Here is a 57671-nt window from a genome sequence, read left to right as displayed (position 1 = left end):
GGCCCCGTAACCGCCAGCCACAATCATGCAGGTGACGCAGAGTCCGGCGGACCAGTCAGTTGGGGAGGGCGGAGGGTTGTGCGGACCGCTCGCGCCGACCCCTACTCAGGTAGCCCGAAGGCTGGGAACACGGCGTGCACGCCACTGAGTCAAGGCGGTCAACCGCCGCCCGGGGCGCAAGTCCCCTCGTGAACCGTACGTCGTTCCGCCCGCGGTCGGAGGCTTTGAGCCACACCTTGGTCTATACCTTGACAGGTGCAGACCATTCGAGCTTGAGTGCTCCCAACCCCCCTCGGCAGCAAGGGCGGAGCTGCCTGTCCCTCTGGTGCGGCCGTGCCGCACGAAGGAGTAGTTACGTGCCCAGAAGAATGCGCACCGTCGCGCTGATTGCCGCCGCGGTCATGGCCGGAGCACTCGCGATGTTCGTACCGGCATCATCCGCTTCCGCCGTCACCTGCGCGGCGCCCTGGAACGCCGGCACGGCGTACAACGGCGGCTCCACCGTCTCGTACAACAACCACAACTGGCTGGCCAAGTGGTGGACCCAGAACGAGACCCCGAGCAGCAGCTCGCAGGTCTGGTCCGACCAGGGCTCCTGCGGCGGCAGCTCCGGCGGAGGCGGTGGTGGTGGTGGTGGTACGAACCCGACCGGATTTGTCGTCAGCGAGGCCCAGTTCAACCAGATGTTCCCGAGCCGGAATCCCTTCTACACCTACAGCGGTCTGAAGGCGGCCCTGAGTGCGTACCCCGCCTTCGCCAACACCGGCAGCGACACGGTGAAGAAGCAGGAGGCCGCGGCCTTCCTCGCGAACGTCTCCCACGAGACCGGCGGTCTGGTCCACGTCGTCGAGCAGAACACGGCGAACTACCCCCATTACTGCGACGCCGGGCAGCCCTACGGGTGCCCCGCCGGCCAGGCGGCGTACTACGGGCGCGGCCCGATCCAGCTCAGCTGGAACTTCAACTACAAGGCCGCGGGGGATGCCCTGGGCATCGACCTGCTCCATGACCCGTACCGGGTGGAGAGGGACGCGGCCGTCGCCTGGAAGACGGGCCTGTGGTACTGGAACACCCAGAGCGGTCCGGGCACGATGACCCCGCACAACGCGATGGTCAACAGCGCGGGCTTCGGCCAGACGATCCGCAGTATCAACGGCAGCCTGGAATGCGACGGCAGGAACCCGGCGCAGGTCCAGAGCCGGGTGAGCAAGTACCAGCAGTTCACGCAGATCCTCGGCGTCAGCCCGGGAGGCAACCTCTACTGCTGACGCGCAACGGCCCAGGTGGAGGGTGCACGGACGATTCCGTGCACCCTTTCGCCGGTTCACGCGGTTCTGAGAGCCAGATACACGGGCCAACCGGACGCGCTCCGGTGGAGGTCGAATGTCTCTCTTACGGATCACTCCGCGGTTCGGATGCTGGATCCAGCCGCAGTGCCATGCTGCCGCGGGCGCGCGCCCTACCCGCGCGCGGCTGACTCATCGAGCCAATAACGGCTGCCAGCAGGTCGGCTTCGTTGAGGAAGAAGTGCGACGGCAGGTCCAGTTGCGCCACGGCGTCCGGCTCAACGAATTGGTGATGTCGATCCTGTCCCACGAGTGGGACGCCCACCGGGGCCACCCACCGACGGGCATTTGTTCCCGTGATTCCTCGGGGCGGAGTGACTGACAGCCGACCCGGCACGTGTTCCACGATTACTTGACCGATCGCATGCCCTTCGTCAAGCACTCCGAACACAGGGCGCCATGCCACCCCGCCCCCACGACCCTCGTCGACGGACCCAGCAAGCACGCACATGTGTCCCGCGATTACTTGACCAACCGCATGCCCTTCGTCAAGCACTCCGAACACAGGGCGCCACGCCACCCCGCCCCCACGACCCTCGTCGACGGACCCAGCAAGCACGCACATGTGTCCCGCGATTACTTGACCAACCGCATGCCCTTCGTCAAGCACTCCGAACACAGGACGCCATGCCACCCCGCCCCACGACCCTCGTCGACGGACCCAGCAAGCACGCACATGTGTCCCACGATTACTTGACCAACCGCATGCCCTTCGTCAAGCACTCCGAACACAGGACGCCATGCCACCCCGCCCCACGACGCTCGTCGACGGACCCAGCAAGCACGCACGCCACCCCTGAGCCCCCTGGAGCGGCCCGCTCCCTGGCGCGCCGCTCCCGCCCGTCTCTCCCTCCGTCGTCCGCGCGCTGCGCACTGCCCGCGCGGCCCTCCCGGGCGGATGACGGAGGGAGAGACGGGCCCAACCCCAGCCACAGACAGGGCCGTCACGCCCCCCACTGGTCGTACGCCAACTTGCACACCAGCCCCACCACAACAACCACCAGCACCCCGCGCACGAACCCGCTTCCCCGCTTCAGAGCCATCCGCGCACCCGTCATGCCCCCCGCGAGGTTGAACACGGCCATGAGCGCCGCCAGGCGCCACAGCACCGTCCCGTGGAGGGAGAAGGTGACCAGCGCGCCCAGGTTGGTGCAGACGTTCACCACCTTGGTCGTCGCCGAGGCCGTCACCAGATCCATGTGCAGGATCGCCGCGAGGGCGATGACGAGGAACGTCCCCGTGCCAGGGCCGATCAGGCCGTCGTAGAAGCCGATGCCGATACCCGCGACGAGGACCGCGGCCAGCATGCGCCGAGGGCCCACCGGCCCCGGCGCCGGGGCTGTACCGAACGCCGGCCGAAGCAGGATGAACGCCAGCACGCCCAGCAAAACGACCATGATCAGGGGCCGCAGGACACCGCTGTCGATGCCCGCCGCGAAGGACGCCCCCGCCAGCGCGCCCCCGACCGCGGCGAGCCCGATGCGGACGGCGGTCCGTACGTCGACCGGCGCCCTACGGGTGTACGTGACCGCCGCCGCGGAAGTGCCGACGACCGATACCGCCTTGGCCGTGCCGAGGACGTACACGGGAGCCACGTGCGGCAGGCCGACCAGCAGCGCCGGGAGCTGGATCAGGCCGCCACCGCCCACCACCGCGTCGACCCAGCCCGCGGCGGCCGCGGCGAAGCAGAGCAGAAGAAGCGTCGTCAGGGGTATGTCGTACATCTCGGTCTTCAGGTATCAGCTGGTTGGCGCCTTGGCGTAGCAGCGGCGCAGCCAGCGGGCGTGGCCGGGGGCGGCGCGGTCGGCGCCTTGGCGTAGCAGCGGCGCAGCCAGCGGGCGTGGCCGGGGACGGCGGGTTCGAACGGGACGCGCCGGTGGAGGACACGGCGGTTGTCGAAGATGTGGAAGCCGCCGCCCTCGACCAGGACTTCCGTTCCTTCGAGGCCGGCCAGGCACTCCTCGAACCGTTCCAGCGCGGCGTCGGCCCAGTGAGTGAGGCCAGTGATCCGGCCCGGTCCGTAGCGGAGCCCGGTGTGCCCGTCGGGGAGCGTCCAGAGCATCGCGATGTCGGTCTTGGTGAGTGCCGTGCCGTCGGCACCGGCGCCATCGACGGTGGTGTCCGGGAGGGCGTCTCCGGGTGCCGTGAGCGAGGCGAGGGCGGCGGCAGCGGACGCTTTCGCCGCATCGGGTATTCGGATGGCTCGGGCGGGAGCGGCAGTCATGATCAGGAGCCTAAGAACATTGCGCCGATGGTGAAGCAAACCCGGAAAGAGTTGAGGAATTTCTGAGGCTGACGTTGTATCAGACAGCTACCGATCGGGGCCCGCGCGATGCGGGCGGAGACCATCTGCCGGGATCCCGGGACGGGAGGCCATACTGCCTCGCAAATCTTCTGCCCCCACCCGCCTCGAAGGGAACCCCCGACGTGCCCGACTCCTCCCCCGTCATCTCCCGCACCTCCATCGTCATCGTCGGCGCCGGTCCGGCCGGGCTCACGCTCGCGAATCTGCTGCTCGATGCCGGGGTTGACTGTGTGCTCCTGGAGGCGGAGAGCCGGGAGTTCATCGAGCAGCGGCCGCGCGCCGGATTCATGGAGGAGTGGGCGGTACGGGCGCTCGCGCGGCACGGGCTCGCCGACCGGCTGCTGGAACGCGCCCAGATCCAGGCCGAGTTCGAGTTCCGCATCGCCGGGGAACGGCATGTGGTGCGGCCGGGCAAGGCGACCGGAATGCGCCACTTCGTCTACCCGCAGCCGCAGTTGGTGACCGATCTCGTCGCCTCGTACGCGGACGAGTCCGGCGGTGACGTGCGCTTCGGCGTACGGGATGTCGAGCTGCACGACATCGAGGGTGGCAGCGAGCAGCCCGCCGTGTCGTACACCGACCCGGAGACCGGTGCCCGGCACCGGATCGCATGCGACTTCATCGCGGGCTGCGACGGCGCGCGCGGCGTGACACGCGCCGCCATCCCCGAGGAACACACCCTGGTGTCGCGCCACCATCACGGCGTCGGCTGGCTCGCCCTGCTCGCCGAGGCACCGCCGTCCGCCGACGGCGTGGTGTTCGGCATCCACTCACACGGTTTCGCCGCGCATATGGCCCGCACCCCGCAGGTCACTCGCTACTACCTGGAGTGCGCGCCGGGAGACGACCCGGAGAACTGGGGGCACGAGCGCGTATGGGAGGAGCTGCGCACCCGGCTGGCGGTCGCCGGAGCCCCGCCGCTGACCGAGGGCCCGCTGATCGAGAAGCGGGTCCTGGAGATGCACAACTACGTCGTCGAGCCGATGGCGTACGGGCGGCTGTACCTGGCCGGCGACTCGGCACACCTCATCGCGCCGATCGCGGCCAAGGGCATGAACCTCGCGCTGTACGACGCGCTGCTGCTCGCCGACGCGCTGAAACGGCACTACCAGGGCGACGGCAGCGGCCTCGCGGGGTACTCGGATGCGTGTCTGCGGCGCGCCTGGGAGTACCAGGAGTTCTCCCAGTGGCTGGCGGAGGTGTTCCACGGGGCGTCGTCCGGGAACCGGTTCCGGGCGGGGGCGGCGGAGGCCCGGCTGCGGCGCCTGCTGGAGTCGCGGGCCGCGGCCACGGCCTTCGGCGAGGTCTACCTCGGCGAGGAGCCCCGTATCTGAGCCAAGAACGCCGAGCCGAAGCCCGAGGCGGCCAAACGCGAGTGCGCACGTGACCCCGCCCACACCGCCACGGGCTCACAGCGGCGAGGTCGCCCCGCTGAGGGCAGCGTTGCGCGCGGGAAACAGAGGTGATGCGGGCGGGTAACGAGCGCATCGCACTCTTCCGGACATGGCTCCCATGCAGAACGCCCGCTCCGGTCGCACCGGCCACCGCATCGCGGTGGTCGGCGGCGGCATGGCCGGTGCTCGCCTCGTGCAGCAGCTGGCCGGTTACGCCGCGGAGGCCGACGGTCTGGACGTGACCGTCATCGGCGAGGAGCCACACGCCCCGTACAACCGGGTGCTGCTGGCGGAAGTCCTCGCCGGCCGGTACTCCCCCGAGGTCGTCACCCTGCCCGCGGCCGCGGGGGCCCGCTGGCTGCACGGCGTACGGGCCGTACGCGTCGACCGCGCGGCCGGGGAGGTGCTGTGCGACGACGGGCAGCGGGTGCCGTACGACTCGCTGGTGCTGGCCACCGGGTCGAACCCGGTGCTGCCCGCGCTGCGCGGCCTGTTCGAGCCGGACGGCCACGACCTGCCCGGGGGCGTACACGCCTTTCGCACCATGGACGACTGCCTCACCCTGGCCGATGCGGTACAGACGGGCGTACGGGCCGTGGTGATCGGCGGCGGTCTGCTGGGGGTCTCGGCCGCGCGGGCGCTGGCCCGCAGGGGCGCGCAGGTGGTGCTCGCGCACCAGGGCGAGCACCTCATGGAGCGCCAGCTGGACGCCGGCGCGTCCCGGCTGCTGAGCGACCACATGACGGCCCTGGGCGTCGAGGTGCACACCGAGTGCCGGGTACGCGGGCTGTGCACCGGGCCGGGCCGGATCGTTTCGGCGGTCGAGCTGGGGGACGGCTTCCGGCTGGACGCCGAGCTGGTCGTCATCGCCTGCGGCGTCCGGCCGCGCGTCGGACTCGCCCAGGCGGCCGGGCTGAAGGTCGCCCGCGGCATCGTCGTGGACGACGAGCTGCGTACCTCCGACCCGGCCGTCCACGCCATCGGCGACTGCGCCGAGCACGACGGCGTGCTGTACGGGCTGGCCGGCCCCGCGCTGGAGCAGGCCGACCTGCTGGCCCGGGTCCTCCTCGGCCGCGCCCGCACCCCGGAGGACGGCGCGCACCGCTACACCGGCTCCCGGGCGCTGACCCGGCTGACCCTGGCCGGCCCCCCGGCGCCGCAGGGGGCCCACAGCGCCCTCGACCTCGCCGCGTTCGGCGAGACCTCCCCCGCGCCGGGGGACGACGTCATTCATCTCTCCGATGCCACCCGCGGGGCATACCGCAAGGTCGTCGTCCGCGGCGACCGGCTCGTGGGCGGCATCCTTCTCGGCGATCTCGGCACCGTCGGCGCGCTCGCCAGGACCTGGGAGGGCGACGAGCCGCTGCCCTCCGCACCCCTGCTCCACCTGCTCACCAACGATGGAGGCTCCTGAGGATGTCTACGTCCACTCCGACGATCGTGCTGATCGGCCACGGGATGGTCGGCCAGCGATTCCTGGAGGCGCTCGCGGACCGAGGCGTCCTCACCGAGGAGAGGGGCGCCGAGCGCGCCCGGGTGGTCGTGCTGTGCGAGGAGCCCCGCCCCGCGTACGACCGCGTCCGGCTGACCTCGTACTTCTCCGGTACGACGCCGGAAGGGCTCTCCCTGGTGGACGAGGGCTTCATGGAGCGGTACGGCATCGAACTGCGCCTGGGCGACCCGGCGCAGAGCATCGACCGCGAGGCGCGTACGGTCACCTCGCGCGCCGGGGTGACCATCGCGTACGACACGCTGGTGCTGGCCACCGGCTCGTACCCCTTCGTGCCGCCGGTTCCCGGCAAGGACTCCACCGGCTGCTTCGTCTACCGCACCATCGAGGACCTCCTCGCGATCGAGGAGTACGCCAAGGGCGCGAAGGTCGGCGCGGTGGTCGGCGGCGGGCTGCTCGGGCTGGAGGCGGCCGGTGCGCTCAAGGGCCTCGGACTGGAGACGCACGTCGTCGAGTTCGCCCCGCGGCTGATGCCCGTCCAGGTCGACGAGGGCGGCGGCGCCGCGCTGTGCCGGACCATCGAGAACATGGGCCTGACCGTCCATACGGGCGTCGGCACCCAGGAGATCACCACAGACGGCGACGGGGCGGTCGCGGGCATGGCCCTGTCCGACGGCTCCTCGCTCGCGACCGACCTCGTCGTCTTCTCGGCGGGCGTACGCCCCCGGGACCAGCTCGCCCGCGACTGCGGCCTGACGGTCGGCGAGCGCGGCGGCATCGCCGTCGATGAACAGTGCCGCACCTCCGACCCGGCGGTGTACGCGATCGGGGAGTGCGCGCTGGCCGCCGACGGCCGGGTCTACGGTCTGGTCGCCCCCGGCTACGAGATGGCCGAGACGGCCGCGGCCCACATCGCGGGCGGAAGCGCGTCGTTCACCGGCGCCGACACCTCCACCAAGCTCAAGCTGCTCGGCGTGGACGTCGCCTCCTTCGGCGACGCGCACGGCACCGCCGAGGGCAGCCTCGACGTCGTCTACGCCGACTCGCGCTCCGGCGTTTACAAGAAGCTGGTCGTCGGCTCCGACGGCACGCTGCTCGGCGGTGTCCTGGTCGGCGACGCCGACGCGTACGGCACGCTGCGCCCGCTGACCGGCACCGTTCCGCCGGTCCAGCCGGAGCAGCTGGTGCTGCCCGCCGGGCTCGGCGCGCCCGCCGCCATCGGCCCCTCCGCGCTCCCCGACGAGGCGGTCATCTGCTCCTGCCACAACGTCGCCAAGGGCAGCATCCGCGCCGCGGTCACCGAGCACAGCTGCACCGACGTGCCCGCCGTGAAGAAGTGCACCAAGGCGGGCACGGGCTGCGGCTCCTGTGTGAGGGTGCTGGGTCAGCTCGTCAACGCCGAGTTGGAGGCCGGCGGCGTCGAGGTGGACAAGGGCCTGTGCGGCTGCTTCGCCCACACCCGCCAGGAGCTGTACGAGATCGTGCTCGCCATGCATATCACCTCGTACCAGGAGTTGCTGGACAGATACGGCCGGGAGGGGGCGCGCGGCGGCGACGGCTGTGAGGTCTGCAAGCCGGCCGTGGGTTCGATCATCGCCTCGCTCGCGCCGACCATCGGCGCCTCGGGCTACGTGCTGGACGGCGAGCAGGCCTCGCTGCAGGACACCAACGACCACTTCCTGGCCAACCTCCAGAAGAACGGCTCGTACTCCGTCGTACCGCGCATCCCGGGCGGCGAGATCACGCCCGAGAAGCTGATCGTGATCGGCGAGGTCGCCCGGGACTTCGGGCTCTACACCAAGATCACCGGTGGTCAGCGGATCGACCTGTTCGGCGCCCGCGTGGACCAGCTGCCGATGATCTGGGCGCGGCTGGTGGAGGCAGGCTTCGAATCCGGGCATGCGTACGGCAAGGCGCTGCGCACGGTGAAGTCGTGCGTGGGCGAGACCTGGTGCCGCTACGGCGTGCAGGACTCGGTCCGGATGGCCATCGACCTGGAGCTGCGCTACCGGGGTCTGCGCTCTCCGCACAAGCTGAAGTCGGCGGTCTCCGGCTGCCAGCGCGAGTGCGCGGAGGCGCAGAGCAAGGACTTCGGCGTCATCGCCACCGCCAACGGCTGGAATCTGTACGTCGGCGGCAACGGCGGCGCCACCCCGCGCCACGCCGACCTGCTGGCCCAGGACCTGTCCGACGAAGAGCTGATCCGGCTGATCGACCGGTTCCTGATGTTCTACATCCGCACCGCGGAGCGGCTGGAGCGCACCTCCACCTGGCTGGAGCGGATCGAGGGCGGCCTGGACCACGTACGTGAGGTCGTCGTCGAGGACTCGCTCGGCATCTGCGCCGAGCTGGAGCAGCTGATGGCCGACCACGTCGCCAACTACCGCGACGAGTGGTCCGAGACCGTCAACGACCCGGAGAAGCTCGCCCGCTTCGTCTCCTTCGTCAACGCGCCCGGCACTCCCGACCCGTCGGTGAGGTTCGTGCCCGAGCGCGACCAGGTCAAGCCGGACCTCACCTTGCTCTCCGGCCCCGCCCTGCCCGTCCGTACGCTCGAAGGGAGCCCCGCCTGATGACGCTCGCCCCCGAAACCCTCGCCCCCGCACAGACCACCGTCAGGGTCGAAGTTCTCGTCGGCCGGGACTGGTTCGCCGTATGCGATCTGGCCGACCTCACGCCCGGGCGCGGCGTCGCGGCGCTGCTGGCGGACGGCAGTCAGGTGGCGCTGTTCCTGGACCGCTCCGGCGGTATCTACGCCATCGGCAACCGGGACCCGTTCACCGGCGCGTATGTCCTCTCCCGGGGGCTGCTCGGCTCCCGGGACGGCCACCCGTTCGTCGCCTCGCCGCTGCTCAAGCAGCGCTTCGATCTGGCCACCGGGCGCTGTCTGGACGACGAGTCCGAGCGGGTGCCCGCCTACAGCGTCCGGACCAGCTGAAGCCTCGGTGTCCCCCCTCGCTTCCGCGGCCTGCCGCGCCTAGGCTGACTCACGGGTAACATCTCGGGGACTTCCCCGGGCACACCTCCTCCGACGAGGCCCGAAGAAGGCGAGGAGCGGCAGGCATGAAGGGCTGGACCGCGAGCGACATCCCCGACCAGAGCGGGCGGACAGCGGTGGTCACCGGTGCCAACAGCGGCATCGGCTACGCCACCGCCCGTGAGCTGGCCCGGCGCGGCGCACATGTGGTGCTGGCGTGCCGGAACGAGATGCGCGGCAAGGAAGCCGAGGCCAATCTCAGGCGCGAAGTACCCGACGCGGATGTCTGGTTCGCGCCCCTGGACCTGGCGGACCTGTCCTCCGTACGGAACTTCGCCCGTGCCTACAGCCGCGACCGGCTCGATCTGCTGATCAACAACGCGGGTGTCATGGCACTGCCGCAGCGGCGGACGATCGACGGCTTCGAGATGCAGTTCGGCGTCAACCACCTCGGCCACTTCGCGCTGACCGGGCTGCTGCTGCCGAAGCTGATCAGCACTCCGGGCGCGCGGGTGGTGAGCGTCTCCAGCGGCCTGCACGCCATGGCCAACATCGACCTGCGCGACCTCAACAGCGAGCGCCACTACGGCCGCTGGCTGGCGTACGCCCGGTCCAAGACCGCCAACCTGCTCTTCATCCACGAGCTGGCGCGGCGCCTGGCGCGCATCGGCTCCGATGTGGTGGCCGCGGCCGCGCAGCCCGGCTACGCCGCCACGAATCTGCAGACCGCGGGTGTGCGCATGGAGGGGCGTCGGGTCGCCGAGCAGATCGTGGACCTCGCGGGCCGGCTACTGGCCCAGTCCGCGGACGCCGGCGCGCTGCCAAGCCTGTACGCGGCCACGGCGCCCGGGGTCGGGCCCGACTCCTTCACGGGTCCGCGGCTGCAGAACTGGCGGGGTGCGCCGACGCGCTCGTGGCGGGCTCCGTGGACGCGCGACGACCGGGCGAGCGAGCGGCTGTGGGGCGCGTCCGAGCGGCTGACGGGCGTGACGTACGACGCGTTGGAGCCGCACCGCACGGGCTGATCCCCGGCGATGACCCGATTGCGGCGCAGCTCGGCCAGGCTTGGGCCAAAACCCACCGCCCAGTGCTTTGCCATTCGTTGACTTCCCTTTCTCATTCGTTGAAGTCGCGTCAATTCCCCACTCCTACCGTCCGAGGGCGCGACTCTGCTGCCAACGGGCAGCGGAGAGGCCACGGACCTTTCATGGAGTGACAGTGGAACGTCGCACCTTCCTGCGCGGAGCAGTCATCGGCACCTCGGCCGCAGCCTTCGGCGGCACCCTCATGCACGGCGCCGCCTACGCGGCCCCGGCCCAGAACGGCCCTGGCCCCTACGGCGCGCTGGGCGCCGCCGACGCCAACGGCATCCAGCTGCCGAGCGGTTTCAGCAGCAGAGTGATAGCCCGGTCCGGCCAGGTGGTCTCCGGCACCTCGTACACCTGGCACAACGCCCCTGACGGCGGTGCCTGCTTCGCCGACGGCACCGGCTGGATCTACGTCTCCAACTCCGAGGTCAACCCCGGCGGCAAAGTCAGTGCCGTCAAGTTCAACTCCTCCGGCACCGTCACCAGCGCCTACCAGATCCTGTCGAACACCCGCCAGAACTGCGCGGGCGGCGCCACCCCGTGGAACACCTGGCTCTCCTGCGAGGAGGTGTCCCTCGGCTTCGTCTACGAGACCGACCCGTGGGGCGTGAACGCCGCGATCCGCCGCGACGCCATGGGCAAGTTCAAGCACGAGGCGGCCGCCGCCGACCCGGTGCGCCAGGTCGTCTACATGACCGAGGACGAGACCAGCGGCTGCTTCTACCGCTTCATCCCGGGCACCTGGGGCAATCTGTCCTCCGGCACCCTCCAGGTCCTGGTCGCCGGGACCGGTACCTCGGGCTCCTTCACCTGGGCGACCGTGCCCGACCCCGACGGCTCCCCCACCGCGACCCGCAACCAGGTCTCCGGCTCGAAGAAGTTCAACGGCGGCGAGGGCTGTCACTACGCCAACGACACCGTCTGGTTCACCACCAAGGGTGACAACCGGGTCTGGCAGCTCAACCTCCTGAACAGCACCTACGAGCTGGCCTACGACGACAACCTCGTCAACCCCGGCCCCGCCCCGCTGACCGGCGTGGACAACGTCACCGGCTCCTCCTCCGGCGACCTGTTCGTCGCCGAGGACGGCGGCAACATGGAGATCTGCATCATCACCCCGGACGACATCGTCGCGCCGTTCCTGCGGATCACCGGCCAGTCCAGCTCCGAGATCACCGGACCGGCCTTCTCCCCCGACGGCACGCGGCTGTACTTCTCCAGCCAGCGCGGTACCAGCGGCAGCTCCTCGGGCGGTATCACCTACGAGGTCACCGGCCCGTTCCGCTCGTAACCTCCTCCAGCACCCCGGGCTGCTCGGACAGCCCCGGCAGAACCGGCGCCGCTGCGGTGCCGCCCCGCAGCAGGGCGGCGCCCAGCGGCGTGAGCGTGTGCAGCACCGCGCTGCCGTGCCGCAGCGTGACCACCAGGCCCGCATCGCGCAGCACGCTGGCGTGCTGGCTGGCGGAGGCCGGTGACACGCCCACCCTGCGCGCCAGTTCGCTGGTGGTGCAGCCGCCGCCGATGGTCTGCAGCACGGCCGAGCGGGTGTGGCCGACCAGCTTGCCGAGCGAGCAGACATCGGTGGCGCACGAGCGCGGCGGGGCGAGCGGTTCGAGCGGCGCGGACTCCGGCTGGTGCTGCAGCGGGTAGACCAGCACGGGCGTCAACTCGGGGCTGTGCAGGGTGACGGGCGTGCCCCGGCAGAAGAACGAGGGCAGCAGGAGCAGGCCGCGCCCGCCCAGATGCACATCCCGGTCCACCGGGTAGTCCACCTCCAGCACCGGCGACCGCCAGCGCATCATGGGCGGCAGCGAGGCCAGCAGCCGGTCGGCGCCGCCGTCCAGCAGGGCCCGTCCGCGTACGGCCCGGTCGGCCTCGATCCGCGCCCGGATGTGTGCCCAGTACGGGGCGATGGCGGCCCGGTGGTAGCTGCGCAGGGCGCCGATCAGCCGGCTGAGCGCGCCGGTGTCGCCGTCCTCCAGGCAGCGGACCCAGCCGGGCTGGGGCCGCGCCGCTGCCAGCAGCCCCAGATCGTGCCGGAGGCGGCGCAGCGGCGTCTCGCGCAGCGCCTCCAGGGCCGGTTCCAGGCCGGCCAGCCCGGCGGATGGGGTCAGAAAGTCGGGGAAATAGCCCCGCGAGGGCACGAGCGAGGCCAGCAGACGTGTTTCCCCTTGCAACCTGGATCGAGTTTGGGACCGCCAACCCCCGAAGACGGTGGCTGCCCGTTTGTCACGGAGCCGGTGAAAGCTGAGGATCGTTTCCCACAGTGCGTCCGGCCGGGCGGCTATCCGGACCCGGGCGAGGTCGAGACCGGTGAAATGGATGCGTAGCACCAAACCCCCACGAGTGTCCCCCCGTCCTTGTCCCGGCCATCGAGTATGCACGCCAGCACCCTCGGTCACCACGCCCTTTCAGCCACAGTTGAAACGGGTCGCGAGCGATCCACGGGCAACGGAATGCTGTACCTCGCCGGGCACGAGGAAGGCACCGCGGGAGCTGTCGTGGGGGCAGTGTGAAGGTGACTTCCGGGCGGATGGGTACCGCCCTGTGCCTGGCGGGGGTTGCGGTCCGCGGTCCGGTGAATCCCAAGGCGCCGGACCGCGGCCCGGTTGCTTCATTCGATTTTCAACAGCAAAGCGTGACGCATTTCACGAGAGCCCACGACGCCTCGAGGAAAAGACGTGGAGAACCCCAGGTGAATACAACTCCAGGGTTTTTCCTGATCGTCCGCCGGAATCGCCTCGCCACCCGAGACAGCGGCTCCTCCCCCGGATGGGTCGGCGAGTGACCGGCGGGCACGAGAACAGGGGGCGGCACCTGCGCACAGGTGCCGCCCCCTGCTGTGTGTCCATGACCCCAAGTACCAAGCGCAGCAAGGGGAAGGGGCGGCACCTCCGCACAAGGTGCCGCCCCTTGGTGATGCCGGACCGGCGCCGAGTTGAGGGTCGGGGGTCTCGGCACCGGTCCGGTGGCTCCGTTTTCTGTGCGCCCGCGGGCGGTTGGCGCCGGGGCCTGTCCTTCACAGATGCGCCCGGACAGGCCAGCCCGGACAGGCCCCACCCGCGCCGGAGGCGCTTGTCGACGTATCAGCGGGAGTCGCTGCCCGAGCTCTGCGCCGCGGCGCGGCCGGCCTCCAGGCGGGCGACCGGGATCCGGAACGGCGAGCAGGAGACGTAGTCCAGACCCACCTCGTGGAAGAAGTGAACGGACTCCGGGTCGCCGCCGTGCTCACCGCAGACGCCGAGCTTGAGGTCGGGGCGGGTGGCCCGGCCGGCCTGGACGGCGTTGCGTACCAGCGAGCCGACGCCGTCCTTGTCGATGGTCTCGAACGGGCTGACGCCGAAGATGCCCTTCTCCAGGTACGCGGTGAAGAAGCTCGCCTCGACGTCGTCGCGGGAGAAGCCCCATACGGTCTGGGTGAGGTCGTTGGTGCCGAAGGAGAAGAACTCCGCGGCCTCCGCGATCTGACCGGCCGTCAGCGCGGCCCGTGGCAGCTCGATCATCGTGCCGAGCGCGAGCTTCAGCTCCACGCCGGTGGCCTTCTGGACCCCGGCGATGGCCTTCTCCGCGTCGTCGCGGACGATCTCCAGCTCCTGAACCGTACCGACGAGCGGGATCATGATCTCCGCGCGCGGGTCGCCCTTGGCGTTGATCCGCTCCGCCGCGGCCTCGGCGATCGCCCGCACCTGCATGGTGAACAGGCCGGGGATGACCAGGCCCAGGCGCACGCCGCGCAGACCCAGCATCGGGTTCTGCTCGTGCAGCCGGTGCACGGCCTGCAGCAGCCGCAGGTCGTTCTCGTTGGCGTCCTTGCGTGACTCGGCGAGCGCGACGCGCACCGACAGCTCGGTGATGTCCGGCAGGAACTCGTGCAGCGGCGGGTCGAGCAGCCGGATGGTGACGGGCAGCCCGTCCATGGCCTCGAACAGCTCGACGAAGTCGCCCTTCTGGAGCGGCAGCAGCTCGGCGAGGGCGGAGTCGCGCTCGGCGTCGGTGTCGGCGAGGATCAGCCGCTCGACCAGCTCGCGCCGCTCACCGAGGAACATGTGCTCGGTACGGCACAGGCCGATGCCCTGCGCGCCGAACCGGCGGGCGCGGGCGGCGTCCTCGGCGTTGTCGGCGTTGGCCCGTACGCGCAGCCGGCGCACCCGGTCCGCGTACGCCATGATCCGGTGCACGGCCTTGACCAGTTCGTCGGCGTCCTCGGCGCCCGCGTGCATCCGGCCCTCGAAGTACTCGACGACCGGGGACGGGACGACCGGCACCTCGCCCAGGTAGACCTGGCCGCTGGAGCCGTCGATGGAGATGAGGTCGCCCTCCTCGATCACGACACCGCCCGGGGCGGTCATCCGCCGCCGCTTGGTGTCGACCTCGAGCTCCTCTGCGCCGCAGACACAGGTCTTACCCATGCCGCGGGCGACGACGGCGGCGTGCGAGGTCTTGCCGCCGCGCGAAGTGAGGATGCCCTCGGCGGCGATCATGCCGTTGAGGTCGTCGGGGTTGGTTTCGCGGCGAATGAGGATGACCTTCTCGCCGGAGCGGGACCACTTGACGGCGGTGTAGGAGTCGAAGACCGCCTTTCCGACGGCGGCGCCCGGCGACGCGGCGATGCCACGGCCGATCCTTCGCACCTTCCCGCCTTCGGCTACCTGGTCGTCGAAGCGCGGGAACATCAGCTGCGCCAGCTGCGCGCCGTTGACCCGCTGCAGCGCCTCTGCCTCGTCGATCAGGCCCTGATCCACGAGCTGGGTGGCGATACGGAAGGCCGCGCCCGCGGTGCGCTTGCCGACGCGGGTCTGCAGCATCCACAGCCGGCCGCGCTCGATGGTGAACTCGATGTCGCACAGGTCCTTGTAGTGCGTCTCGAGCGTCTCCATGATCTGCATCAGCTCGTCGTACGACTTCTTGTCGATCTGCTCGAGATCGGCGAGCGGCACGGTGTTGCGGATGCCGGCGACGACATCCTCGCCCTGCGCGTTCTGCAAGTAGTCGCCGTAGACGCCCTGCTGACCGCTGGCGGGGTCACGGGTGAAGGCGACACCGGTGCCGGACTCCGGGCCGAGGTTGCCGAAGACCATCGAGCAGACGTTGACCGCGGTGCCGAGGTCGTGCGGGATGCGCTCCTGGCGGCGGTAGAGCTTGGCGCGCTCGCCGTTCCAGGAGTCGAAGACCGCCCGGATCGCGAGGTCCATCTGCTCGCGCGGGTCCTGCGGGAAGTCGCGGCCGGTCTCCTTGGCCACGATGGCCTTGAACTGCTCGACGAGCTGCCGCAGATCGGCGGCGTCGAGGTCGACGTCGACGGCCACGCCCTTGGCGCGCTTGGCCTCCTCAAGAGCCTCCTCGAAGAAGTCGCCGTCAACTCCCAGCACGGTCTTGCCGAACATCTGGATGAGACGGCGGTAGGAGTCCCAGGCGAACCGGTCGTCGCCGGCCTGTGCGGAGAGCCCGGACACGGACTCGTCGGAGAGGCCGATGTTCAGTACGGTATCCATCATTCCGGGCATGGAGAACTTCGCACCGGAGCGCACGGACACCAGCAGCGGATTGTCGGGCTGCCCGAGCTTCTTGCCCATCCTCTTCTCGAGGGCCTCGAGGTGCGCGGTGACCTCGTCGCGCAGCGCGGTGGGCTCGCTGCCGCTGTCGAGGTAGACCTTGCAGGCCTCGGTGGTGATCGTGAAGCCCGGGGGGACGGGAAGGCCGAGATTGGTCATCTCGGCGAGGTTGGCTCCCTTCCCGCCGAGCAGGTCCTTGAGGTCCTTGTTGCCCTCGGTGAAGTCGTAGACGAACTTCTGAGGCTCAGGCTGGGATACGTGGGGATCTTTGGTTTCCGACACGGGATCTCGACTCCTCGAGGACGGCTGCCCTGACGGCGGGGAGCGTACCCAGATCGAAGGTGGCTGGGTACGTCCACTCGGCCGTCATTCGGCTGTAACCACTCGGCTGCCGCGAGATCGAAAGTGATCCGCACCACGGAGCCTGCGATCCTTGGGTATTCGGGGGTACCACATTCTGTGTTCAGTTGCTGAATACAGTACGCCGCTTTGTCCAGATTTCACCTCGGGGCCAAGACCGGCTTATCCGTTTCTTCAGCTCTTGCGCCTTGACGTAATGAGGTATTGCCGGGTGGCACTGAGTGCCACGCCTTGGAGAGGTGTCCGCGCCTCAACCAGCCTCCAGAGCGATGATCTTGAACGCTCACATGAGCACGCCCCCTATCAAAGTGGCGAGAATCACGCTCCGCGTACGAACGGATCTCACCTGCCGGACACATTCGCGAAACCATATGCTCAGATGAGCGCTAGGCAGGACGAACCCTTCCCGCCTCCACCGCCCCGGTGATGTCGTCGGACTCGCTGCCGCGCGCCACGATCCCGGCCGCGCCCTGTGATACGGACTTCGAACATGACCGGACACCACCTCCTCGTCCACGACGGCACCTTTGCCGCGGTGACCGACTCCGGCGACATCATCGGGGCGCGTGGCGCCTCGCCTGACGGACTGTTCTCCCGCGACGCGCGCCACCTCAGCCGGTGGCAGCTGACCGTCGACGGCACCTCCCCCGAAGTCCTCGTCGCAGCGGGGCAGGCCGGTCCCGACAGGCCGTTGGCGGCGCTGCTCAGCCCGACCGGCAGCCCCGAGGAGCCGCCCGCGTACACCGTGTTCCGCGAACAGGCGGTCGCCGACGGCTCGTTGGTCGAGCGCATCCGGCTGACCAGCAACCGGCCGACCCCGGTCACCGCGCACATCGCGCTGACCGTGGACGCGGACTTCGCCGACCAGTTCGAGCTGCGCTCCGACCATCGCGGCTACGAGAAGCCGGAGGCCCTGCGCTCCGCCCGCGACCTGCCCGACGGCGTCGAGTTCGGCTACGAGCGCGCCGCGCCCTCGCCCACCGCCGGTACCGAGAGCGCGGCGGGTACCGAGCCCGGGGCCGCCGTCTCCCCATGGAACTCGCACACCGTGATCACCTCCGTGCCCAGCCCCACGGCCGTGCTCCACCGGGCCGACGGCACGGCCCGCACCCTCGAATGGAAGGTGGCGCTGCCTCCCCACGGCGACGCGGAGATCACGCTCCAGGCGTGTGCGCTGCCATCCGGAGGGCCCGCCACCGCCCGCGCATCCGGTCCGCGGGACCCGCGGCTCCAGCCCCCCGCCACGGCCATGGCAGCCATCGCCGCGGAGAACGCCGCGTTCACCGGCGCCGACCCGCGGCCCCGGGACCTCATCGGCTGGACCGAGCTGGCCCGCACCTGCGAGCAGGGGCTGGCCGACCTCGCGGGCCTGCGCGTCCCGTCGAGCGGACCGGACGGGGAGCCGCTGCGCGTACCCGCCGCCGGAATCCCCTGGTATCTCACCCTCTTCGGCCGCGACTCGCTGCTGACCTCGCTGTTCACGCTGCCGTACCGGCCGGAGCTGGCCGGCGCGACCCTCGCCGCGCTGGCTGCCACTCAGGGGACCGGGTACGACCCGGCCCGGCATGAGCAGCCCGGCCGGATCGTCCACGAGATCCGGCACGGCGAGCTGGCGCACTTCCGGCAGGTTCCGAACGGGCGGTACTACGGCGCCGTCGATGCCACTCCGCTCTTCCTCACGCTCCTGCACGCCTACACCGACCGGACCGGCGACCCGGCTCTCGCCCGCCGCCTGGAGTCCCACGCCCGCGCCGCGGTCGACTGGATGTTCCACGACGGGGGCCTGGCCAAGCACGGCTGGCTCGTCTACTCAGCGGATGCCGAGAGCGGCCTGACCCACCAGAGCTGGAAGGACTCCCCCGGCGCGATCTGCTTCCGCGACGGCACACCGGCCGAGGGCCCGATCGCCGTCGCCGGGGCGCAGGGGTACGCGTACGACGCGCTGGCCCGTACCGCCCGGCTCGGCCGGGAGGTGTGGGACGACCCGGCCTGGGCGGACCGGCTGGAGTCGGCGGCGGCCGAGCTGTGCTCCCGCTTCCACCGCGAGTTCTGGATGCCGGACCCGGGCTTCCCGGCGCTCGCCCTGGACGGGTCGGGCGCTCAGGTCGACGCGCTGGCCTCGGACGCCGGGCATCTGCTGTGGTCGGGGATCATGGACCGGAAGCGGGGCGAGGCGGTCGGCCGGCGGCTGCTGGAGGCGGACTTCTTCTCCGGCTGGGGCGTACGGACCCTCGCCGCGGGCCAGGACCCGTACCACCCGCTCTCCTGTCACCGCGGTGCCATCTGGCCGCACGACAACGCGTTGATCGTGCTGGGGATGGTGCGTTACGGGCTGACGGAGGAAGCGCTGACGGTGATCCGGGGGCTGATGGAGGCGGCAGTGGTGCATGACTGGCGGCTGCCGGAGGTGATGGCCGGATACGGGCGGGACGAGCACCCGGCGCCGGTGCCGTACCCGCACTCCTGCTCCCCTCAAGCCTGGGCCGCGGCCGCGCCGTTGGCGCTCCTGAGCGCCTTGACATAACCCCCACCCGCCCCAGCCCGGGCGAGCGGGCCGACGGGCGCGCCGCTGTCGAAAGATGGGGGCACCTCCCAGCGGTACTCCCCCTGGGCCTGACGGCCCGGGTGGGGGGACCCCCAGCGGTAGCTGGGGGAGTGCCCCCAAGGAGAGAGACCAAGCGTCGGGTCTGAGCGCCCGGAGGCGAGCGAGCCACAAAAGGGGCGGCGTCAGCCGCCGGAAGTGTCCAGCTCCGCGTCGGCGCCGACGGCCGCGCAGTCGTACGGGTCGTCCAGCCACCCGTCCGGCAGGACTACCCGGCTCCGGCCCGATGTACGGCCACGCGGCCCATCCGCCCCCGCGGGCCACGGCTGATCCAGATCGAGCTGCGCCATCAGCTCGTCCAGCTCAGCCAGCGACGCGGCGACCGCCAGCTTCTTCCGCATCTCGGAGCCGATCGAGAACCCTTTGGTGTACCAGGCGACGTGCTTGCGGAAGTCGATGACACCGCGCGCCTCGTCCTCCAGCCACTCCCCCAGCAGCTGCGCATGCCGCCGCATGACGACGGTGACCTCCTTGAGCGTGGGTGCGGCATAGGTACCCGTGCCCTCGAAGGCGCTCACCAGGTCGCCGAACAGCCACGGCCGCCCCAGGCACCCGCGCCCCACGACCACCCCGTCGCAGCCGGTCTCGCGCATCATCCGCAGCGCGTCGTCCGCCGACCAGATGTCCCCGTTGCCGAGCACCGGAATCTCCGGCACCGCCTCCTTCAGCCGGGCGATCGCATCCCAGTCGGCCGTGCCGCCGTAGTGCTGGGCCGCCGTACGCCCGTGCAGCGCGATCGCCGTGACGCCCTCCTCCACGGCGATCCGGCCCGCGTCGAGATAGGTCAGATGGTCGTCGTCGATGCCCTTGCGCATCTTCATCGTCACCGGCAGGCCGCCCGCGTTGCCGACGGCCTCCCGCAGGATCGAGCGCAGCAGGTTCCGCTTGTACGGCAGCGCCGAGCCGCCGCCCTTGCGGGTCACCTTGGGGACGGGGCAGCCGAAGTTGAGGTCGACGTGGTCGGCCAGGTCCTCATCCACGAGCATGCGGACGGCCTTGCCGACGGTCACCGGGTCGACGCCGTACAGCTGGATCGAGCGCGGCTTCTCCGTACCGTCGAAGTGGATCAGCCGCATCGTCTTGGCGTCCCGCTCGACCAGCGCCCGGGTCGTGATCATCTCGCTGACGAACAGCCCCTTGCCGCCAGAGAACTCCCGGCAGAGGGTTCGAAACGGCGCGTTGGTGATCCCGGCCATGGGGGCCAGCACCACCGGCGGCTGCACCGCGTGGGGGCCGATCTGCAGCTGGGTCATCGACTGGGCTTCCTTCGTCGGTTACGGGGGTCGGCCTCCCATTGTCCCGCACCTGCGGGAGGCCACTGCCGAGCATGGTGACCGCCGGTGCTTGTACCGTTCAACCATGCCTGAGCTCAGCCACCGGCGGCGCATGCTCGTACTGGGCATCTGCTGTACGAGCCTGCTGATCGTCAGCCTCGACAGCACCGTGCTGAATGTCGCGCTGCCGTCGATGCGGCGGGAGCTGGGCGCTTCCGTCGCCGGAATGCAGTGGACCATCGACGCCTACACCGTTGTCCTGGCGTCGCTGCTGATGCTCGCCGGGTCGACGGGCGACCGGGTCGGGCGGCGGCGCACCTTCCAGGCCGGGCTGGCGCTGTTCACCGTGGGATCGGCCCTGTGCAGCCTGGCGCCGAGCCTGCAGTGGCTGATCGCCTTCCGAATGGTGCAGGCGGTCGGCGGCTCGATGCTCAACCCCGTGGCGATGTCGATCATCACCAACACCTTCACCGAGCCCAGGGCACGCGCCCGCGCCATCGGTGTCTGGGGCGGGGTCGTCGGCATCAGCATGGCGGCGGGCCCGGTGATCGGCGGGCTGCTGGTCGAGTCCGTCGGCTGGCGGTCGATCTTCTGGATCAACATCCCCGTGGGTCTGGCGGCGCTGGTGCTCACGGCGTGCTACGTGCCGGAGTCGCGCGCCCCCAAGCCCCGCCGCATCGATCCCGTGGGCCAGCTGCTGGTGATCACGCTGCTGGGCTCGGTCACGTACGCGATCATCGAGGCGCCCGTGGCGGGCTGGTCCTCCCCGGTGATCACTGGCTGCCTCGCCATCGCCCTGGTGTCGCTCATCGCGCTGGTGCAGTACGAGCGCCGGCGCAGTGAGCCGCTGATCGATCCGCGCTTCTTCCGCAGCGCGCCCTTCAGCGGGGCGACGGTGATCGCGGTGTGCGCCTTCGCCGCGCTCGGCGGCTTCCTCTTCGTCAACACCCTGTATCTGCAGGACATACGGCATATGTCCGCCCTGCAGGCCGGACTGCACATGCTGCCGATGGCCGCCATGACCCTGCTCTTCGCTCCGCTGTCGGGGCGGCTGGTCGGCAGCCGTGGTCCCCGGCTGTCCATCCTGCTGGCCGGGCCGCTGATGGCAGGCAGCGGGCTGCTCTTCGCGCTGTTCGGGATGCAGTCCTCCGATGCCCTGCTGTTCACCGGCTACATCCTCTTCGGCATCGGCTTCGCCCTGGTGAACCCGCCGATCACCAACACCGCGGTCTCCGGCATGCCGCGGGCCCAGGCCGGCGTCGCGGCGGCGGTCGCCTCCACCAGCCGGCAGGTCGGCATCTCCCTCGGTGTCGCGGTGATCGGTTCGGTCCTGGCCTCGGGCGCCGGCCCCTCGGCGCCCGCGAGCGCGTTCCTCGACGCGAGCCGCTCCGCATGGTGGATCATCGCCGGCTGCGGCCTGGCCATCGTGGCTGTCGGTGCGCTCACCACCGGCCGCTGGGCGACGGCGACGGCCCGCCGTACCGCCGCCCGGCTGGAGTCGGCCGCGGCGGCTCATGCCGCCGCGAGCACCAGAGCGTGAAGCTTCTCCAGCCGCTCCCGGGCCCCGCCCCGCCCTCTGAGGCCACGGAATGAGCCGCACCACTCTGCGCTTCGTGCGCCACACGATCCGGCGCGAACCGGACCGCGGAGTCACCTTCCAAGCGGTCTGCGTCGCGTCTGGCCGCGACGGACCGGCCGCCGGGGCGTTCGGTGCGCGAACGCAGCCGCCGCGTGCCGTACCGCCGGCGACCGCCCCGGGTCCGGCCCGAATGACACCGCCCGCCCACCCCGTTGGGGTGGGCGGGCGTGTGAGAAACACGGGGCGGTGCCCGAGGCGGTTCAGCAGCCGAGGAGGCGGGCGCCCAGGTAGCCCTGGACCTGGTCGAGCGAGACCCGCTCCTGCTTCATGGTGTCGCGCTCGCGCACCGTCACCGCATTGTCGTCGAGCGTGTCGAAGTCGACGGTGACGCAGAACGGCGTACCGATCTCGTCCTGCCGCCGGTAGCGGCGGCCGATGGCGCCCGCGTCGTCGAACTCGATGTTCCAGTGCTTGCGCAGGTCGGCGGCGAGCCCCTTCGCCTTCGGGGACAGCTGCGGGTTCCGGGACAGCGGCAGCACCGCGACCTTGACCGGCGCCAGCCGCGGGTCAAGCCGCATGACGGTGCGCTTCTCCATCACACCCTTGGCGTTCGGCGCCTCGTCCTCGGTGTACGCGTCGAGCATGAAGGCGAGCATGGCGCGGTTGACACCGGCCGCCGGCTCGATGACGTACGGGGTCCAGCGCTCGCCGCCCTCCTGGTCGAAGTACGACAGGTCCTGGCCGGAGGCCTTGGAGTGCGCGGAGAGGTCGAAGTCGGTGCGGTTGGCCACACCCTCGAGCTCGGAGAACTCGGTGCCGCCGAAGTTGAAGCGGTACTCGATGTCAGCGGTGCGCTTGGAGTAGTGGGAGAGCTTCTCCTTGGGGTGCTCGTACCAGCGGATGTTCTCCTCGCGGAGGCCGAGGTCGCGGTACCAGTTCCAGCGCTGCTCCATCCAGTACTCGTGCCACTTCTCGTCCTCGCCCGGCTTGACGAAGAACTCCATCTCCATCTGCTCGAACTCACGGGTACGGAAGATGAAGTTGCCCGGAGTGATCTCGTTACGGAAGGACTTGCCGATCTGGGCGATGCCGAACGGCGGCTTCTTGCGCGAGGTCTGCTGCACGGCGGCGAAGTTGGTGAAGATGCCCTGCGCGGTCTCGGGGCGCAGATAGGCGACCGAGCCGGAGTCCTGGGTCGGGCCGAGGTGGGTGGAGAGCAGACCCGAGAACTGCTTGGGCTCGGTGAAGGCACCCTTGTTGCCGCAGTGCGGGCAATTGACGTCGGACAGACCGTTGGGGGGCAGGTGGCCGTGCTTGGCCTCGTACGCCTCCTCCAGGTGGTCCGCACGGAAGCGCTTGTGGCACGAGGTGCACTCGGTGAGCGGGTCGGTGAAGGTCGCCACATGGCCGGAGGCCTCCCAGACCTCGCGGGCCAGGATCACGGACGAGTCGATACCGACCACGTCGTCGCGCGAGGTGACCATGGAGCGCCACCACTGGCGCTTGATGTTCTCCTTGAGCTCGACGCCGAGCGGCCCGTAGTCCCAGGCGGCGCGCTGGCCGCCGTAGATCTCGCTGCACGGGTAGACAAAGCCACGGCGCTTGCTGAGGCTGACGATGGTGTCGATCTTGTCGGCGGCCACGGTGCTCTCTTCATTACGACGACGAAGCGGTGAGTGGAGTCTCCGCCGGCGCCCGCGTGCGGTGGCGATATCCGGCCCGCTGCGGCCGTCCAGCGAATACCTCAGATTACCGGCGGGCGCACCCCGCACACCAAATCGGGGGGTGGCCCCCGCCCAAGCAGCCGCTGACCATCTTTGTTGACAATCATTTCCAGCTTTGTTGAAAATGACTGTCATGAACGTAAGCCGTCGCCTCATATCCACCGGCGCGATCGCCGGAGCCGCCGCCCTGGGCCTCGCCTCGCTGACCGCCTGCACTACCTCACCGAACGCCGCAAGTGACGGGAAGGGCGACGGCAAGCTGCGGGTCACAGCGTCGTTCTACCCGATGGAGTTTCTCGCCAAGGAGATCGGCGGGGACCGGGTCAGCGTCACCGAGCTGACCAAGCCCGGGACCGAGCCGCACGACCTGGAGCTCACCCCGCAGCAGACCGCCGCGCTCGGTGAGTCCGACGTGATCGTCTACCTCAAGGGACTGCAGCCCGCCGTCGACGACGCGATCCAGCAGTCAGGGGTCAAGAACGTCGTCGACGCCGCCTCGCTCACCCACCTCGAGAACCACGGCACCGAGGTCGAGGGTCACGACCACACCACCGGCGACAACCACAGCGGCGGCGAGCATGAGGAGCATGGCGAGCATGAGGAGCACGCCGGCGCGGACCCGCACATCTGGCTCGACCCGGTGAAGTACGCCGAGGCCGCCAAGGGCGTCGAGAAGACCCTCGCCAAGGCCGATCCGGACCACGCGGCGACGTACCAGAAGAACGCCGACGCGCTGGTGAAGAAGCTCCAGACCCTGGACACCGAGTTCAAGAACGGGCTGAAGAACCGCACCTCGGACACCTTCATCACCACCCACGCCGCGTTCGGCTACCTCGCCGAGCGCTACGGCCTGGTCCAGGAGGCCATCAGCGGCCTCGACCCGGAGTCCGAGCCCAGCGCGGCCCGGATGAAGGAGCTGCACACCCTCGCCCAGGACAAGCACGTCAGCACGGTCTTCTTCGAGACCCTGGTCAGCGACAAGACCGCCAAGACGCTGGCGAGCGACCTCAAGGTCACAACCGATGTGCTCGACCCGATCGAGGGCATCACCCCCGACTCCAAGGGCGACGACTACTTCGAGGTCCAGCGAAACAACCTGCAGGCGCTGCGGAAGGCGCTCGGCGCCAAGTGACGGAGGCAGCCATGACCACCGGTACAGCCAGTTCGGAGCCTGTCATATCCCTCCGCGGAGCCACCGCCTCACTCGGTGCGCGCCCGGTGCTGCGCGGCATCGACCTCACCGTGCGGCGCGGCGAGGTCGTGGCGCTGCTCGGCGCCAACGGCTCGGGCAAGTCGACGGCCGTGCGCGCGGTGATCGGCCAGGTGCCGCTCAGCAGCGGTGAGTTGGAGCTGTTCGGCACCCCCCACCGCCGCTTCCGCGAGTGGGCCCGCATCGGATACGTGCCGCAGCGCACCACCGCCGCCGGCGGGGTGCCCGCGACCGTACGCGAGGTGGTCGCCGCCGGGCGGCTGGCCCGTACCCGGCTGGCGCTGCCGCGCAAGGCCGACCGGAAGGCGGTCGACCGGGCCCTGGAGCTGGTGGGCATGGCCGACCGGGCCAGGGACTCGGTGAACGCGCTGTCCGGCGGCCAGCACCAGCGGGTGCTCATCGCCCGCGCGCTGGCCGTCGAACCGGAACTGCTGATCATGGACGAGCCGATGGCGGGCGTCGACCAGGCCAACCAGCAGGTGCTGGCGGACACCCTGCGCGACCAGGTCGCCGCGGGTATCACCGTGTTGCTCGTCCTGCATGAACTCGGCCCGCTGGAGCCGCTGATCGACCGGGCGGTGGTGCTGCGCGACGGCTGCGTGGTCCACGACGGGCCGCCGCCGAAGGCCGTCGGCCAGCACGCGCTGCCCGGCCACGACCATGTGCACCCGCACGCGGACGTGGCGGCCGAACCGATCCGGACGGGACTGCTGAGCTGATGGAGCTTCTCAACTACGCCTTTATGCAGCGGGCCCTGCTCGCCGCCGTGCTGGTCGGCATCACCGCCCCGGCCGTCGGGATCTACCTCGTCCAGCGCCGGCAGGCGATCATGGGCGACGGGATCGGGCACGTCGCCCTGACCGGTGTCGCACTCGGCTTTCTGCTGAACACCAGCCCGGTGTGGATGGCCGTGGCCGTCGCGTCGCTCGGCGCGGTCGCCATGGAGCTGATCCGCTCCTACGGCAGGGCGCGCGGCGATCTGGCGCTGGCGATGCTCTTCTACGGCGGCATGGCCGGCGGCGTACTGCTGATCAATCTCGCGCCGAACGGGTCCAACGCCAATCTCACCACGTATCTGTTCGGCTCGATCACCACGGTCTCGCCGCAGGACGTCACGACGATCTGCATCCTGGCCGCCCTGGTGGCTCTGGTCACGCTGGGGCTGCGGAGGCAGCTGTTCGCCGTGTGCCAGGACGAGGAGTTCGCGCGGGTCACCGGCCTGCCCGTACGGCTGCTGAATCTGCTGCTGGCCGTGACGGCGGCCGTCACCGTGACCGTGGCCATGCGGGTCGTCGGGCTGCTGCTGGTCAGCGCACTGATGGTGGTGCCGGTGGCAGCCGCTCAGCAGGCCACCCGGGGCTTTGTGACGACACTCGCGCTCGCGGTCGGCATCGGTGTCGTCGTCACGCTGTCCGGAACGGTCTACTCCTTCTACGCCGACGTGCCGCCCGGCGCGAGCATCGTCGTGCTGGCGATAGCGGTTTTCGGCCTGATCACCGCGCTCGCCGCACCGTTGGCCAGACGGCGTGCCGCCAAGGCCGCATGGGCAGAGGAACAGTGCACCCTGGATATGTCGGGCACACGCTCGCCAGGCGACGACGTCCGGGTCTAGCCGGTCCGGCGCAGGATGGCTGGCACAATGACCCTCGTACGGGCGGACGGGCGAACAGAGGAGGTAACGGTGGCTACCGCGGGATCCCCAGTGCGCGGCCGGTCGACCCGGCAGCGCGCCGCAGTGGCGGCTGCCCTGGACGAGGTTGACGAGTTCCGCAGCGCCCAGGAACTGCACGACCTGCTCCGCCACCGCGGCGACTCGGTCGGCCTGACCACCGTCTACCGCACCCTGCAGTCCCTCGCGGACGCCGGCGAGGTCGATGTCCTGCGCACCAGCGACGGCGAGGCCGTCTACCGCCGGTGCAGCACCGACGACCACCACCACCATCTGGTGTGCCGCGGCTGCGGCAAGGCGGTTGAGGTCGAGGGCCCGGCGGTCGAGAAGTGGGCGGAGCAGATCGCGGCCGACAACGGCTTCGTGGACGTCGCGCACACCATCGAGATCTTCGGCACCTGCGGCGACTGCGCGGCAGCGACGGCCGAGAGCTGAACGGCGATGCCGCCGGGGCCAGAGCCCCGGCGGCATCGGCATCTCATCCGAGCGCTGTGCACACCGCGGCGAAGATGAGCAGCTTCCGCCGCAGGCGCCCCGACGTGGTTGCTGCGGACCCGCGCGCGCAGCGCGGCCGTCGGGTCGTCCACGGTCGGCCGGCAGACCAGCTCCAGCGCCTGTCCGTCGACGACATCCCCGGCATTGCGCCCCTGTTCATCCCCCCGGTGCGATGATCCACGGGATCGTACCGGGGAGGTCAGGGCGTCGGCCTGGGGACTACCGGGCCTCCTCGGCCGCCTGCGCTTCCTTGGCCAGCAGCTGCTCATTGGGGATGGCGCCGCCGAAGCGGCGGTCCCGGGAGGCGTATTCGACGCACGCCCGCCACAGGTCACGCCGGTCGAAGTCCGGCCACAGCACGTCCTGGAAGACCATCTCTGCGTAAGCGGTCTGCCAGATCAGGAAGTTGGAGGTGCGCTGCTCACCGGAAGGCCGGAGGAACAGGTCCACATCCGGCATGTCCGGGTAGTACAGGTACTTCGCGAAGGTCTTCTCCGAGACCTTCGCCGGGTCGAGCCGGCCGGCCTTCACATCGGCCGCCAGCGCCTGCGCCGCGTCCGCGATCTCCGCCCGACCGCCGTAGTTCATGCAGAAGTACAGCGTGAGCGCGTCGTTGTCCTTGGTCTGCTCCTGGGCGATCTGGAGCTCCTTGGCCACCGACTTCCACAGCTTGGGCATCCGGCCCACCCAGCGCACCCGGACACCGAGGGCGTCGAGCTGGTCGCGGGTCTTGCGGATGAAGTCGCGGTTGAAGTTCATCAGGAAGCGCACCTCGTCCGGCGAGCGCTTCCAGTTCTCGGTGGAGAAGGCGTACAGGGAAACGCTCCCGATGCCCATCTCGATCGCGCCCTGCAGCACGTCCAGTACGCGCTCGGCGCCGACCTTGTGCCCCTCCGTGCGCGGAAGACCGCGTTCCTTCGCCCAACGGCCGTTGCCGTCCATGACGATCGCCACATGCTTCGGCACCAGCTCGCCCGGGATCTTCGGCGGGCGCGCACCGGAGGGATGCGGGTCCGGAGCCCGGTACTCGCGTCGGGGGCGGCCCAGAAACCCGCGTCGTGCCATGCGGTCCACGTCTCCTGTCTCGTTCTCTCGACTACTGCTTGTCGTACGCCGTGTTGCCATGCGTCACTGCTCCACATAGCGCAGCGAGCGCAGCCCCCGCTCCAGGTGCCAGTGCAGGTACGCCGCCACCAGGCCGCTGCCCTCACGGACGTGCCGGGGCTCGCACGCGTCCGCAGTCTCCCAGTCCCCGGTCAGCAGCGCACCAAGGAGGGTCAGCGCCTCCGAGGAGGGTACGACGCTGCCGGGCGCCCGGCACTCCGCGCAGACCACACCGCCCGCCGCGACCGAGAAGAACCGGTTCGGCCCGGGCATACCGCACTTCGCGCAGGCATCAAAGCTGGGGGCGTAGCCATTGACGGCGAGGGAGCGGAGCAGGAAGGCGTCGAGCACCAGATTCGGGGCGTGCGCCCCGCCGGCCAGGGTCCGCAACCCGCCCACCAGCAGCAGATACTGCTGCACGGCGGGCTCGCCCTCATGATCGGTGAACCGCTCGGCGGTCTCGAGCATGGCGGTGCCGGCGGTGTAGCGGGCGTAGTCGGTGACGATGTCACCACCGTACGGAGCGATGGTCTCGCTCTGCGTGCACAGCGGCAGCCCACGGCCGACCAGTTCGCTGCCGCGCGCGAAGAACTGCACGTCGACATGCGAGAAGGGCTCCAGCCGGGCCCCGAACTTCGACTTGGTACGGCGCACTCCGCGAGCGACGGCCCGCACCCGGCCATGGCCCCGGGTGAGCAGGGTGATGATCCGGTCCGCTTCACCCAGCTTCTGAGTGCGCAGCACGATGCCGTCGTCGCGGAACAGAGTCATGCGGTCATTGTCCCGTACGGGAGGGCCGGCTGGGGCGGCCGGGGCGAACGCCGGTCAGTACGGGGTACGGGCCGCCGCGGCCAGGAGGCGCAGGGTGTCGCCCTGGCTGATCAGCAGGGCGCGGCCGACGGCGGCGAGGGCCTGGCGCTCGGCGGGTCGGTACGGGCCGTCGGCGAGGGCGATCCGCGCACCCTGCAGCAGGATGCCCTCGCGGCCTGCGGGGGCAAGGTGCGGGGCGAGCGGGTCGAGCGCCTCGTGGAGCTCGATGGTGAGCGCCGTGCCGCTGTCGGCGATCCCGTCCTGGTGCGCCTCGGGCAGCCGCCCGGCGTCGGCGGCCAGCGCCTCGATGAGGATGATCAACTGCTCCTCGGTGCAGTCGGCGAACCCTGCGCCACGCACCGCCTCGACCGCGGCCTCGCGGGCCGTACGGGCCTCGGCGCCGCCGGCCGCGAGAATGGCGAGGGCGACGGTGTGCACGGCGTCGCGGAGCATCGCCGAGAAGCGGGTGGTCGTGGGGTGGTCCAGAACGTCGGTCCCGAAGTGGCTCCGGCAGGCCGCGCATTCGATCACCGGGCCCGCGCCGCCGCGCGGAAGGAGGGGGATGCCGAGCAGGGCGAGCACACGGCGGCCGGTGCGCCGGCGGTAACTGCGGTCGCCGCCGCAGTCGGGACAGAAGAATTCGCCGTCGCCGACCGTGTGCCAGGTCGTGCGCACTCCCCACACGCGCTGCAGCTGCATCCGCGCACCTCCGGCAGGTCGGCTCGAAACGTCACCGACACGGACCGCCGCCAGTCGGTGACTCTTCGGCAGCGGCGCCGTGTTGGACGTGATGTTAACCACATCCGGATGTGGCGTCAGTACCGGGAACGAGACAACGACGTCCCGCACACCCGGCGAGGGGCGTGCGGGGCGTCGGAACGGGCGCTGATGCGCCGCGCGTGAGCAGGCCGGTGCGCCCGGTGACGAAGGCGCTAACGCCGAGCGCGGTTGACCGCGGAGACGACCGCCTTCAGGGAGGCGCGCACCGTGTTGGCGTCGATGCCGACGCCCCACAGCACCTTGCCGTCCACGGCGCACTCCACGTACGCGGCGGCCTGCGCCGTCGCGCCCTCGCTCTGCGCGTGCTCGGCGTAGTCCAGTACCCGTACGTCCACGCCGATCGCGCCCAGCGCGTCGATGAACGCCGCGATCGGGCCGTTGCCGGTGCCGGTGAGGACCGTGTCCTGGCCGTCCACGACAGCCTCCACCGTCAGCGCGTCGCCGCCCTCGCCGGTCGTCGAGGTCTGCGCCGAGCGCAGCGCGATCCGGCCCCACGGGTTCGCATCCGTCGGCAGGTACTCGTCCTGGAAGACCGACCAGATCTGTGCCGGGGTGACCTCGCCGCCCTCGGCGTCCGTCTTCGCCTGGATGATCTTCGAGAACTCGATCTGCATCCGGCGCGGCAGGTCCAGCTTGTGGTCGTTCTTCAGGACGTAAGCGACACCGCCCTTGCCGGACTGCGAGTTGACGCGGATGACCGCCTCGTACGACCGGCCGACGTCCTTCGGGTCGATCGGCAGGTACGGGACCGCCCACGTGATCTCGTTCACCGGCTTGCCCTGCGCCCGGGCTTCGGCCTCCAGGGCCTCGAAGCCCTTCTTGATGGCGTCCTGGTGGGAGCCGGAGAACGCGGTGTAGACGAGGTCGCCCGCGTACGGGTGGCGCGGGTGGATCGACATCTGGTTGCAGTACTCGGCGGTACGGCGGATCTCGTCGATCTGCGAGAAGTCGATCTGCGGGTCGACGCCCTGGCTGAACAGGTTCATGCCCAGCGTCACCAGGTCGACGTTGCCGGTGCGCTCGCCCTGCCCGAACAGGCAGCCCTCGACGCGGTCCGCGCCCGCCATGACGGCCAGCTCGGCGGCCGCCACCGCGGTGCCGCGGTCGTTGTGCGGGTGGGTGGACAGACAGATGTACTCACGGCGCGACAGGTTGCGCGACATCCACTCGAAGCGGTCGGCGTGGGTGCTCGGCGTCGAACGCTCCACCGTGGCGGGCAGGTTGAGGATGATCTCGCGGCCCTCCTCGGGCTGCCAGACGTCCATGACCCCCTCGCAGACCTCCAGCGCGAAGTCCAGCTCGGTGTCGGTGAAGATCTCGGGGCTGTACTGGTAGCCGAAGATCGTGTCGTCGCCGAGGATCTTCTCGGCGTACTCCATCACCAGCCGGGTGCCGTCGGTGGCGATGGCCTTGACCTCCTCGCGGCTGCCGCGGAAGACCACCCGGCGGAAGACGGGCGCGGTCGCGTTGTACAGGTGCACGGTCGCCCGGTGCGCACCGCGCAGCGACTCGATGGTCCGCTCGATCAGCTCCTCGCGTGCCTGTACGAGGACGGAGATCGTCACATCCTCGGGGATCGCGCCGTCTTCGATGATCGAGCGTACGAACGCGAAGTCGGTGTCACCGGACGACGGGAAGCCGACCTCGATCTCCTTGTAGCCCATCTTGACCAGCAGATCGAACATCGCGCGCTTGCGAGCGGGCGACATCGGGTCGATCAGCGCCTGGTTGCCGTCACGCAGGTCGGTGGACAGCCAGCGGGGGGCCTTGGTGATGCGCTTGTCCGGCCAGGTGCGGTCGGGGAGGTCCACGGCCTCGTACGGCGTGTACCGGTGGACCGGCATCCCGGACGGCCGCTGGGTGACGGTGGCGGCGGTGATGGGCGTGGGGCGACCGACGGAATTCGGTGAAGTCATCTGCGCTGGGCTCCTGTCGAGGAAAGTCGACGGCCGACGGTGGGCAACACCGAACTCCGCGGGGAGGGAGTCGGCCTACGACAACAGGCCCTCGCCGCGGCAGCTAAGAAGAAGCAGCCCGAAACGCATGGTGATCGCAGCTTAGCCGACGGGGCGAGGGACACCGAGTTCTGTTTCAGTATGCAAGACGCGTCAGAAGTAAAGGGCGAAGAGTGACGAATCACTCCTTTTCATCAACCCCTGACTGCAAGCAGTGACAGCCCGGTGACCCGATGCCACATTATCCGGATGGACGCCAACACCGCCATCTGCACGATCGTGCCGCCGCATGTCCTCGACAAGCTCGCCCAGGCCGGGGACGCCGCATTCGCCGACCCGGCCCGCCGCACGCTGGAGCACGACGCCCTCCAGCGGACCCGCCGCCGGCTCACCACCGTCATCGGCACCCGGGCCGCCGGAGCGCCCACGGGCCCCGACGACAGGCCGCAGCGGACCGTCTACGACGCCAAGCACCACCAGATGCTGCCGGGCAAGAAGGTGCGCTCCGAAGGCGACCCCGCCACCCGGGACGCGACGGTCAACCGCGCCTACGCCGGGCTCGGCGCGACCTTCGAGCTGTATCTGCACGCCTACGGCTGGCGCTCGATCGACGACGCCGGGCTGCCGCTGGACGCGACCGTCCACTACGGCGAGAGTTACGGCAACGCCTTCTGGGACGGCGAGCGGATGGTCTTCGGCGACGGTGACGGCGAGATCTTCCTCGACTTCACCATTCCGGTGGACGTCATCGGCCACGAGCTCACCCACGGCGTCACCCAGTACACCGCCAACCTGGAGTACTTCGGCCAGTCCGGCGCCCTCAACGAGTCGCTCTCCGATGTCTTCGGCTCGCTGATCAAGCAGTACACGCTCGGGCAGACCGCCGACCAGGCCGACTGGCTGATCGGCGCCGGCCTCCTCGGGCCAGGCGTCACGGGCGAGGCGCTGCGTTCGCTGAAGGCCCCGGGCACGGCGTACGACGACGACGTCCTCGGCAAGGACCCGCAGCCCGCCAGGATGGCCGACTACGTCCGCACCGGCCGCGACAACGGCGGCGTGCACATCAACTCCGGCATCCCCAACCACGCCTTCTACCTGGCCGCCAAGGCCCTCGGCGGCCACGCCTGGGAGCGGGCGGGCCAGATCTGGTACGACGTGCTCACCAGGGGCGAGCTGGCCACGGACGCCGGCTTCGCCTCCTTCGCCCAGCTCACGGTCGCCGCGGCCGCCGCCCGCTACGGGGAGGGCGATGAGCACGAGGCGCTGCTGAAGTCCTGGTCCCAGGTCGGCGTCCTGGTTGAGTGACAGCCGCTGCGGAGTCGGTGCGCAGCGGGTAGAGATGGACTCATGCGAATCAAGGTGAGGCGTACCGGAGGGTTCGCGGGGATCGAGCGGCACAGCGAGGTGGACACCTCGGGCCGGCCCGATGCCCGCGAGTGGCAGGCCCTGGCCGAGGCGGCGGAAGCCGACGGCCGGGGCACGCCCCCCGTTGGTGTGCCGGACGGCTTCAGCTACCAGATCACGGTCGACGACCGCACGTTCTACTGCGCGGATCCACGGCTGAACGAGGCGCAGCGCACCCTGGTCTCCCGCGTCCTCAAGGAAGGCGCCTGACCGGGCAGGGCCCTGAACTTTCCTTGTTTGCGGTGCCCTTGACTCCTTCGCACCGGCCCAAGATGATCCCGGCTCGGGCCGATCCGAGCCATGGGGTGAGAAGGATGTCCGCATCCGCAGACACATCCACGTCCGCTTCCACGTCCGCACGGCCGCTTCCGGCCTTCCCACCGGACTTCCTCTGGGGCGTGTCCACCTCCGCCCAGCAGATCGAGGGGGCGGTGGGTGAGGACGGCCGCGGGCCCTCGACCTGGGACCTCTTCGCGGCCGAGCCGGGCCGGATCAAGGACGGCGGCGATGCGTCCGTCGCCACCGACCACTACCACCGCCACCGGGAGGACGTCGGCCTCCTCAGGGACCTGGGCGTCGGCGCGTACCGCTTCTCGATCGCCTGGCCGCGCGTGGTCCCGGGCGGCTGTGGCCGGGTCAACCAGCGCGGACTGGACTTCTACGACCGCCTCGTCGACGAGCTGTGCGCGGCGGGCGTACGGCCCGTGCCGACCCTCTACCACTGGGACACCCCAGCGCCGGTGGAGGCGGCCGGAGGCTGGCTCGTACGGGACACCGCGCAGCGGTTCGCCGATTACGTGGACGTGGTCGCCAAGCGGCTCGGCGACCGGGTGCGGATGTGGATCACGGTCAACGAACCGGCCGAGGTGACCCTGCTGGGCTATGGCCTCGGCGAGCACGCGCCTGGCAAGCGGCTGCTGTTCGACGCGCTGCCCGCCGCACACCACCAGCTCCTGGCGCACGGGCTGGCCGTCCGGGCGCTGCGCGCCCGCGGCGCCCGCAGCGTCGGGATTGCCAACTCCCACTCCCCGGTGTGGCCGCGGTCGGGCGCGGAGGCCGACTCCGGGGCCGCGGAGCTGTACGACGTCCTCACCAACCGGATGTTCAGCGACCCGATCCTGCTGGGGCGCTACCCCGACGAGGGCTTGGCGGCGATGCTGCCCGGCCCGGTGGGGGAGGATCTGAAGGTCATCTCCGAGCCGCTGGACTGGTACGGGATCAACTACTACCAGCCGAGTCTGGCCGGGGCCCCGGAGGCGGACGGGGGCAGCGCGGGGGACGCCGAATTCGCCGGGATCGCGCTGCCCGCGGAGCTTCCGTTCCGGCTGCACCCCATCGAGGGGCGCCCGCGCACCGACTTCGACTGGCCCGTTGTCCCCGAGGGCCTGTCCGAGCTGCTGATCTGTTTCCGCGACCGGTACGGCGACCGGCTGCCGCCGATCGTCATCACCGAGAACGGCTGCTCGTACGGCGAGGAGGTCCACGACGCGCGCCGGATCGACTTCCTCGACGGACATCTGCGCGAGCTGCACCGGGCCATGGCGGCGGGCGTGGACGTACGCGGCTACTTCGTCTGGTCGCTGATGGACAACTTCGAGTGGGCGGAGGGCTACGCGCAGCGCTTCGGCCTGGTCCACATCGACTACGAGACCCTGGCCCGGACCCCGAAGGACTCCTTCCGCTGGCTGCGTGAGGTCATACGGACGGCGTCCGCCGGGTGACCGTCTCCGCCTCCGGCCAAGCCGGCCCTCCCCGCCTGCCCGCCGCGTTGCCCGATGCCCTCGCCGAGCCGGTCGAATGCCCGGCGCGAAGCCCCGGGCACCACTCAGAAGCCGAGCTTGCGCAGCTGCTTCGGATCGCGCTGCCAGTCCTTGGCGACCTTCACATGAAGGTCGAGGAAGACCGGCGTACCGAGCAGCGCCTCAATGTGCTTGCGCGACTTGATCCCCACCTGCTTCAGCCGCGCGCCCTTCGGCCCGATGACGATGCCCTTCTGGCTGGGCCGCTCGATGAAGACGTTGGCGTGGATGTCCAGCAGCGGCTTGTCCGCCGGACGGCCCTCGCGCGGCAGCATCTCCTCGACGACGACCGCGATGGAGTGCGGCAGCTCGTCCCGTACGCCCTCCAGCGCCGCCTCGCGGATCAGCTCGGCGACCATGACCTGCTCGGGCTCGTCGGTGAGGTCGCCCTCGGGGTAGAGCGCCGGGCCCTCGGGGAGCAGGGGGATGAGGAGGTCGGCGAGGAGCGACACCTGGTCGTCCCCGACCGCCGAGACAGGGACGATCTCGGCCCACTCGATGCCCAGCTCCTTGCCGAGCCGGTCGACGGCGAGCAGCTGCTCGGCGAGCTGCTTGGAGTCCACCAGGTCGGTCTTGGTGACGACGGCGACCTTGGGGGTCTTCTTGATCCCGGCGAGCTCGCCGGCGATGAAGCGGTCGCCGGGGCCGATCTTCTGGTCGGCGGGCAGACAGAAGCCGATGACGTCGACCTCCGCCCAGGTGGTGCGGACGACGTCGTTCAGACGCTCGCCGAGCAGCGTGCGCGGCTTGTGCAGACCCGGGGTGTCGACCAGGACGAGCTGGGCGTCGGGGCGGTGCACGATGCCGCGGACGGTGTGCCGGGTAGTCTGCGGGCGGTTGGAGGTGATCGCCACCTTCGTCCCGACCAGGGCGTTGGTCAGCGTCGATTTGCCCGCGTTGGGGCGCCCGACGAAACAGGCGAAGCCGGCCCGGTGCGGGGCAGCCTCCGGCTCGGGCAGGGACGAGGGGGAACGGTCGCTCATAGCGACCATTCTCCCCCACCCTCGAGGGGCCACCGTACGCCTGGCTGTATGCGGAAACCGCCTACGTTCGCGGCGTGCATGGGCGTGACTCCGCTCCCCCACCTGAAAGGAGGGGGCTTCCAACCCGAGGGTTGCGGTCCAGCCCGAACCGATCCCTTGCGGGACGGACTTCAGCCCGCGGTGACAGCGGCGCGCAGCCTTCCGTCGGGCGCGGCGAGCAGCACCGGGGTCTCCGGCCCGCCGAGGTCCCGTACGGCAGCGCGGTCCACGTCCTTGACGGCGACGTCGTCGGAGACGACGGCCGCGGCCTCCAGCGACTTCGCCCCGCTGGCGACGGCCATCGCGACGGCGGTCTGCAGCGCGGTGAGCTTCAGTGACGGGAGCTCGACAGTCCCCGCGACATACGTCCTGCCGGACTCATCCCGTACGGCAGCGCCCTCCGGTACGGCGTTGCGCGCCCGCGTGGAGCGGGCCAGCGTGATGATCTTGCGGTCCTCGGGGTCCAGGTCGGTGCTCTCCGTCATACGACGATCATAGAGATCCGCCCGGCCGCCGTGCGCGCGGGTGCCCGGTCAGTCCGCGGCCGCGCCCGCCTCGTCCTCGTCCTGCGGCTCCTCGGTCCGGACCGGCTCGACCAGGACGGTCAGAATCCGGTTCCGGCGGCCCGCGGCGGACTCGGCGGTCAGCCGCAGCGCCTTGAGCCCGGCGGCCGAGGCGTTCTCGGAGACATCGACCTCGGCGACCGCGCCCGCGATCGGGACGCGGCCCAGCCACTTGGCGAGCAGCCCGCCGACCGTCTCCACGTCCTCGTCGTCCAGCTCGAAGTCGTACAGCTCGCCGAGGTCTCCGATGTCCAGACGGGCGGTGACCCGGTACCGGCCGTCGCCCAGGTCCTCGACCGGCGGCAGCTCGCGGTCGTACTCGTCGGTGATCTCCCCGACGATCTCCTCGAGGATGTCCTCGATGGTGACGATGCCCGCCGTGCCGCCGTACTCGTCGATGACGACGGCGACATGAGTACGGGCCTGCTGCATCTCGCGCAGCAGGTCGCCGGCGTTCTTGGTGTCGGGCACGAAGAGCGCGGGCCGCATCGCCGTGGAGACCAGCTCGGTCTCTGCCTCCCGGTTGATATGCGTCTTACGGACCAGGTCCTTGAGGTAGACGATGCCGACGATGTCGTCCTCGCTCTCCCCCGTCACCGGAATACGGGAGAAGCCGGAGCGCAGCGCGAGAGTGAGCGCCTGCCGGATCGTCTTGGCGCGCTCGATGACGACCAGGTCGGTGCGCGGCACCATCACCTCGCGCACCAGGGTGTCGCCCAGCTGGAAGACCGAGTGCACCATACGGCGCTCATCGGCCTCGATGAGCTGCTCCTGCTCGGCCAGGTCGACCGCGGCGCGCAGCTCGGCCTCGGAGGCGAACGGGCCCTTGCGGAAGCCCTTGCCGGGCGTCAGGGCGTTACCGAGGAGGATCAGCAGCTGCGGGATGGGCCCCATGATCCGGGCCAGTGGCAGCAGGACGTACGCGGCCGCCGTGGCGGTATTCAGCGGGTGCTGGCGGCCGATGGTGCGCGGGGAGACGCCCACGGCGACATAGGAGACGAGGACCATCACGCCGATGGCGACGGCCAGGGCCTCCGCGGTGCTGTCGAACTCCCGGAGGCAGACGTAGGTGACCAGAACGCCCGCCGCCATTTCGCAGGCGACGCGCACCAGCAGCGCGACGTTGAGATAGCGCGTGGGGTCCTCGGCGACCGCCAGCAGCTTGGCGCTGCCCCGGCGCCCGGACCGTACGGCCTCCTCGGCGCGGAAGCGGGTCGTACGGGCCAGACCGGCCTCGGCGCAGGCCGCCAGCCAGGCGATGACGACCAGCAGCACGGCGGCCGTGATCAGCTGCCCGGTCATCGTGTCGTGGGGGCCGGGGAGGGCCCGTCGATGCCTTGCTCGGCACGCCAGCCGTCGATGATCGCCTTCTGGAGGCCGAACATCTCGGCCTTCTCGTCGGGCGCCTCGTGGTCGTAGCCGAGCAGGTGGAGAACGCCGTGGACGGTGAGGAGCTGCAGCTCCTCGTCCATCGAGTGCTGCGTCGGAGCCTCCTCACCCTGCTTCTTGGCCACCTCCGGGCAGAGCACGATGTCGCCGAGGAGCCCCTGCGGGGGCTCCTCGTCGTCCTTGGCGGGCGGGCGCAGCTCGTCCATCGGGAAGGACATGACGTCCGTCGGCCCCGGCAGGTCCATCCACTGCAGGTGGAGCTGCTCCATGGCGTCGGCGTCGACGACGATCACCGAGAGCTCGGACAGCGGGTGGATACGCATCCGGGCGAGTGCGTAGCGGGCGACGTCGAGGATCGCCCGCTCGTCGATGTCCGTGCCGGATTCGTTGTTGACGTCGATCGACATGGTGGCTTGGTTTTTACTTTCCGTTGCGCTCGTCGTACTGCTGGTACGCATCGACGATACGGCTCACCAGCTTGTGGCGGACCACGTCGTGGCTGGTGAGGTACGCGAAGTGCAGGTCGTGGACGCCCTGCAGGATGTCCCGGACCTGACGCAGACCGCTGGTGGTCCCGCCCGGGAGGTCGATCTGGGTGATGTCGCCCGTGACGACGACCTTGGAGTTGAACCCCAGCCGGGTAAGGAACATCTTCATCTGCTCGGGGTTCGTGTTCTGCGCCTCGTCGAGGATGATGAACGCGTCGTTGAGCGTCCGGCCGCGCATATACGCCAGCGGCGCCACCTCGATCGTCCCGGCCGCCATCAGCCGCGGGATCGAGTCCGGGTCCAGCATGTCGTGGAGCGCGTCGTAGAGCGGGCGCAGATACGGGTCGATCTTCTCGTAGAGCGTGCCGGGCAGGAATCCCAGCCGCTCGCCCGCCTCGACCGCCGGCCGGGTCAGGATGATCCGGTTGACCTGCTTGGACTGCAGGGCCTGGACCGCCTTGGCCATGGCGAGATAGGTCTTGCCGGTGCCGGCGGGGCCGATGCCGAAGACGACCGTGTGCTTGTCGATGGCGTCGACGTAGCGCTTCTGGTTGACGGTCTTGGGGCGGATGGTGCGACCGCGGTTGGAGAGGATGTTCTGGGTGAGCACCTCGGAGGGGGTCTCGATCGCGCCTGCCGTTCCTGCCGTCTCCTCGCGCAGCATCGCGATCGAACGTTCCACCGCATCCTCCGTCATCGGGGCGCCGGTGCGCAGCACCAGCAGCATTTCGTCGAACAGGCGCTGGATCAGCGCGACTTCCGCGGGGTCGCCCACGGCGCTGACTACATTGCCGCGCACATGGATGTCGGTTGTCGGGAACGCCTTCTCGATCACCCGCAGCAAGGAGTCACCGGAGCCCAGGACCGTCACCATGGGGTGCTTGGCAGGGACGGTGAAGTGGGCGCGTGCCTCTTCCGGCGCGGGGGTGTTGGCTGTGGATGTCTGAGTCATGGGCCGGCTCTCTGGCCTGCTGATCCCGCCTTCTTCGCTCGACACGCCGTGCGTGTCCGCACGGCCCCTCGGGATACCAAGCCTACGACGGAGCACCGACAACGCCCGAGTCCTTGTCCGAGCCTCTGTTTCCCCGGCTGTTGTCCCGGCTGTCCTCACGGCGGGCGGATCCGGCCCGGCGGTCAGCGTTGCCGGAAGCCGATCGTGGGGACGGCGCGGCGCAGCGGCCAGGGCCGGGCGGCCGCCGGCAGCAGCTCGTCCAGGAAGGCGTACCGCCGCAGCGCCTCAGGTGACTGGTCGTCGTACGACTTCACGTGCTGCCACCAGGCCGCGATCTCCACCCAGCCGGGGGCGGAGAGGGAGCCGCCGAACTCCTGCACCGACAGGGCGGCGGTCAGACCGGCGAAGGCGAGCCGGTCGGCGAGCGGCCAGCCGGCCAGCGTGCCGGTGACGTATCCGGCGACGAAGACGTCCCCGGCCCCGGTCGGGTCCAGCGCGTCGACCTCGATGGCGGGCACTTCGGCGGTCTCGCCGGTGCGGCCGTCGACCGCGTACGCGCCCTGCGCGCCCATGGTGACGACAGCGACCGGGACCATGTCTGCGAGGGCGCGGGCGGCGGCGCGCGGGCAGTCGGTGCGGGTGTAGCGCATCGCCTCCTCGGCGTTCGGCAGGAAGGCCTCGCAGTGCTCCAGGTCGGCCAGGGCGTCCAGCTCCCAGCGACCCGTTTCGTCCCAGCCGATGTCGGCGAAGATGCGGCTGCCGCGGCGGGCGGCGGAGGCGACCCAGTCCTCGTCGCGGCCGGGGGTGAGGGAGGCGACGCAGGCACGGGAGGGCGGCGGGCACCCAGGGGTGGCGTCGCGCTCGGGCACAGCGGGCGGCGGGGCCTCGTGGCCGTGCGAGACCATCGTGCGCTCGCCCTCGTACGCCATGGAGACGGTGACCGGGGAGTGCCAGCCCGGAACCCGGTGGGACTGGGCCAGATCGATGCCCTCGCCGTTTTCGAGGGCGTCCCAGCAGTAGTCGCCGTACATGTCGTCGCCGAAAGCGGCGGCGAGCGAGGTACGCAGGCCGAGCCGGGCCAGGGCGGTGGCCATGTTCGCCACGCCGCCGGGGCTGGAGCCCATGCCGCGCGCCCAGGACTCGGTGCCGCGCACCGGAGCGCTGTCCAGGCCGGTGAAGATGATGTCGAGGAAGACGGTGCCGGTGAGGTAGACGTCGCACTCCGGATCGTCGGGTGCGCGCACCCCGGCGAGCGGATCGAGCAGGGAAACACTCGCGGCCGGGCCGGCCCCAGCCGTGGCGGAGGGGCGCGTCGTCGGGGCGAACCACTCGCCCTGTCCGCCGCCGTGCCAGGGCGCCGGGCCGGCGGCGCCCGTCGGAGGCTCCCCATTCGCTCGTGCCACGGTGCCCTCCCGTTCCGCCGAATCGCTTGAATCGCTGCAGGTCATCCCCACTGTCTCCCATCGCTCGCGAGAGGCCAAGCACCTGCGGTGCGATACGTTGCCGCCAGGCAGGACGCGATGACGGTTTCGGACGGCGGGAGAGGGGTCGGGGTGCGGCTGACGGTCCTCGGCGGAGGCGGCTTCCGGGTGCCGCTGGTGCACCGGGCGCTGCTGGATGACGCCCGGCGGCGCACACCCGGCCGCCGCTGCACCGAACTGGTCCTGCACGACACCGACCCGGCGCGGCTCGGCGTGATCGCCTCCGTCCTGGCCCAGCAGGCGGCCGGTGAGCCCGACGCGCCAGCCGTACGGATCGCGGGCGATCTGGACGACGCTCTGCGCGGGGCGGCCTTCGTCTTCTCGGCGATCCGGGTCGGCGGCACGGCGGGGCGGGTCCAGGACGAGCGGATTCCGCTGGCCGAGGGCGTGCTCGGGCAGGAGACGGTGGGCGCGGGCGGGGTGCTGTACGGGCTGCGGACGATCCCGGTCGCCCTGCGGATCGCCGAACGGGTCGCCGCCGTCGCGCCCGACGCCTGGGTCATCAACTTCACCAACCCGGCGGGCATGGTGACGGAGGCGATGGCGGACGTGCTGGGCGAGCGCGTCATCGGCATCTGCGACTCACCGGTCGGCCTGGTACGCCGGGCGGCGCGGGCCGCGGGGGCCGACCCGGACCGGGTCGCGTACGACTACGTGGGCCTCAACCACCTCGGCTGGCTGCGCAGCCTGTCTCAGGACGGCCGCGAGCTGCTGCCCGGGCTGCTGGCGGACACGGCCGCGCTGTCGTCCTTCGAGGAAGGCAAGCTCTTCGGCGCCGACTGGCTGCGGGCCCTCGGCTGCCTGCCGAACGAGTATCTGCACTACTACTACTTCCGTCGCGAGACCCTGGCGACGGTCGCGGCCGCCGAGGCCACCCGCGGCGAGTTCCTGGACCGGCAGCAGAGGGCCTTCTTCCGGGCCGCGGGCGAGCAGCCGGACCGGGCGTACGAGCTGTGGGAACGCACCCGGCTGGAGCGCGAGGAGACCTATATGGCCGACAGCCGCGCGGCCACCGGGGGCTGGCAGCGCGACTCCTGCGACGTGGAGGGCGGCGGGTACGACCAGGTCGCCTTGGCGCTGATGCGTGCGATCGCGGGAGGCGGAACGACCCGGCTGATCCTCAATGTGCGGGGCGGCGGGACGGTGCCGCAGCTGGCTGCGGACGCGGTGGTCGAGACGGTGTGCGAGGTGGGGGCACACGGCGCGCGCCCACTGCCGTGCGCCCCTCTGGGTGAGGCCGAGCTGGGCCTGATGCTCCAGCTCAAGGCCGTGGAGCGGGCCACGATCGAGGCGGCGGTCACCGGCTCCCGTACGGCGGCGCTCCGCGCCCTGGCCCTGCACCCGCTGGTCGACTCTCCGGCTGTCGCGGCCCGCATCCTGGACCGGGCGGGCCGCTGACGCAAGCCCCCTCAGGGGTCGGTGCGGTCAGCGGCGCTTCGGGAACGGGACGGTCAGCAGGTCCCGGGCGATGGTCAGTTCGCCGTCGAACCCGGCGTCCCTCGCCTCGCGCTCGAAGTCCGCAGGGTCGGAGTACCGCTGCGAGAAGTGGGTCAGCACCAGGTGCCGTACACCCGCCCCAGCGGCCACCCGCGCGGCCTGCCCCGCCGTCATATGGCCGTACTCGTCGGCCAGCGGCTCGTCCGCGTCGAGGAAGGTGGACTCGATCACCATCATGTCGCAGCCCTCGGCCAGGGCCTCAACCCCGTCACACATACGGGTGTCCATGACGAAGGCGAAGCGCTGCCCCGGCCGCGGCTCGCTGACCTGCTCAACGCCGACGGTGCCGTGCTCCTCGGTGACCAGCGAGCCGTCCCGCTGCAGCCGGCCGACGTCCGGGCCCTGGATCCCGTACGCGGCGAGCCGCTTCGGCAGCATCCGCCGGCCGTCCGGCTCGACGAGGCGGTAGCCGAACGACTCGACGGGGTGGGACAGCCTGCGCGCTTCCAGGCGGTAGGGAGGGCCTTCGGTGAGCACGCCCTCGAGGATGATCGGCTGCTCGTGAACCCCCACCGTCTCGCGGTAGGAGGTGGCGTAGCGCAGCCGGCTGAAGAAACGCTGCCCGCTCGCCGGAAAGTGCGCGGTGACCGGATGAGGCACCCGGTCGAGGTTGATGCGCTGGATCACCCCGGCCACCCCGAGGCAGTGGTCGCCGTGGAAGTGGGTCACGCAGATCCGGGTGAGGTCGTGCACGGCGACGCCGGCGAGCAGCATCTGCCGTTGGGTGCCCTCGCCGGGGTCGAAAAGGATGCCCTCGCCGTCCCAGCGCAGCAGATAGCCGTTGTGGTTGCGGTGCCGGGTGGGCACCTGGCTGGCGGTGCCGAGGACGACGAGTTCACGTATGGACAAGGTGCGGGACTTCCTTGCGCTGATCCGGATTCCGTGATCCGGGTATCCGGTGTGATCCGGGATTATCCGGGCGGCCAGTTGAAGCCGCGGCCGCCGAGCACGTGGGCATGGGCGTGGAAGACGGTCTGGCCCGCGCCCGGGCCGGTGTTGAACACGATGCGGTAGCCGGTGCCGTCGACCTTGTCCAGCGCGGCGACCTCGCCGGCCTCGCGGAGGATGTCCGCCGTGAGCTGCGGCTCGGCGGCCGCCAGGGTGGCGGCGTCCGGGTAGTGGGCCCGGGGGATGACGAGGACGTGGGTGGGCGCCTGCGGGTTGATGTCGCGGAATGCGACGACCGTCTCCGTCTCACGCACGACCTCTGCCGGGACCTCCCCTGTTGCGATCTTGCAGAACAGGCAGTCGGCCTGCGGTTCACCCGCCACCTGACTCGCCTCCTTCGCGACGCGGTGTCGATCAATGGCCCGATGCTATCGGCCTTCGGCGGCCCCAGGGCCAGGCCCGGGGGGCCTGGAGGCCGCCTGCGACGCCCATAGCCCCGGGGCTTCGCGCCGGGATTCTCCCGCCCGCCCCTTCACCGGCAGGTGGGCCTGGCAACGACTGCGGGTCCGCGGGAGCAACATACGCGGCAGGGCTGGGCCTAGGCCCCTGGTATGGGGGGTGGGGTTTTGGCTGGGGTGCGGGTCAGGGCGGAGAGGGCGAGGCGGATCGCCTCGTCCAGTTGGGGGTCGCGGCCCGACGCCCAGTCCTGCGGGGCGGGCACGACCTCGACGTCCGGGTCGACGCCGTGGTTCTCCACGTCCCACCCGTAACCCTCCAGCCAGATCGGGTACTTGGGCTGGGTGACAGCCGTGCCGTCGACGAGGCTGTAGCGCCAGTCGATGCCGACCACCCCGCCCCATGTGCGGGTGCCGACCACCGGCCCGATCCCCAGCGCCTTGATCGCCGCGTTGACGATGTCGCCGTCCGAGCCGGAGAACTCGTTGGCGACGGCGACGACCGGCCCGCGCGGCGCATCCAGTGGGTAGCTCGTCGGCGCCATGCCGCGCGGGATGTCCCAGCCGACGATCCGGCGCGCCAGCTTCTCGACGACGAGCTGCGAGGTGTGCCCGCCCCGGTTCTCCCGGAGGTCGACGACCAGTCCCTCGCGGGCGACCTCAACCCGCAGGTCGCGGTGGAGTTGAGCCCAGCCGGAGCCGACCATGTCGGGCACGTGAAGGTAGCCGAGCCGCCCGCCGGACCGCTCGTGGACGTAGGAGCGCCGGTCGGCCACCCACGCGTGGTAGCGCAGCGGTTCCTCGTCGGCGAGGGGTACGACGACCGCATGCCGTACCCCGCTGCCCGGGGAATCCGAGGCCCCCGAAGCAGCTTGCGTGCGGATGGTGAGTTCGACGGGCTTGCCGGCGGCGCCGACCAGCAGCGGGCCGGGCCCGGTCACCGGGTCCACCGGGTGGCCGTCCACGGCGAGTATCGCGTCCCCGGCCCGTACGGCCGCACCCGGCGCGGCAAGCGGCGAGCGGGCGTCCGGATCGGAGGTCTCGGACGGCAGGATCCGGTCGATCCGCCAGGTCCCGTCCGCGGCGCGGGAGAGGTCGGCGCCCAGCAGCCCCTGGCGGTGGGAGTTGTCGCCGTACCCGCCGGGCGGGATGACGTACGCGTGCGAGGTGCCCAGCTCGCCCTGGACCTCCCACAGCAGATCGACGAGGTCGTCGTGGGTGGCGAGGCGCTCCAGCACCGGCCGGTAGCGGTTGAGCACCGCATCCCAGTCGGTTCCGCCGAAGTCGGGGCGCCAGAAGTTGTCGCGCATGAGGCGGCCGGCCTCGTCGTACATCTGCCGCCATTCGGCGGCCGGATCGACGGTGAGCCGGACGCGGGACAGATCGACGGTGACGCTGTCGTCGCTGTCCTCGTCGTCAGCGGGCTTGTCGGACGGTACGGCCCGCAGCTTGCCGCCGGAGGCGAGCAGCACGCGCTTGCCGTCGCCGCTGACCGCGAACTCCTCGGCGTCTGCGGCGAGTTCCTCGACCCGCAGCCGGGTCAGGTCGTAGCGCTCGAGCGTGCTGGCAGGCCCGTCGGCGTCGGGGGTGGCGAGAGCGGCGCCGAGGACGCCGCGCAGCGGGTGGCGCAGCCACAGCAGGCCGTTCTCGGCGGCGCGGAGGGTGGAGTAGCGGGCGGCATCGACCGGGAAGGGCACTATGCGGTCGCCGAGCCCGTCGAAGTCGATGCGGGTGGCCGGCGTCTCTCCGTCCTGCTCCTCCCCTTCGTCCTCGGACTTGCTGGGGTCGACGGGGCGGCCGTGGCGCTGCGGCCCGAAGGGCGAGGGCGTGTCCGCGGCGAGGGTGATCAGGTGCGGGCGGCAGGCGCCGACGAACGCGAGGTCGAAGACATGCGCGTCGTAGACCGGGTCGAAGGCCCGCTCCGAGAGAAAGGCGAGGTGCTTGCCGTCGGCGGTGAAGGCGGGCGAGAAGTCGTTGAAGCGCAGCGGGGTTGCGTCGGCGACGGTCGGCTCGTCGGTGCCGGCGATCTTCAGCTGGCGCAGCGGTCCGGGGCCGGGGTGGGACCAGGCGAGCCAGCGGGAGTCGGGCGAGAAGACGAGGCCGTCGGCATCGCCGTACTCGCTGCGGGCCAGTTCGCGTACCTCGCCGGATTCGCGTTCGACGAGCAGGACGCGGCCGTCGTGCGAGGCGACGGCGGCGCGGCTGCCGTTGGGGGCCATGGCGAGGTCGAGCACCCGGCCGAGCCGGCCGGCGGCGAGCCGTCGGGGCGCGGACCCGGGTGCCGGTGCGGAGCCCGATGCGGCCTCAGCGGCCGGCGGGACGGGTCCGTCGGGCTGAGCGGCCGGGGCGAATTCCAGCGCGTCCTCGCCCTCGGCATCGGTGACCCAGACGACGTGCTCGGCACCGTCCGCCCGGAACACCCGGGGCAGCCTGGTCCGTACCCCCGGCTTCGCGGCCAGCGCGCGGGCCGGGCCGCCGCGGTGGGTGACCCAGTGGACGCTGCCGCGGACCTCGACCGCGCTGCCGCGCCCGGTGTGGTCGGGGCGGGCGTCGCCGAGGTGGGCGGCGGCGCGTACGGGATGCGGCTGGAGGTCGGCCCGCTGCCCGCCGAGGCGAATGTCGAGGCGGCGCGGCTCGGCGGCGTCCAGGTCGTCCAGCAGCCACAGTTCACCGGCTGAGACGTAGGCGACGCGGGTGCCGTCAGTGGCGGCGTGGCGGGCATAGAAGCTTCCCCCGGACTCCGTCTGGGAGGTGCCCCCAAGGGGACTGTGGCGGCGCAGATCGGAGCCGTCGGGCAGTGAGGAGTAGAGCGCGCCGACGCCCTCGTGGTCCGAGAGGAAGGCTGTCCGCCCCCGGCCCTCGGCAGGGTGGCCCCCGCCCACCCACAGCGGGTACTCGATGTTGCCGTCGAGGCCGGCGTGCAGCCGCTCGAACTGCCCGTCTCCCTCGGGGCCGATCCACAGCTTGCCGGCGGTGCCGCCGCGGTAGCGCTTCCAGGCGGCGGCCTCGCAGCCCATGGTGGCGGACAGCAGCAGCACGGCTCCGTTCGGGCCGTACGTCACGTCGCCGACCGGGCCGTACGGGAGCGTACGGGCCGGGCCGCCGTCGAGCGGGACGGCATACGCCCAGGTGCGGCGCAGGGACGGCTGCCCATGAGCGCTGATGGCCACGATCTCGCCGTCCGGGGTCCAGCCGCGCACGGAGGTCTTGAGGCCGCCCCAGTACGTCAGCCGTCTGGAGCTTCCGCCGTCGACCGGGGCGACATGCACCTCGGGCGCGCCGTCCCGGGTCGAGGTCCAGGCGATGTGCCGCCCGTCCGGCGAGATGCGCGGGTGACAGACGGGCATGTTGTCGGCACTGACCCGCCAGGCACGGCCGCTGCCGTCGATCGGCGCCGCCCAGACGTCGTCCTCGGCGGTGAAGGCGATCAACTCGCCGTGCGGGTGCGGAAACCGGAGGTACGAAGGCTGCGTCACGTCGGCAACCCTATGCACGCGGCACGCGGACCGACCAGGGGTTTCGGCAGTTCGCCGACCGCGTACGCCCCCGGTGCACAGGCCGCACATCCACTGCCGCGATCAATGGTCGAGGACGAGGACGACGTGCTCTATGCCGCCCGAATCGACCGGGGAGGGGCGGACTTGGACCCCGGCCTCACGGATTTCCACCTGGCCATACGGCGGTTGGGACTCGGTCATCTGCGTTCCTCCCCCGGGTTCTTCCTCCTTGGCCGAGTGTGGCACCGGCCACTGACAACGGCCGTTCCCACGAGATCGCGAAGAGTCCCAACCCGCCGACCAGCCTGATCGGATGAGCATCGAGGCTGACGGCAGTTCCGGGTATCTGACGCTCTATCGTGTATGCCATGTCCGTCCCTGAGCTGATCCGCATCGTCTCCCGCTCCTCCCCCATGGCCCTGGCCCAGGTGGAGCGCGTCCGCACCGAGCTGGCCGCGCTGCACCCCGGGATTCGCACCGAGGTCGTCCCCGTCACCACGTCCGGCGACCGGTGGATGGGTGATCTCGCGAAGCTGGGTGGGAAGGGCGCGTTCACCAAGGAGGTCGATGCCGCCCTGCTCGCCGGGAAGGCGGATCTCGCCGTGCACTGCGTGAAGGATGTGCCCGCTGACCGGCCCCTCCCCGCCGGCACGACCTTCGCGGCGTTCCTCAAGCGCGACGACATCCGCGATGCGTTGGTGCATCCCGGCGGCCGCACCCTGGACGAGCTGCCCCCCGGTACCCGGATCGGCACGTCATCGGTGCGCAGGATCGCCCAGCTCGCCGCCTCTCATGAGCACCTGGAGTGCGTACCGATGCGCGGCAACGCCAACCGCCGCCTGGAAAAGCTGGCGGCGGGCGAAGCCGACGCGCTGCTCCTGGCGGTCTCCGGACTGGAGCGCATCGGCCGTACCGACGCCATCACCGAGATCCTGTCGGTGGAGACCATGTGTCCCCCGATCGGCGCCGGAATCCTGGCCCTGCAGTGCCGGGAGGACGACACGGCCACGATCGACGCGGTGAGCGGCCTCGGTGACCCCGCCGCTTTCCGGGAGGCCACTGCCGAGCGGATGTTCCTCCACGTCCTCCAGGGCCACTGCAACTCGCCGATCGCCGGGTACGCCCGAGCCGAGCGCAACGGCGGGCTGTCGCTGCGCGCCCGCGTCTTCACCCCGGACGGCAAGACGGTGCTCGACGCGCACGAGTGGGCGGGTCCGCTCGATCCGGCGACGCTCGGCACCTCTGTGGCCGTCGCCCTGCTCCGGCAGGGCGCACGTGAGCTGATCGACAGCATCGCTCACTGAGCTGCGGCCGCTGCCGGCTGGACCGCGCGGGCGGCACCCACGGATGTGCCGGGGCGCCCGAAGGCGGGCCGCCGGACGCACTCACGGAGTCGGCGCGATCATGCGCCGGGCGGACGGAATGCGGGCTTCTTCCGGGTGGCCTCGTCGAGCTCCTCGACCGTGAGCAGCGGAGTCGATTGGGTTTTCTGCACTGCACCGCTGGCCTTCGCCGCCATGCTGACCGCAGCCATGGAGACATGGTCGGGAAAGTCGACGATCATCAGCACGTCGTTCTCACCGTAGGTGAAGTACATGGCTTCGACGGTGCCACCCAGGCTGCCGACCATGGCGTCGACCGCCTTCCGGCGCCCGGTGCCGCCCTCCTGCAGCAGCCCCTTGGCGCCCTCGGCAGCGTAGGTGGCCTGGATGAGGTACTTCGGCATCGTTCTCGCTCCGATCGCCGACGGCTGTGGCAGCGGCTGCCGACGCAGCCCGCCGCCCGAAATATCCACTTCAATCGTGACCGGGGCCCGGCCACTCCGCCAATCGCGGAGCGTGCGTCCCGGACTCATCAGCAGGCCACGGGCGGTACGGGCCGCCACGGCGGCGAGGGAGACCGTCAGGCCCAGCGGCCCGTACGGCCCAGGACGAGCGCCGCAGCGGCCGTACCCGCCGTCGACGTACGCAGGACGCTCGGGCCCAGGCGGTACGGCTTCGCGCCCACCTCGGTGAAGGCGGTCAACTCCTCTGGGGAGACGCCGCCTTCCGGACCCACGACGAGCACGATGTCCCCCTCGGCCGGGAGTTGCGCGGTGGCCAGCGGCTCGCTGCCCTCCTCGTGGAGGACGGCGGCGAAGGGGACCGCCGCCAGCAGCTCCGCCACCTGACGCATCGTCATCACGTCGGCGACCTCGGGGAATCGCAGTCGGCGGGACTGCTTGCCCGCCTCCCGGGCCGTCGCGCGCCACTTGCCCAGGGACCTCAGCCCCCGCTCGCCCTTCCACTGGGTGACGCAGCGGGCCGCCGCCCACGGCACGATGGCGTCGACGCCGGTCTCGGTCATGGTCTCGACGGCGAGTTCGCCGCGGTCGCCCTTCGGCAGGGCCTGGACCACCGTGATACGGGGCTGGGGGGCCGGTTCCGTACGCAGCCCGGTGACCGCGACCTCCAGCCGGTCCTTGCCCTCGACGGCCGCCACGGTGCCGTACGCGCCCGTGCCGGCGCCGTCGGTCAGCACGATCTCCTCGCCGGCCCGCATGCGGCGTACGGAGACGGCGTGGCGGCCCTCCGGCCCGTCCAGGGTGAGGGTCGCTCCGGGAGCAGCCCCTGCCAGGGAGTAGTCGACGAGGAAAACCGGCGCGGTCACGACCCGGATCCCTGCGCCAACGCGGCGCGTGCCGCGTCGAGTTCGGCGGCCAGCACCTCCACCAGGCGCCCGGCCGGCAGCTGGCGGGCCATCCGGTGCCCCTGTCCCGCCCACAGCGCCATGGCCTGCGGGTCTCCGGCCGCTGCCGCCGCCTTGCGCAGCCCGGCGGTCAGGTAGTGGACCTGCGGATAGGCGGCCGGGGCATACGGGCCGTGCTCGCGCATGAAGCGGTTGACCAGCCCGCGGGCAGGGCGGCCGGAGAAGGCCCGGGTGAGCTCGGTGTGCGTGAACAGCGGATCGGTCATGGCCTGCTTGTGGAGGGCGACCGCGCCGGACTCCGGGGTGACCAGGAACGCCGTGCCCAGCTGCGCGGCGACCGCGCCCGCCGCCAGTACGCCCGCGATCTGCGCGCCCCGCATCAGCCCGCCGGCGGCGATGATCGGCAGCTGCACGGCGTCGCGGACCTGCGGGATCAGCGTCAGCAGGCCGACCGCTGCGCCGTCGGCGTACGGATCGTCGCGGTGGGTGCCCTGGTGGCCGCCGGCCTCGATGCCCTGGACGCAGACGGCGTCGGCACCGGACCACTGGGCGGCCCGCGCCTCGGCGGGCGAGGTGACGGTCACGACGGTGACGGTGCCGGCCTTGGCGAAGGCGTCGAAGACGGCACGGGAGGGGCAGCCGAAGGTGAAGGACACCACGGGCACCGGGTCGTCGAGGAGGATCGCGATCTTGGCCTCGTACGCGTCGTCGGTGCTGCCGTTCACATCGCAGAGCTGGGTGTTGTACCAGGCCGCCTCGTCCGCCAGCTGCTCGCGGTAGACCTGCACGGCGGCCGGGTCGGCGGCGGAGGACTGCGGCATGAAGAGGTTCACGCCGAAGGGGCGGTCGGTCAGCCCGCGCAGCTCCTTGATCTCCTGGTACATGGCGTCCGTCGTCTTGTACCCGGCGGCGAGGAAGCCGAGGCCGCCCGCCTCGGACACGGCGGCGGCGAGTTCGGGGCAGGATGCGCCGCCGGCCATGGGGGCCTGCACGATCGGGTACCGGCAGAGATCGCTGAGTGCGGAGGGCATGACACACATGGTGTCACGCGGCTGTGGGCCGTCGTTCCTCCCCCTGGGGGCACCACCCGGGCCCGCCAGGCCCAGGGGGACTACCGCTGGGGGTACCCCCGGGCTGGGGCAACCCCAGGCGAAACCCCTGGCGGAGCCTGCCGCCAACCGACTGGCCCCGGACTTCGCAGGTCACCCGATCGTGAAGATCAAGTGGTCGCAGCTGATCACTCGCCGATCGGGACCGTAACGGCGATAGCGGTCCCGATCCGGCTCGGTCGAGACCGGACGCCGAGAGGCCGCTGCGGCGAACCTTTCCGGTGACCTGCGAAGTACGGGACTAGCGGCCGTTGAACGCGTCCTTCAGCCTCGAGAACAGGCCCTGCTGGCCCGGCTGGAACTGGCCCATCGGCCGCTCCTCACCGCGCAGCGTGGCCAGCTGCCGCAGCAGGTCCTCCTGCTGCGGGTCGAGCTTCGTCGGCGTCTGCACCTCGACGTGCACCACCAGATCGCCGCGCCCGCCGCCGCGCAGATGCGTGATGCCGCGCTGGTGCAGCGGGATCGACTGTCCGGACTGCGTGCCGGGCCGGATGTCGACCTCCTCCAGCCCGTCCAGCGTCTCCAGCGGGACCTTCGTGCCGAGCGCCGCCGCGGTCATCGGGATGGTGACCGTGCAGTGCAGGTCGTCACCGCGCCGCTGGAACGCCGGGTGCGGCAGCTCGTGGATCTCGACGTACAGGTCGCCGGCCGGGCCGCCGCCCGGGCCGACCTCGCCCTCGCCCGCGAGCTGGATGCGGGTGCCGTTGTCGACGCCCGCCGGGATCTTGACGGTCAGCGTGCGCCGCGACCGTACGCGCCCGTCGCCCGCGCACTCCGGGCACGGCGTCGGCACCACCGTGCCGAAGCCCTGGCACTGCGGGCACGGCCGCGAGGTCATGACCTGGCCCAGGAAGGACCGGGTCACCTGGGACACCTCACCGCGGCCACGGCACATGTCACACGTCTGCGCCGAGGTCCCCGGAGCCGCGCCTTCGCCGCTGCACGTGGTGCAGACGATGGCCGTGTCGACCTGGATGTCCTTCGTCGTACCGAAGGCGGCCTCGTCCAGCTCGATGTCCAGCCGGATCATCGCGTCCTGGCCGCGCCGCGTACGGGACCTCGGACCGCGCTGCGATGCGGTGCCGAAGAAGGCGTCCATGATGTCGGAGAAGTTGCCGAAGCCGGCGCCGAAGCCGCCCGCGCCGCCACCGGCGGCCGCGCCGGACAGCGGATCGCCGCCGAGGTCGTAGACCTGCTTCTTCTGCGGGTCGGAGAGGACCTCGTAGGCCGCGTTGATCTCCTTGAAGCGCTCTTGCGTCTTCGGGTCCGGGTTGACGTCCGGGTGCAGCTCGCGCGCAAGACGGCGGAACGCCTTCTTGATCTCGTCCTGTCCGGCGTCGCGTCGCACGCCGAGGACGGCGTAGTAGTCCGTGGCCACTTACGACTCCGCCAGGATCTGTCCGACGTAACGTGCCACTGCGCGTACCGCTCCCATCGTTCCGGGGTAGTCCATGCGGGTCGGGCCGACCACGCCGAGTTTGGCAACTGCCTCGTCGCCCGAACCGTAGCCCACCGCGACGACGGACGTGGAGTTCAGCCCTTCGTGAGCATTCTCATGCCCGATTCGTACCGTCATACCCGAATCCTTGGCCTCCCCCAGCAGCTTGAGGAGCACCACCTGCTCCTCCAGCGCTTCCAGCACCGGTCGGATGGTCAGCGGGAAGTCGTGCGCGAAGCGGGTGAGATTGGCGGTACCGCCGATCATCAGCCGCTCCTCGGTCTCCTCGACCAGTGTCTCCAGCAGCGTCGCGAGGACAGTCTGGACGGTCGGCCGGTCCTCGTTCTCGAAGGCCTCGGGCAGATCCTGTACAAGTCTGGGCACGTCGGTGAAGCGCCGCCCGACGACTCGGCTGTTGAGCCGGGCCCGCAGGTCGGCGAGCGAGGTCTCGCCCACGGGCGCGGGGCAGTCCACCATCCGCTGCTCGACCCGCCCGGTGTCCGTGATCAGCACCAGCATGATCCGGGCCGGGGCGAGCGCGAGCAGCTCGACATGGCGCACCGTCGAGCGCGTCAGGGACGGGTACTGCACGACGGCCACCTGCCGGGTGAGCTGGGCGAGCAGCCGGACCGTACGGGCCACCACATCGTCCAGGTCGACGGCCCCGTCCAGGAAGTTCTGGATGGCGCGCCGCTCGGCCGGCGAGAGCGGCTTGACGCCCGCCAGCCGGTCGACGAACAGCCGGTAGCCCTTGTCCGTGGGGATGCGGCCCGCGCTGGTGTGGGGCTGGGCGATGTAGCCCTCGTCCTCCAGGACGGCCATGTCGTTACGCACAGTGGCCGGGGAGACGCCGAGGCCGTGCCGCTCGGTGAGCGCCTTGGAGCCGACCGGCTCCTCCGTGCCCACGTAGTCCTGGACGATGGCGCGCAGCACCTCGAGCCTGCGTTCACTGAGCATGCGGCGCACCTCCAGCTGTGGTTCGTTCGATCGCTCCCTGGCACTCTGTGCGTGCGAGTGCCAGCTTTCCCGGGCCCAGTGTACGGCTGTTCCGTATAACACCGGCAAGGGCGGCCCGCCTCTCGCAGCGGGCAACGGTACCGGTCGTTGGGCACAACTCCCCTCGTTGGGACTAGCGTCGCCGTATGGACCGCACTTGGGAAGAGGCGGGGTGGGAGCAGCTCGCGCCGGGTGTCGGGCGACGCCGCCTCCCCCGCTGGGACGCGACCGCGGGGCTGGCCCACGGCCCGTCGGCCGTCCTCATGGTGGACGCCGGCGCATCGCTGCGCGAGGGCGCCGAGCTCCGGCGGCAGGCGCACGAGCTGACCGGCCGCCGAGTGACCCATCTCGCACTCACACACGCGCACTTCGACCATGTGCTCGGCGCGGCCGCGTTCGCCGGTGTACGGGTGTACGGGGCGGTCGGGATGGACGTCCTGCTCGCCGGCGGGCGCGAGGCGCTGCGGGACGACGCCGTACGGCACGGCATGGACCGGGAGGAGGCTGCCGAGGCGGCCGATCTGCTCGTACGGCCGCAGCACTTGGTGTCCGGGGATGTCGTGGTGGACCTGGGCGGGGGGCGCCAGGCGGTGCTGGTGAACGTCGGGCCGGGCCACAGCGGGCACGATCTGGCGGTGCTGATGCCGGGACGGGGCCAGGCTCCGAGCGTCGTGTTCTGTGGCGATCTTGTGGAGGAGTCGGGCGAGCCGCAGGCCGGTCCGGACGCGGTCCCGGGCCAGTGGCCGGCGGCGCTGGACCGGCTGCTGGAGCTGGGCGGCGAGGACGCGCTGTACGTGCCGGGGCACGGGGCGGTGGTAGATGCCCGATTCGTCCGCGCGCAGCGCGAGGAGCTGGCGGCCCGCTTCGGCGTGTCGTAGCCATGACCAGGCGATTCTTCTATCGTCGGGCGGGCGGACCGAAGGGCGCCGGTATCGAAAGCTGGGGCACCTCCCAGCGTTGGTCCCCCTGAGTCCTGACGGCCCGGGTGGGGGTACCCCCAGCGGTAGCTGGGGGAGTGCCCCCAGGGGGAGAGACCCAGTGCAGCGAGGGGGGAACGAGCGGAGCGCAGCTGTCGTGGGGGCACTCCCCCAGGGGGAGCCCGGAGGCGAGTCAACAGAAGGAGGGGCGGGTGCGCAGCAGACAGTACGGGCCGGATCTCACGCCGCCGTGGAAGAAGCCGAAGCCCGTCCCGGAGGTCCCGGCCGAGCCGGATCTGGTGGTGGAGGAGGTCACGACCGGCTTCTGCGGGGCGGTGGTCCGCTGCGAGAAGACGGCGCAGGGGCCGACGGTGACCCTGGAGGACCGCTTCGGCAAGCACCGGGTGTTCCCGATGGAGCCGCGCGGCTTTCTGCTGGAGGGGCGCGTGGTGACGCTCGTACGCCCCTCGGCGCGCCCCGCGGGTGGGTCGGCCGGCCCAGCCCGTACAGCCTCCGGCTCGATCGCCGTCCCGGGGGCGCGTGCGAGAGTCGCGCGCGCGGGGCGCATCTATGTCGAGGGGCGGCACGACGCGGAGCTGGTGGAGCGGGTCTGGGGCGACGATCTGCGCATCGAGGGGGTTGTCGTCGAGTACCTGGAGGGGATCGACGACCTGCCCACGATCGTCCGCCGGTTCGCCCCGGGACCGGACGCGCGCCTGGGCGTCCTGGTGGACCACCTGGTGCCCGGCTCGAAGGAGTCCCGGATCGCCGCCGAGGTCACGGGCGAACACGTGCTGGTGGTCGGTCACCCGTACATCGACGTCTGGGAGGCTGTGAAGCCGTCGTCTGTGGGCATTCCGGCCTGGCCCGCCGTCCCGCGCGGCGAAGACTGGAAGACGGGCGTGTGCCGGGCCCTGGGCTGGCCGGAGAACACCGGCGCGGCCTGGCAGCGGATCCTTGGCTCCGTCCGCAGCTACAAGGACCTGCAGCCGGCGCTGCTCGGCGCGGTGGAGCACCTGATCGACCATGTGACGGCGGCGGCCCTGTAGAGCCGTGAGCCGCACACCCGCCCCATTCTCTGGGGCGGGTGTGCGAGGAGAAGATGCGCGCCTCAGCGCCCGGAGATCGTGTCGGCGAGCCGGGCGTACGCCGAGGTGCGGGCCAGCCCGCCGCTCTCACGGCGGTCGGCGGCGCGGAACAGCGAGTAGATCAGCTGCACGCCGGTCCACCGCAGCGGCTCCGGCTCCCAGGGCCGCACCCGGCGCCCCACCCACGGCAGGCCGGTCAGCTCGGTGTCCCGCCGCAGTACGAGGTCGCGCAGCGTCCGGCCGGCCAGATTGGCCGTGGTCACCCCACTGCCCACGTACCCACCGGCCCAGCCGAGGCCCGATGCGTGGTCGACGTGCACGGTGGAGCACCAGTCCCGGGGCACGCCCAGGACGCCGCACCACGCGTGCTGGATGGCCGCGTCCGCGGCGGGCGGGAAGAGGGCGGCGAGGATGCGCCACAGCGCGTCCACGGTCTGCGCCTGGGTGGCGCCATGGCTGTCGGTCCCCGAACCGTAGCGGTATGGCACTCCACGGCCACCGATCGCGATCCTGCCGTCGGCGGTGCGCTGGGCGTAGATGTACGCGTGGGCCTCGTCGCCCAGCACCTCCCGGTTCCGCCACCCGATCCGCTCCCACACCTCCTCCGGCAGCGGCTCGGTGACGATCATCGAGCTGTTCATCGGCAGCCACTGGCGGCGCTGGCCGGTGATGCTCGCGGTGAACCCCTCGGTCGCGCGGATCACACAGTCGGCGGTCACGGTGCCCAGCGCGGTCACCGCGGCGGCCTTGCCGTCTCCCGAACGCGGACGGATCTCCGTGACGGCGGTGTCCTCGAAGATGTCCACGCCCAGCGCGGCCACGGCACGGGCCAGGCCGACGGCGAGCCCGGCGGGCTGGATACGCGCGGCGTGCGGGGTCCATGCCGCGTCCAGGGCCCCGGCGACCCGTACCCGCTCCTCCCGCTCCCCGGCCTCCAGCAGCCGCAGATCCGCCTCGTCGAAGCCCCAGCCGCGCTGGGTGTCGACATCGGCGAGCAGCCTGCGGCGCTGGGCTGCGTTGGTGGCGACGCGCAGCATGCCGCCCTTGTGGATGTCGGCCTCGATCCCCTCGGTCCGCGCGACCTCGATGACCTCGTCGATGGCCCGGAACATGGCCTTCTGCATGTCGACCACCGCCTGTCGGCCGTGCAGTGCGGCATAGCGTTCCCGGGATCCGGCGAAGCCGTGGTAGAGCCAGCCGCCGTTGCGCCCGGAGGCGCCGAAACCGGCGAACTCCCGCTCCAGCACGGCGATCCGCAGATCCGGCTGGTCCTTCTTCAGGTAGTACGCGGTCCACAGGCCGGTGTAACCGCCGCCGACGATCGCCACGTCGTAGTCGCGGGAGCCGGGGAGGGCCGCCCGGCGCTCGGGGGTGCCGATGCCGCGGTACCAGAAGGAGATCCCGCCGTTGCTGAAGTCGTCGGTGAGCGGGGCCTTCTGAGGGGTCTTCGGGCTCATGGGAACGGCCTCCACAGCCGGTCGGTGCGAGTGGGTGCGAGTCGGTGAGATGGGACGTACGCTGGCGGGGCGTCAGTCCGGCGTGGGCGGGCTGATGATCCACAGCACTTCGGCGGGGTCCGGGCCCTCGTTCGCGATGCGGTGGGCCGTCGAGGTGCGGTACTCGATGCTGTCGCCGGGGCCGAGTTCATGGCGCTCGGCGGATTCGGCGGGCCCGAGCCAGAGGACGACGTGGCCGCGGAGCACCAGGAAGATCTCCTGGCAGTCGCCATGGGCGTAGGGCTGGTCACCGGTCGAGGCGCCGGGGTCGAGCTCCCCGCCGTACACCTCGAGGTTCTGCAGGGGCCGCGGCGAGATGAGGTACTTGCGGGTGCCCGGACCCGCGCGCAGCTCAGGGCGGTTCGCCCGGCGGAGGACGCGATGGCCGACGGCGCCGTCCTCGGCGAACAGATCCGCGACCGTGATGCCGAGCGCCCCGGCGATGCGCCGCAGCATGCCGACGCTCACGCTCGTACGGCCGCGTTCGAGCTGGCTGATGAAGCTCGGGCTGGCCCCCGCCTCGTGCGCGAGGCTCCGGAGCGTCATCCGGCGCATGGTCCGGTAGGCCCGGATCGTGGCGCCCAGGCGGAACTCCTCCACCGCTTCGGGCTCCGGTTCGGGACGTATGCCGGATGTACCAGACTCCATGACGCCGCCGCCTCCGTCTCGACTGAACAATGTGTTCAGTAGGGGTGAAGGGAACGTACACAGGCGCCTGAGCGGCCTCAACCCCCGTGCGGCAAGGAATCGGGGTTGGGCGTTGTCCCAGTGCCGCGTCAGCCAGGGTTTGCCCCGCTCGCCGCCCTGGCACGGCCATCTGCTGCGTTGCC

At 71.0% G+C, this 57671-nt stretch carries 46 protein-coding genes; 20 read left to right on the top strand and 26 right to left on the bottom strand.

Going from position 1 to position 57671, the window contains the following annotated elements:
• Positions 1–368 precede the first annotated feature (368 nt).
• On the top strand, positions 369–1268 hold the full coding sequence (locus ACY34J_RS12200; protein ID WP_462728424.1) for a glycoside hydrolase family 19 protein: 900 nt from the start codon (positions 369–371) through the stop codon (positions 1266–1268).
• Between the two features lie 1022 nt (positions 1269–2290).
• On the opposite strand, the gene ACY34J_RS12195 is transcribed toward ACY34J_RS12200, so the two are convergent.
• Positions 2291–3070, bottom strand: a complete 780-nt coding sequence (locus tag ACY34J_RS12195) for a sulfite exporter TauE/SafE family protein (RefSeq protein WP_462728329.1) — start codon at positions 3068–3070, stop codon at positions 2291–2293.
• An 8-nt stretch (positions 3071–3078) separates the two neighbouring features.
• On the bottom strand, positions 3079–3570 hold the full coding sequence (locus ACY34J_RS12190) for a TauD/TfdA family dioxygenase (protein ID WP_462728328.1): 492 nt from the start codon (positions 3568–3570) through the stop codon (positions 3079–3081).
• Positions 3571–3773: 203 nt separating this feature from the next.
• Here ACY34J_RS12190 and ACY34J_RS12185 point away from each other — a divergent pair, with 203 nt between their 5' ends.
• The 6 genes from ACY34J_RS12185 to ACY34J_RS12160 all read left to right on the top strand — a co-directional run bounded on the left by ACY34J_RS12185 (position 3774) and on the right by ACY34J_RS12160 (position 11851).
• On the top strand, positions 3774–4985 hold the full coding sequence (locus ACY34J_RS12185) for a 4-hydroxybenzoate 3-monooxygenase (RefSeq protein ID WP_462728327.1): 1212 nt from the start codon (positions 3774–3776) through the stop codon (positions 4983–4985).
• 169 nt (positions 4986–5154) lie between these two features.
• Positions 5155–6459: an NAD(P)/FAD-dependent oxidoreductase gene (locus tag ACY34J_RS12180; RefSeq protein ID WP_462728326.1), complete on the top strand. Its 1305-nt coding sequence runs from the start codon at positions 5155–5157 to the stop codon at positions 6457–6459.
• 2 nt (positions 6460–6461) lie between these two features.
• A complete protein-coding gene (gene nirB, locus ACY34J_RS12175) occupies positions 6462–9068 on the top strand; it encodes a nitrite reductase large subunit NirB (protein ID WP_462728325.1) in 2607 nt (868 codons plus the stop codon).
• Positions 9068–9433: a nitrite reductase small subunit NirD gene (gene nirD / locus ACY34J_RS12170; protein WP_462728324.1), complete on the top strand. Its 366-nt coding sequence runs from the start codon at positions 9068–9070 to the stop codon at positions 9431–9433. Before nirB ends, nirD begins: the two co-directional genes overlap by 1 nt.
• Positions 9434–9558: 125 nt before the next feature.
• Positions 9559–10497 (top strand): oxidoreductase, encoded by a 939-nt coding sequence (locus tag ACY34J_RS12165; protein ID WP_462728323.1) that lies wholly within the window; start codon positions 9559–9561, stop codon positions 10495–10497.
• 193 nt (positions 10498–10690) lie between these two features.
• On the top strand, positions 10691–11851 hold the full coding sequence (locus ACY34J_RS12160; RefSeq protein WP_462728322.1) for an alkaline phosphatase PhoX: 1161 nt from the start codon (positions 10691–10693) through the stop codon (positions 11849–11851).
• Here ACY34J_RS12160 and ACY34J_RS12155 read toward each other — a convergent pair.
• Together ACY34J_RS12155 and ppdK are read right to left on the bottom strand one after the other, a co-directional pair.
• Positions 11829–12893 (bottom strand): ArsR/SmtB family transcription factor, encoded by a 1065-nt coding sequence (locus ACY34J_RS12155; RefSeq protein WP_462728321.1) that lies wholly within the window; start codon positions 12891–12893, stop codon positions 11829–11831. The genes ACY34J_RS12160 and ACY34J_RS12155 overlap by 23 nt on opposite strands.
• Positions 12894–13646: 753 nt before the next feature.
• On the bottom strand, positions 13647–16394 hold the full coding sequence (gene ppdK, locus ACY34J_RS12150) for a pyruvate, phosphate dikinase (RefSeq protein ID WP_462728320.1): 2748 nt from the start codon (positions 16392–16394) through the stop codon (positions 13647–13649).
• Positions 16395–16962: 568 nt separating this feature from the next.
• Between ppdK and ACY34J_RS12145 the strand changes: the two genes are divergently transcribed.
• Positions 16963–18996 (top strand): amylo-alpha-1,6-glucosidase, encoded by a 2034-nt coding sequence (locus ACY34J_RS12145; RefSeq protein ID WP_462728319.1) that lies wholly within the window; start codon positions 16963–16965, stop codon positions 18994–18996.
• A 203-nt stretch (positions 18997–19199) separates the two neighbouring features.
• Here the strand turns inward: ACY34J_RS12145 and dusB are convergent, their stop codons facing one another.
• Positions 19200–20327, bottom strand: a complete 1128-nt coding sequence (gene dusB, locus ACY34J_RS12140) for a tRNA dihydrouridine synthase DusB (RefSeq protein ID WP_462728318.1) — start codon at positions 20325–20327, stop codon at positions 19200–19202.
• A gap of 106 nt (positions 20328–20433) precedes the next feature.
• On the opposite strand from dusB, the gene ACY34J_RS12135 reads away from it, so the two are divergent.
• On the top strand, positions 20434–21888 hold the full coding sequence (locus ACY34J_RS12135; RefSeq protein WP_462728317.1) for an MFS transporter: 1455 nt from the start codon (positions 20434–20436) through the stop codon (positions 21886–21888).
• Between the two features lie 299 nt (positions 21889–22187).
• On the opposite strand, the gene ACY34J_RS12130 is transcribed toward ACY34J_RS12135, so the two are convergent.
• Positions 22188–23570 (bottom strand): glycine--tRNA ligase, encoded by a 1383-nt coding sequence (locus tag ACY34J_RS12130; RefSeq protein ID WP_462728316.1) that lies wholly within the window; start codon positions 23568–23570, stop codon positions 22188–22190.
• A gap of 214 nt (positions 23571–23784) precedes the next feature.
• Between ACY34J_RS12130 and ACY34J_RS12125 the strand changes: the two genes are divergently transcribed.
• The 4 genes from ACY34J_RS12125 to ACY34J_RS12110 all read left to right on the top strand — a co-directional run bounded on the left by ACY34J_RS12125 (position 23785) and on the right by ACY34J_RS12110 (position 26965).
• Positions 23785–24783 carry a metal ABC transporter substrate-binding protein gene (locus ACY34J_RS12125; protein WP_462728315.1) on the top strand — a complete coding sequence of 333 codons (999 nt, stop codon included), beginning with the start codon at positions 23785–23787 and terminating at the stop codon, positions 24781–24783.
• 11 nt (positions 24784–24794) lie between these two features.
• A complete protein-coding gene (locus tag ACY34J_RS12120) occupies positions 24795–25580 on the top strand; it encodes a metal ABC transporter ATP-binding protein (RefSeq protein ID WP_462728314.1) in 786 nt (261 codons plus the stop codon).
• Complete coding sequence (locus ACY34J_RS12115; protein ID WP_462728313.1) at positions 25580–26473, top strand: metal ABC transporter permease; 894 nt, start codon at positions 25580–25582, stop codon at positions 26471–26473. Before ACY34J_RS12120 ends, ACY34J_RS12115 begins: the two co-directional genes overlap by 1 nt.
• A gap of 69 nt (positions 26474–26542) precedes the next feature.
• Positions 26543–26965 carry a Fur family transcriptional regulator gene (locus tag ACY34J_RS12110; protein WP_462728312.1) on the top strand — a complete coding sequence of 141 codons (423 nt, stop codon included), beginning with the start codon at positions 26543–26545 and terminating at the stop codon, positions 26963–26965.
• A 279-nt stretch (positions 26966–27244) separates the two neighbouring features.
• On the opposite strand, the gene ACY34J_RS12105 is transcribed toward ACY34J_RS12110, so the two are convergent.
• From ACY34J_RS12105 to leuA, 4 genes are all read right to left on the bottom strand, one after another.
• Complete coding sequence (locus ACY34J_RS12105; protein WP_462728311.1) at positions 27245–28090, bottom strand: isoprenyl transferase; 846 nt, start codon at positions 28088–28090, stop codon at positions 27245–27247.
• 63 nt (positions 28091–28153) lie between these two features.
• Positions 28154–28900: a DNA repair protein RecO gene (gene recO / locus ACY34J_RS12100; RefSeq protein WP_462728310.1), complete on the bottom strand. Its 747-nt coding sequence runs from the start codon at positions 28898–28900 to the stop codon at positions 28154–28156.
• Positions 28901–28954: 54 nt separating this feature from the next.
• Positions 28955–29638, bottom strand: a complete 684-nt coding sequence (locus tag ACY34J_RS12095) for a TerB family tellurite resistance protein (RefSeq protein WP_462728309.1) — start codon at positions 29636–29638, stop codon at positions 28955–28957.
• A gap of 233 nt (positions 29639–29871) precedes the next feature.
• Positions 29872–31635 carry a 2-isopropylmalate synthase gene (gene leuA, locus ACY34J_RS12090; protein WP_462728308.1) on the bottom strand — a complete coding sequence of 588 codons (1764 nt, stop codon included), beginning with the start codon at positions 31633–31635 and terminating at the stop codon, positions 29872–29874.
• Positions 31636–31923: 288 nt separating this feature from the next.
• Here leuA and ACY34J_RS12085 point away from each other — a divergent pair, with 288 nt between their 5' ends.
• From ACY34J_RS12085 to ACY34J_RS12075, 3 genes are all read left to right on the top strand, one after another.
• Positions 31924–32979, top strand: a complete 1056-nt coding sequence (locus tag ACY34J_RS12085) for a M4 family metallopeptidase (protein WP_462728307.1) — start codon at positions 31924–31926, stop codon at positions 32977–32979.
• Between the two features lie 42 nt (positions 32980–33021).
• Positions 33022–33288 carry a protealysin inhibitor emfourin gene (locus ACY34J_RS12080; protein ID WP_462728306.1) on the top strand — a complete coding sequence of 89 codons (267 nt, stop codon included), beginning with the start codon at positions 33022–33024 and terminating at the stop codon, positions 33286–33288.
• A gap of 104 nt (positions 33289–33392) precedes the next feature.
• The gene (locus tag ACY34J_RS12075; RefSeq protein ID WP_462728305.1) at positions 33393–34799 is read left to right on the top strand and encodes a GH1 family beta-glucosidase; all 1407 of its coding nucleotides are present in this window, start codon (positions 33393–33395) and stop codon (positions 34797–34799) included.
• Between the two features lie 104 nt (positions 34800–34903).
• Here ACY34J_RS12075 and era read toward each other — a convergent pair whose 3' ends face one another.
• The 6 genes from era to ACY34J_RS12045 form a co-directional block, all read right to left on the bottom strand.
• Positions 34904–35869 carry a GTPase Era gene (gene era / locus ACY34J_RS12070; protein WP_462728304.1) on the bottom strand — a complete coding sequence of 322 codons (966 nt, stop codon included), beginning with the start codon at positions 35867–35869 and terminating at the stop codon, positions 34904–34906.
• A gap of 161 nt (positions 35870–36030) precedes the next feature.
• Entirely contained in the window at positions 36031–36384 is a 354-nt protein-coding gene (locus ACY34J_RS12065; RefSeq protein ID WP_462728303.1) for a cytidine deaminase, read from the bottom strand.
• Positions 36385–36432: 48 nt separating this feature from the next.
• Complete coding sequence (locus ACY34J_RS12060; RefSeq protein ID WP_462728302.1) at positions 36433–37764, bottom strand: hemolysin family protein; 1332 nt, start codon at positions 37762–37764, stop codon at positions 36433–36435.
• Positions 37761–38258: an rRNA maturation RNase YbeY gene (gene ybeY / locus ACY34J_RS12055; RefSeq protein WP_462728301.1), complete on the bottom strand. Its 498-nt coding sequence runs from the start codon at positions 38256–38258 to the stop codon at positions 37761–37763. Before ybeY ends, ACY34J_RS12060 begins: the two co-directional genes overlap by 4 nt.
• A 13-nt stretch (positions 38259–38271) precedes the next feature.
• On the bottom strand, positions 38272–39291 hold the full coding sequence (locus ACY34J_RS12050) for a PhoH family protein (RefSeq protein WP_462728300.1): 1020 nt from the start codon (positions 39289–39291) through the stop codon (positions 38272–38274).
• Between the two features lie 182 nt (positions 39292–39473).
• Positions 39474–40556 (bottom strand): carbohydrate kinase family protein, encoded by a 1083-nt coding sequence (locus ACY34J_RS12045; RefSeq protein ID WP_462728331.1) that lies wholly within the window; start codon positions 40554–40556, stop codon positions 39474–39476.
• Positions 40557–40844: 288 nt separating this feature from the next.
• On the opposite strand from ACY34J_RS12045, the gene ACY34J_RS12040 reads away from it, so the two are divergent.
• On the top strand, positions 40845–42170 hold the full coding sequence (locus tag ACY34J_RS12040) for a 6-phospho-beta-glucosidase (RefSeq protein ID WP_462728330.1): 1326 nt from the start codon (positions 40845–40847) through the stop codon (positions 42168–42170).
• A gap of 27 nt (positions 42171–42197) precedes the next feature.
• Here the strand turns inward: ACY34J_RS12040 and ACY34J_RS12035 are convergent, their stop codons facing one another.
• From ACY34J_RS12035 to ACY34J_RS12025, 3 genes are all read right to left on the bottom strand, one after another.
• Positions 42198–43118 (bottom strand): ribonuclease Z, encoded by a 921-nt coding sequence (locus ACY34J_RS12035; protein WP_462728299.1) that lies wholly within the window; start codon positions 43116–43118, stop codon positions 42198–42200.
• A gap of 62 nt (positions 43119–43180) precedes the next feature.
• On the bottom strand, positions 43181–43540 hold the full coding sequence (locus ACY34J_RS12030) for a histidine triad nucleotide-binding protein (protein WP_462728298.1): 360 nt from the start codon (positions 43538–43540) through the stop codon (positions 43181–43183).
• A 215-nt stretch (positions 43541–43755) separates the two neighbouring features.
• On the bottom strand, positions 43756–47088 hold the full coding sequence (locus ACY34J_RS12025; protein ID WP_462728297.1) for a S41 family peptidase: 3333 nt from the start codon (positions 47086–47088) through the stop codon (positions 43756–43758).
• Between the two features lie 389 nt (positions 47089–47477).
• On the opposite strand from ACY34J_RS12025, the gene hemC reads away from it, so the two are divergent.
• Entirely contained in the window at positions 47478–48413 is a 936-nt protein-coding gene (gene hemC / locus ACY34J_RS12020) for a hydroxymethylbilane synthase (RefSeq protein WP_462728296.1), read from the top strand.
• A gap of 98 nt (positions 48414–48511) precedes the next feature.
• On the opposite strand, the gene ACY34J_RS12015 is transcribed toward hemC, so the two are convergent.
• The 5 genes from ACY34J_RS12015 to hrcA all read right to left on the bottom strand — a co-directional run bounded on the left by ACY34J_RS12015 (position 48512) and on the right by hrcA (position 53301).
• Positions 48512–48994, bottom strand: a complete 483-nt coding sequence (locus tag ACY34J_RS12015) for a GYD domain-containing protein (RefSeq protein WP_462728295.1) — start codon at positions 48992–48994, stop codon at positions 48512–48514.
• A gap of 17 nt (positions 48995–49011) precedes the next feature.
• Positions 49012–49758, bottom strand: coding sequence for a 16S rRNA (uracil(1498)-N(3))-methyltransferase (locus ACY34J_RS12010; protein ID WP_462728294.1), 747 nt, complete (start codon positions 49756–49758; stop codon positions 49012–49014).
• The gene (locus tag ACY34J_RS12005) at positions 49755–50828 is read right to left on the bottom strand and encodes a nitronate monooxygenase (RefSeq protein WP_462728293.1); all 1074 of its coding nucleotides are present in this window, start codon (positions 50826–50828) and stop codon (positions 49755–49757) included. The genes ACY34J_RS12010 and ACY34J_RS12005 overlap by 4 nt, the downstream gene beginning before the upstream one ends.
• Positions 50829–51147: 319 nt before the next feature.
• Complete coding sequence (dnaJ, locus tag ACY34J_RS12000; RefSeq protein ID WP_462728292.1) at positions 51148–52284, bottom strand: molecular chaperone DnaJ; 1137 nt, start codon at positions 52282–52284, stop codon at positions 51148–51150.
• The gene (gene hrcA / locus ACY34J_RS11995; RefSeq protein WP_462728291.1) at positions 52285–53301 is read right to left on the bottom strand and encodes a heat-inducible transcriptional repressor HrcA; all 1017 of its coding nucleotides are present in this window, start codon (positions 53299–53301) and stop codon (positions 52285–52287) included. It lies immediately after the preceding gene.
• A gap of 185 nt (positions 53302–53486) precedes the next feature.
• Here hrcA and ACY34J_RS11990 point away from each other — a divergent pair, with 185 nt between their 5' ends.
• Complete coding sequence (locus ACY34J_RS11990; protein WP_462728290.1) at positions 53487–54218, top strand: MBL fold metallo-hydrolase; 732 nt, start codon at positions 53487–53489, stop codon at positions 54216–54218.
• A gap of 251 nt (positions 54219–54469) precedes the next feature.
• Positions 54470–55306, top strand: coding sequence for a DUF3097 domain-containing protein (locus tag ACY34J_RS11985; RefSeq protein ID WP_462728289.1), 837 nt, complete (start codon positions 54470–54472; stop codon positions 55304–55306).
• Between the two features lie 62 nt (positions 55307–55368).
• Here the strand turns inward: ACY34J_RS11985 and ACY34J_RS11980 are convergent, their stop codons facing one another.
• Both ACY34J_RS11980 and ACY34J_RS11975 read right to left on the bottom strand, forming a co-directional pair.
• The gene (locus ACY34J_RS11980; protein ID WP_462728288.1) at positions 55369–56802 is read right to left on the bottom strand and encodes an NAD(P)/FAD-dependent oxidoreductase; all 1434 of its coding nucleotides are present in this window, start codon (positions 56800–56802) and stop codon (positions 55369–55371) included.
• Positions 56803–56874: 72 nt separating this feature from the next.
• Positions 56875–57489 carry a helix-turn-helix domain-containing protein gene (locus ACY34J_RS11975; RefSeq protein WP_462728287.1) on the bottom strand — a complete coding sequence of 205 codons (615 nt, stop codon included), beginning with the start codon at positions 57487–57489 and terminating at the stop codon, positions 56875–56877.
• Between the last annotated feature and the right edge of the window lie 182 nt (positions 57490–57671).

The sequence above is a fragment of the Streptomyces sp. HSS9-12 genome, from assembly GCF_054963655.1.
This window is presented reverse-complemented; position numbering and strand designations above follow the sequence as displayed.

Coding starts and splice junctions, on each gene's coding strand:
- ACY34J_RS12200 (WP_462728424.1), top strand. CDS start 369: ATGCGCACCGTCGCGCTGATTGCCGCCGCGGTCATGGCCGGAGCACTC.
- ACY34J_RS12195 (WP_462728329.1), bottom strand. CDS start 3,070: ATGTACGACATACCCCTGACGACGCTTCTTCTGCTCTGCTTCGCCGCG.
- ACY34J_RS12190 (WP_462728328.1), bottom strand. CDS start 3,570: ATGACTGCCGCTCCCGCCCGAGCCATCCGAATACCCGATGCGGCGAAA.
- ACY34J_RS12180 (WP_462728326.1), top strand. CDS start 5,155: ATGGCTCCCATGCAGAACGCCCGCTCCGGTCGCACCGGCCACCGCATC.
- nirB (WP_462728325.1), top strand. CDS start 6,462: ATGTCTACGTCCACTCCGACGATCGTGCTGATCGGCCACGGGATGGTC.
- nirD (WP_462728324.1), top strand. CDS start 9,068: ATGACGCTCGCCCCCGAAACCCTCGCCCCCGCACAGACCACCGTCAGG.
- ACY34J_RS12165 (WP_462728323.1), top strand. CDS start 9,559: ATGAAGGGCTGGACCGCGAGCGACATCCCCGACCAGAGCGGGCGGACA.
- ACY34J_RS12145 (WP_462728319.1), top strand. CDS start 16,963: ATGACCGGACACCACCTCCTCGTCCACGACGGCACCTTTGCCGCGGTG.
- dusB (WP_462728318.1), bottom strand. CDS start 20,327: ATGACCCAGCTGCAGATCGGCCCCCACGCGGTGCAGCCGCCGGTGGTG.
- ACY34J_RS12135 (WP_462728317.1), top strand. CDS start 20,434: ATGCCTGAGCTCAGCCACCGGCGGCGCATGCTCGTACTGGGCATCTGC.
- ACY34J_RS12125 (WP_462728315.1), top strand. CDS start 23,785: ATGAACGTAAGCCGTCGCCTCATATCCACCGGCGCGATCGCCGGAGCC.
- ACY34J_RS12120 (WP_462728314.1), top strand. CDS start 24,795: ATGACCACCGGTACAGCCAGTTCGGAGCCTGTCATATCCCTCCGCGGA.
- ACY34J_RS12115 (WP_462728313.1), top strand. CDS start 25,580: ATGGAGCTTCTCAACTACGCCTTTATGCAGCGGGCCCTGCTCGCCGCC.
- ACY34J_RS12105 (WP_462728311.1), bottom strand. CDS start 28,090: ATGGCACGACGCGGGTTTCTGGGCCGCCCCCGACGCGAGTACCGGGCT.
- recO (WP_462728310.1), bottom strand. CDS start 28,900: ATGACTCTGTTCCGCGACGACGGCATCGTGCTGCGCACTCAGAAGCTG.
- ACY34J_RS12095 (WP_462728309.1), bottom strand. CDS start 29,638: ATGCAGCTGCAGCGCGTGTGGGGAGTGCGCACGACCTGGCACACGGTC.
- leuA (WP_462728308.1), bottom strand. CDS start 31,635: ATGACTTCACCGAATTCCGTCGGTCGCCCCACGCCCATCACCGCCGCC.
- ACY34J_RS12085 (WP_462728307.1), top strand. CDS start 31,924: ATGGACGCCAACACCGCCATCTGCACGATCGTGCCGCCGCATGTCCTC.
- ACY34J_RS12080 (WP_462728306.1), top strand. CDS start 33,022: ATGCGAATCAAGGTGAGGCGTACCGGAGGGTTCGCGGGGATCGAGCGG.
- ACY34J_RS12075 (WP_462728305.1), top strand. CDS start 33,393: ATGTCCGCATCCGCAGACACATCCACGTCCGCTTCCACGTCCGCACGG.
- era (WP_462728304.1), bottom strand. CDS start 35,869: ATGGTCGCTATGAGCGACCGTTCCCCCTCGTCCCTGCCCGAGCCGGAG.
- ACY34J_RS12065 (WP_462728303.1), bottom strand. CDS start 36,384: ATGACGGAGAGCACCGACCTGGACCCCGAGGACCGCAAGATCATCACG.
- ACY34J_RS12060 (WP_462728302.1), bottom strand. CDS start 37,764: ATGACCGGGCAGCTGATCACGGCCGCCGTGCTGCTGGTCGTCATCGCC.
- ybeY (WP_462728301.1), bottom strand. CDS start 38,258: ATGTCGATCGACGTCAACAACGAATCCGGCACGGACATCGACGAGCGG.
- ACY34J_RS12050 (WP_462728300.1), bottom strand. CDS start 39,291: ATGACTCAGACATCCACAGCCAACACCCCCGCGCCGGAAGAGGCACGC.
- hemC (WP_462728296.1), top strand. CDS start 47,478: ATGTCCGTCCCTGAGCTGATCCGCATCGTCTCCCGCTCCTCCCCCATG.
- ACY34J_RS12005 (WP_462728293.1), bottom strand. CDS start 50,828: ATGCCCTCCGCACTCAGCGATCTCTGCCGGTACCCGATCGTGCAGGCC.
- hrcA (WP_462728291.1), bottom strand. CDS start 53,301: ATGCTCAGTGAACGCAGGCTCGAGGTGCTGCGCGCCATCGTCCAGGAC.
- ACY34J_RS11990 (WP_462728290.1), top strand. CDS start 53,487: ATGGACCGCACTTGGGAAGAGGCGGGGTGGGAGCAGCTCGCGCCGGGT.
- ACY34J_RS11980 (WP_462728288.1), bottom strand. CDS start 56,802: ATGAGCCCGAAGACCCCTCAGAAGGCCCCGCTCACCGACGACTTCAGC.
- ACY34J_RS11975 (WP_462728287.1), bottom strand. CDS start 57,489: ATGGAGTCTGGTACATCCGGCATACGTCCCGAACCGGAGCCCGAAGCG.